This is a genomic window from Pantoea sp. JV6 (genome assembly GCF_025910055.1).
Lineage (GTDB): Bacteria > Pseudomonadota > Gammaproteobacteria > Enterobacterales > Enterobacteriaceae > Pantoea > Pantoea agglomerans.
The window spans coordinates 173,014-228,944 of sequence record NZ_JAPCIM010000003.1 but is presented as its reverse complement, the minus strand read 5'-3'; the positions used below and the strand labels follow the sequence as shown (position 1 = coordinate 228,944).

Here is a 55,931-nt window from a genome sequence, read left to right as displayed (position 1 = left end):
AGCAGGTCAGTCGCCTTCATCACTTATACGCATAAAAAGATCAAGCCTAAGGCATGCATCTGTACGGGCATCCAGATACGGTTTTCTCACCTCCTCCAGCTAACTCCTCCACACCCCGACTTCAATGATGACGTCGCGTAGCCCCGCACCGGTTAAATCTGACGATAGAGAAAGTAATGTTTTCACTGATGATTTGTCCTAAAATCATGATCATTGAGTAAAAACGATGGCTGCAATCAGACTCATAGCATCATAAGCCGTGAAACAGTCAATCTGCATTTCAATTATTTCTACAAAATGAGGTCAAATTGAGGCCTTTAAGACAAGCTGCTACGGAGTGACTGGCATGAGTGAGTTAGTGACAATGGCTTTGAGGGTCCCACCTGATGACGAATAAACAGGGTGTTTTGATTGTTAACCTTGGAACACCAAAAGAACCAACGCCTGTTGCGGTAAAGAAATTTTTATCTAAATTTCTGCATGACTACAGAGTGGTCGACTTACCAAGAATCATTTGGTGCCCCATTCTACATGGCGTGATTATCCCATTACGTGCAAGGCGAGTGGCGAAATTATATTCTTCGATTTGGATGGAGGAAGGCTCCCCTCTTATGGTTTACAGCGTCAGGCAAGCCCGTGCGCTTGAAGAAGTGACAGGTATGCCCGTCGAGCTGGGGATGAGTTATGGCGAGCCCAGTATAGGTGGTGCAATTGACAGGCTACTGGAAAAAGGCGTCGATAAAATTATCGTCATTCCTTTGTATCCCCAGTTTTCATCTTCGACCGTTTCTTCTGTTTGGGATAGCGTGAGCCGTCACCTGCAGATAATGAAGAACCGGTATACACCCTCCATAAATTTCATCAATGACTATGCCGATCACCCTGCCTACATTGAAGCGTTAAGAGCATCCGTTCAGGCATCTTTCGAAGCTAACGGCGTTCCAGATGCATTGTTAATTTCATATCATGGTATACCGGTAAGGTTTGTCAAAGAGGGGGACCGATACCAGGAAAGATGTGAGTTAACGACAAAATTACTCATTGAAGCAATCAATATGCCGTCATTGAAAATATTGATGACGTTCCAGTCAAGATTCGGCAGAGAGCCATGGTTAACGCCTTTTACTGATGAGACAATTAAAAATCTACCGAATGAAGGAATAAAAAGCCTGCATGTAATCAGCCCGGGGTTCGCATCAGACTGTTTAGAAACGCTTGAGGAGCTTGATGAGCAGAACAGGGAGATTTTTATGCATGCGGGTGGTACATCGTTTACTTACATACCGGCGCTTAATGATAAACCGATTCATATCGAGATGCTGCGACAACTTGTGAACCTTAATCGGTTTCAGGGATGATTTTCACACTCTTGGGAGCAGGGTGTTGCAGGTGTCAACATTCATAGTGAAACCAGAAGTGGGCCCTCCCGGACATGTATGTGATACGTGCCGGGGCGGCGTTATAGGGGCCGCCTGGAAACCCGCTACTCCAGCTGCAAGCAACTGTCTTGTACGAGGGTATGAGTCGGAGATTAATCGTGGGCAAGTCAGCTATGAGCGAGGAGCTGACGTTTAGTATTTACGGGTACGCCTGCGCTGGCGCACCCGGTTACACTCAGGGCTTCCAGCGGCGCAGAGAGGTATGGTCTTCATACGGCAGCTTTGAAGGTAAAGAAATCAGTTCAATGACGCTACCCCACGGCGTGCGGCCGTAGCAGAAAAAGTTATTCTCTCCCACCTCAGTTGGAAACATCAGGGGCTGAGGAGAAGTAAACATTTTCCCGCCAGCCTGCTCGAACAGGCTGATAGCCTCGTTGATGTCATCAACGTAAACAGCAAAATGCTGCAGGCCATAATCGCTGGGTCGCACGGGCTGACTTTGCTCTGGCCCCTTCATTTCAAAAAGTTCCAGTCCCGGGCCGTGCTTCAGCTTCATCATTCTGACCGTGGTAATTTTCGTTCCCGGGAACAGGTTCAGAATATTTTCCGTTTCTTCGCCTTTTACGTCATCGTCTGAAGGCGAGACGGAGTCATAAATAACTTCTGCACCAAAGGCGTCAGAAAAGAAGCGGGTAGCCTCATCAATATCAGAAACGGTAATGCCGACATGGTCCATACCGCGAATAACGTTGGTAGACATAGTTTTCTCCCTGTGGTTGTTCAGATGTGAGTAATGTTATTAATCAGCCCTGGCGGGCCGCCATTGTCGCGAGCGCACTAAGCTGAGCCGAAATATGGTCACGGGTGTCCGCATCCGTTATGCGGCCGGATTTCGGATCAAGCCGGGATGAGGCCTGTCCAATCATGACCTCTGGCTTGTTAAGCACTCTGCCGTCAAGAAAGACCAGAATCTGACGCAGGTGATACTGCGCCCTTGCACCACCTATGGCACCGGGTGACGCAGTGATTATGGCGACGGGCTTACCGGCGACAGGGGTATCCGGAAGACGTGAAAGCCAGTCCAGCGCATTTTTCAGGGCACCCGGCACAGAATAGTTATATTCAGGTGTGACAATGATCAGGCCGTCTGCTGCCGCTATCGCTTGTCCCATTTCAACAACCGATTCAGGAAACCCCTGAGCCTGCAGGTCAGCGTCGTAATGCGGTATTTCCCCGACAGAGCTGAGCGCGCTGACATCCACGCCTGCCGGCGCCAGCAGGCTAAGATTGCGGGCTACGACGGCGTTAAAAGAATCCGTACGAAGACTGCCCAGCAGTGAGACAAATTTCAAAGGTCTTGTCTGTGACATGACTGCTCCCTGTGTTTTTAATATGGATACGCCGACAGGTGCCGGCACTTTGTTTTCGAACTGACTTAAGCCTGGTATAGAATTACACATCGATAAACACGCTATGAGTCGCCAGAGAGTCAACTTTATGTCTACCGGGTTTACAGCCGAATCCTTGCGAGGGATCACTACTTTTGTCACAACGGCCAGGTCCAGCAGCTTTACTGAAGCTGCGGAGCAATTGGGCATTACAAAATCTGCCGTCGGAAAAAGCGTGGCGCGGCTTGAGGAGAGGCTGGGAACGCGTCTGTTTCACCGCTCAACCCGTAAGCTAAGCCTGACCAGTGACGGAGAGGCCTATCTCACCAGTTGCCTCTCTGCGCTGGAAATTCTGGACTCGGCTGAAAATACGCTCAGCCGGCGGCAGGACAATCCTGCCGGAACGGTGCGTATAGACATGCCGGCATCATTCGGACGCAACCTGATGATGCCGGTGCTGCTTGAAGTGATGAATCTTTATCCAGCCCTGCGTCTGGTGTTGACCTTTAACGACCGTCTGATTGATCCGGTTGAGGAGGGCGTTGACCTGGTACTGCGCCTGGGCGAACTGCAGAGTACCGATGAGCTGATTGCGCGTCGTCTGAGCCGGCAGCGCCTCATGCTTTGCGCATCTCCCGCTTATGTTGAGCGGCATGGTCAGCCCTTTGATGTCGATGCGCTAAAAAAACACTGCTGCATTATGGGGTACCGGCGGGGGGCACCGCTTGCCTGGCGGCTGCGGCCAGCCGGGGAGCGGGAAATAAAGTTTATCTCGGCCTCGGCACACCAGATAAGCGACGGAGACGCCATGCTTCAGGCCTGCCTGGCAGGAGCAGGTATTGCCCAGTTTCCGGAATCGATGGTGAACAGCCATATTGATGAGGGCAGGCTTGTTGCTGTTATGCCCGATCATATGCCCGTACCCGTCGGGCTGAACGTTGTCTGGCCCCGGACAAGGCATCTGATCCCCAAGGTCAGGCTTATTGTCGATGAACTGCTGAGTAAGGCCGAAAAAGGATACTTTGGCACTCTTAAGTAGAATTTTTATCACCACTCAGGCGATTTCAGGGCTGTTTATCAACTCTGAGCAAGCTTATATCCTGTCTGTCCTGCTGCCATCACCGTGTCATGTGCCGGTTCTCTAAACGAAAGCCGGCACGTGTTATGCGCAGCTCAGACAAAAAAATAGGTTAACTGACAGGATATTTGTTATGCCACTTGCTCTCTGGGCGCTGGCGATTGGTGCATTCGGTATCGGTACGACTGAATTCATCATTGCCGGCCTGCTTCCCGTTATTGCCGCTGATTTCAACGTTACTATTCCCGTGGCCGGAAATCTGGCAACGGCTTATGCGCTGGGTGTTTTTGTCGGCGCGCCGGCCCTGATTATTCTGGGCTCAAAAGTGCCCCGAAAAGCCATGCTGGTTTTTCTGATGCTGCTGTTTGTGGCGGGTAACCTCGTTACGGCCTTTGCGCCCACGCTGGGCATTGCCATTCTGGGCAGGATCATCACGTCTCTGACTCACGGCGCCTTCTTTGGTATTGGTTCGATCATTGCTGCCGATATGGTTGCGCCGTCTAAGCGGGTAAGGGCGATTGCATTCATGTTCATGGGACTGACCGTAGCAAATCTTATTGGTGTTCCCGTCGGTACCTGGATCGGGCAGCATCTTTCCTGGCGGAATGCTTTTATGGTTATTGCCGCAATTGGAGTTGTTACGGTTATCAGCGTCGGCATGCTTATCCCGCATCAGCCCCGTCCGGAGAACCATAATTTCGCACACGAGTTTAATGCCTTCCGCAACGTCAATGTTCTGCTGGCGATGGGCATAACGGTCTTTGGGCCGGGTGCATTTTTTACCTCCATTACCTATATCGCACCCATGATGATCGAGCTGACCGGATACAGCGAAAGCAGCCTGGCATGGCTGATGCTGCTGTTCGGTCTGGGGCTATTTGTCGGTAATCAGTTGGGCGGCAGATATGCCGATCGCGCGCTTATGCCGATGCTTTACGTCACCCTGGCCGCTCAGGCCGTAGTCCTGCTGGTATTTAACTTTACTGCCCACAGCCAGGTCATGTCAGCGGTCTGTATTTTTCTGATGGCTGCGTTTGGGTTTGCGACCGTGTCCCCCATCCAGAAACTGGTGATGGACAAAGCGCGGGCCGCAGGAGCTCCGACGCTGGCTGCAGCCGTTAACATAGGTCTCTTCAATCTCGGTAATGCCCTGGGTGCATGGCTGGGAGGGGCAGTTATAGCGGCCGGCTTTGGTCTTCAGTCGCCTGACTGGGCAGGCGCGATACTCTCGGTTATAGCGCTGATTCTGGCAGTTATATCCGGACTGACTGACAAAACCGGGCATAGCGCTGCTATGCGTTCAGCTTCTCACAGTGAGTAACGTCCGCTTCTGGCCCTGAACAGACGTCGATGAGTTACAGGCGCTGCCAGGTGGAGCGGAAAGAAACAGTTTACTGGTAATCCCGTCATTGACAGTGAGATGGTAAAACACCTCACTTAAAGAGCAGCAAGAATGGCGGATTCCATTTTCTCCGGGGTGGTGGTCGGGGCAAAGCGTTTGATCGGTTTGCCGTCGCGCCCGATCAGGAACTTAGTGAAGTTCCACTTAATACGACCACCCAGCACGCCGGGTAATTCATCTTTCAGGTAACGGAAAATCGGGTGCGTTGAGGTGCCATTGACCTCAACTTTCCCGAACATCGGAAAACTCACACCATAGTTGATGTGGCATGTCTGCGCGATTTCTTCGGCACCGCCGGGTTCCTGCTTTCCGAACTGGTTGCAGGGAAAACCCAGCACCACCAGGCCCTGCGCGGCGTACTTTTTATAGAGCGATTCAAGACCTGCGTATTGTGGCGTGAATCCACAATGGCTGGCGGTATTAACCACCAGAACCACCTTGTCAGCGTAGTCGGCCATCGGGATAAGCTGGCCATTCAGACTGGTGGCAGTGAGTTGATAAAAGGGAGACATGTCGCAATCCTCAGAGCAAAAACCGTATGGCGTTAACATTACCACAGAGTGCATAACGAGAGCGGGGTCTGGGAAGCAGATGCTTAGTTAGCAGGTCACGCATCCTGGCTTCAGGTGCTACCACCTGAGTTAATGACTATTTCCCACGTCAGATTTGGTTGTTATTCCTGATGAATTTTAACCACGACTTTACCCTTTGCATGTCCGCGTTGAAGCCAGTCAAGCGCATCCTGAGTTTCTGCAAATGGGAACACCCTGTCGATTACCGGTTTGATATGTCCTGCTTCTATAAGTTTGCCGATTTGGGTGAGTTGATCGCCATCAGGACGAACAAAGAGAAATGAATAATCCAGACCGCGCTTTTTTGAAAGGCGCATAATTTTGCGACTCATCAGGGCAAAAATCAACCGCAGGATGATATTCAGTTGCCGGGCTCGCGCGAAATTAACGTCTAATGGACCGACCAGAGAAACAATCTTTCCACCAGGTTTAAGAATCTGCATGGATTTTTCAATGGAATCCCCCCGCAGCGTGCCGAGTACGAGATCGTAGCCACTCAGCACGGTTTCAAATTCCTGCTTTTTATAGTCGACCACTTCTTCTGCGCCCAGCCGACTCACCCACTCTACGTTGGCTGAACTGGTCGTCGTCGCTACCCGGGCACCAAGATGCTTTGCCAGCTGAATCGCAATAGTGCCAATCCCTCCCGAACCTGCCGGAATAAACACTTTTTGGCCTGGCCGCAGATGTGCTCTCTCTGTAAACGCCTGCCATGCGGTGAGGCTAACCATCGGCAGTGAAGCAGCCTCAATGAAATCCAGATTTTCAGGCTTAAAAGCCGCGAGACGTTCAGGAACGCATGCAAAATCGGCGAGTGAACCTGTTCCCCTGTCGAAAATGCTGGCGAAGACTTCATCGCCCGGCTTGAAACGTGTCACCCGACTTCCTGTTGCAATCACCACGCCTGACAAATCACTGCCCAGCGTCGCCGGAAGTTTAAAATGCAGAATCGGTTTGAAAATTCCGCCGGGGATCATGTTATCAATGGGATTCAGACCAACGGCATAGACTTTTACCAGGATTTCATCGGCAGCGGGGGAAGGGTAATCTACATTTTCAAATCCCAGCTCAGGTGATTTCCCGTAGCGTTTAAAAGTAAAGGCTCGCATCGTCCTGGTTTTCATTTGGTGTTTATCCTCTGATGTTTAGCACTGACGTACTTTCAGGTGCCTCTGTTGCTGAGCAAAAAAACGGCTCCGCGAGCAACGTAATAAATAATGGAATAAGGTTTTGCCGGTTAATATGCTCATGCCACCATTAAGAGATTCATGGTCGATTTACCGTTCAGCAGAACCCTGTAAAAGGTTCTGCTGAGCAGGGCTTAGCTAAAGGGTTTTGTATCGCTCTGCGGCCTCTTCCTGTCGGATGTCCGAGAGCAGACCCTGACGGGAGGCATCAAGAACATCCCAGCGCTCAGCTTTGTGTAATGGCGGAATCGTCACGTGCTCGCGGCGGTCAAAACCCGCCAGAGCGGCGTCAACCAGTTCACCCACTTCCATCATTTTTGAAGCGTTACTGATGTCGATACCGGCACGATCCCAGATTTCGGTGTACGTACCTGCAGGGAGCACCGCCTGGATATAAATGCCTTTTGAAGAGAGCTCAACGTTCATTCCCTGAGAGAGGAAAAGAACAAAGGCTTTTGTTGCACCGTAAACCGTCATTGCAAATTCCGGGGCGAGACCCACTACGGAACTGATATTGACGATCGAACCTTCTCCGGCTTCTGCGAACCGGCCTGCAGCAGCAGTGGCCAGTCTTGTCAGGGCAGTGACGTTAAGCGCGATAAGGCGTTCAATAGAATCAGGCGTCTGCTCGGTAAACGTGCCGGACTGAGCGATACCTGCGTTATTGATAAGAATACCTATCCGCGTGTCTTCCCGGAGGCGTGCTTCAACAGCAGCTAAATCACTCGCCAGCGTGAGGTCGGCAGGCAGCACATCGACGGAAATATGATTTTCCTGTCGCAGGCGTTCAGCAAGCGCCTCTAATTTCAATTTGTCGCGAGCAACCAGAACCAGGTCATGTCCACGACGTGCAAAGCGCTCAGCGTAAACAGCACCAATACCCGTTGATGCGCCTGTAATGAGGACTGAAGTACGAGTCATAGTTTTATCTTCTTAATTTGTTTGATAAAAATCGCCGTTAGCGATATAGGGTTAACCGTGATACCTGAAGAGTGATTAACTGTTACCGCTAAGCGATGGATAGTCGGTGTAGCCCTCCGCACCTCCGCCATACAGTGTTTCAGGATTAAGCGGAGCCAGAGGTGCTCCCGACTTAAGTCTTTCGACGAAATCGGGGTTAGAAATGAAGGGGCGACCGAACGCGAACAAATCGGCTTTGTCCTGTGCAAGATGGTCAGACGCCAGCGCCAGGTCATAGCCATTGTTACCGATGTAGGTGTTTTTAAAGCGGCGACGCAGCGAAGCGTAATCAAACGGTGAGGCATCACGGGGACCTCCCGTCGCGCCTTCAACAACATGCAGATAAACGATACCTGAAGCATCAAGTTGCTCTGCCAGGTAGTCATATTGTGGCTGCGGATCGCTGCATGAAATCGCATTAGCAGGTGAGACCGGTGAGATGCGAACGCCCGTCCGCGCTGCGCCGATCTCATCTTTCACGGCCTCCACGACCTCTTGTAGCAGACGCGCACGATTCTCAACTGAACCGCCATATTCATCTGTGCGCTGATTGGCACCATCTTTCAGGAACTGCTCAAGCAGATAGCCATTCGCACCGTGTATCTCTACGCCATCAAAACCTGCGGTAATGGCATTGGCTGATGCCTTTCTGAAATCGGCAACAATGCCTTTTATTTCCTTCAGCTCAAGCGATCTGGGTTCTGAAACATCAACAAAATGGTTGTTCACGAAGGTTTTGGTTTCAGCACGGATAGCTGACGGCGCGCCTGGTGCGGCACCTTCTGGCTGTAAATCGACATGTGAAATTCGACCTGTGTGCCACAACTGCACAAATATCCGTCCGCCTTTGTCATGTACCGCGTCTGTGACTTTACGCCAGCCCTCAATCTGGGCCTGCGTGTAGATCCCCGGCGTATCCTGATAGCCCTGCGCCTCTGCTGAAATCTGCGTAGCTTCGGTAATCAGTAACCCTGCTGTGGCACGCTGAGCGTAGTAAGTCGCTGCCAGTTCACCTGGCACCAGGCCTGCGCCTGCCCGGTTACGTGTCAGCGGGGCCATCACGATGCGATTCGCAAGCGTGACAGATCCCAGTTCATAGGGCTGAAATAAGGATTGATTCGTCATGGTTATTCCTTTGCGGATTAGCGGGTCAGTAAACTGATTTAATGATGATGATCGTAATCATTAAAGTCAACTGGTTTGATTATGATCATCATCAATGTATACTTAAGCTCAGTTTCAGGAGGAAAAGATGAAAGTGTCAAAAGAGCAGGTTCGTGAAAACAGGAACCGAATCGTTGAAACGGCGTCAGAACTTTTTCGTGAGCGGGGTTACGATGGGGTAGGCGTCGCTGAACTGATGTCAGCCGCAGGGTTAACGCATGGCGGGTTCTATAAGCACTTTGGGTCGAAAGCCGATTTGTTAGCCGAAGCGATGAGCTGCGGCTTCGCGCAATCGGCGGAAAAAACTCAGGGTGTGAGTCGGGAAAAGTTCGTTGAATATTACCTTTCCCGGCAGCATCGCGATGATATGGCAAAGGGGTGTGTCATGTCGGCTTTGGGCACCGATGCAGCGCGCCAGTCTGAATCCATCCGCGAGACCTTTGCGGCCGGAATTGAACGACAGCTTGCCGTTTTAGAAACGGAACAGGTCACGCGTGCGGATCTGATCAATACGCTCGCGCATCTTGTGGGTGCCCTGATGCTTTCGCGTGCCTGCCCGGATAATTCCGGGCTTGCTGATGAAATTCTGGAGGTCTGCCGTACGCGTCTGATCAGCCCGGATGCCTGTAAAGATTGAATCCATGCTCTTCCCGTTCAACCTTACTGAAGCCGTTGCGGCATGGACTGAACGCACCAGCCCGCTGGCGTTTTATTATGAACGGCGGGAAAGCGTAATCCGGACTTCCCGTTCCGGATACCATTCCCATCAACGGGCTATCGATCAGTCGGCCATCCACCTGGGACAGTGACGCATCACTCAGCCGTTGTCGCGGAATCCGGGATAAAGGCTCATTCCACCATCGATAAAAAGCGTGGTGCCATGAACGTAATCAGAGAGATCACTGGCAAGCCAGACGACGGCATTCGCCACATCTTCAGCCGCACCGATACGCCCGTAAGGGATGAGCTTTAACAGCGCTTTGCCCGCTTCACCCTGGGTGCTTTCCTCGTTGATGGCGGTAGCGATAGCGCCGGGTGCCACTGCATTGACACGAATACGTTCTTCACCCACTTCCTGAGCCAGCGTTTTCATCAGCAAGTCAACGCCGCCTTTTGATGCGGCATAGTTGACGTGTCCGGCCCAGGGAATGAGCTGGTGAACCGAACTCATATGAATAATCTTACCGACAGCTTTGCTGATGTCCTGGCGATGCTCCTGCCGCTTGAACTGCCGCAGCGCAGCGCGCGCGCAGAGGAACTGGCCAGTCAGGTTCACGTCCAGAACGGTATTCCAGTCCTCTAGCGTCATCTCAATGGACGGGGCATCTTTCTGCAGTCCTGAGTTCGCCACCAGGATATCCAGCCTGCCAAATTCCCTGATCGTCTGGTCAAAAAGATTCTCTACATCCGCCTCTTTAGACACGTCTCCTTTGACAGCAATTGCACGGCCTCCATCGGCGCGGATTTTCTCAGCCAGCTCCTCGGCCGGTTCCGCCTGGCTATGGTAGTTAATCACTACACAGGCCCCTTCTTTAGCGAGTGCTTCTGCGCAGGCATAGCCGAGACCCGAGCTGGCACCGGTAACCAGCGCAACCTGATTTTTGAGAGAAAAGATCATGAGGCATCCTTATTTCTGTAAATTATGAGCGTCTTAAACCCGGCCGGTATCATCCGGGAGTGAATATTGATGTATCGCTGATACAACGACGTCCAGCCATCCCCACGCTGATTAATCGGCTAGCCGGATCGAGTACATGGGCCAGAGTGACTGAATTATAGATGTGAAGTACAGGGTTAGCCGCTAATGCGCCCTGGGTGGATAGTCAGGAAACGTTGAAGCAGAAACATAAGCAGTAAAAATGGGAGACCTGAAAGGCAAAAAAGCAGCTATCAGAAGATAGCTGCTTTTGGCGCTCAGGCTTTTCTGGCTGGAATCACTTTTACTATTTATTGCTTATTGCCTGATAAACAGGCCAGAGCTTGATCATTTTCTATCAAGACCACGAGACCGGCCCCCTTTTCCTGAGGCAGAGGAGGCGGTAATGAACGCTAAAGAGTCTTTACCACCATTCCAGCCGCGGCCAGCATCATGATGGTACCGGCTGAACGGAAAAGGAGTCGTTGCGCTTTAGCGCTGGTCAGGAGATGGCGTATTCTGAGGGCTGCAAAAATAAAAACGGCTCCCACACTCAAAAGGACTAACACGGTAAGCGGAACCAGCAGTCCTCCCCACATCTGAAAAGATACATTATCGAGAGAGATAACCAGAGGCAGTATAGCCAGATAGAAAGCGATGGTTTTAGGGTTGCCCAGCGTTATGGTCAGTCCTGAAAACCAGGCTGATGCCAGTTCTCGTTTTGTCGCTTTTTGATCGATATTTATTGCCTGAGGCTGGTGGCACCAGAACTGCCATGCCAGCAGGCATAAAAAGAGTGAGGCAGCCCAGTTAATCAGCGTAAAGAGAGAGGTAAAGGTATGAGCGATCACCGCCAGACCAAATACCGCCACAGATAAATAAATCAAATCTCCGAGAATGAGACCGGCCAGCATCGTAAAGCCTGTTATTGCGCCCCCACTCACGCTGCGAGCGACTAATGCAGTCATCCCCGGACCCGGAATTGCAGCAGCTAAACCGAGTGCAGCAATATAAGATAGTATTTCAGTAGTTCCTGACATAGTTATTCCTGTTGAAATGCACTTCGGTAAAAGGGAACAGAGTTAGTTGTTCAAAAATGCCTGGTTCTGAGCGATGGTTGTCATATAAAAAGCTTAATTAAGGGTTAAAGATATGCATCCTTTTTATCAGTTGGTTTAACGTTGAAAGTGGAGGTTCGATTATTCCAAAGCGGATATTGCTGCATTAATTTAACTACGCAGATGACAAGTTTAATTTTCATGTGCGCGCAGTGCTCTATCCGATCCTCTCTTCAAGAGATGATCGGCTCCCTGCATTCTTTAAATTAAATTGAACCATATGCATTAAATCAGGGTTCAGTTTTTCCTTATATTGTTTGTAATAACAGGCTGGAAAAGTAAAGATATTATGCAGCAGGAAAGCGGAAAATTGTTACCTATATTATTTACTTAACGCCTGTTTTTAGGTAAAAGTAACCCTAAAACGCCTCCATAAAGAAAGGAATTTCCCCTTATGACGCTCAGTTCGACAGATATGAAAATTCTCGAAATTTTACAGGACGATGCCCGGGTAACTAACCAGGTGCTGGCGGAGAAGATAAACATTTCAGCATCTCCCTGCTGGCGCAAAGTTCGTAAGCTCGAGGAAGATAAAGTGATTCAGGGCTATCGTGCTGTTCTTGACCGCAAGAAAATTGGGCTGGGAGTAATGGTTTTCATTCGGGTCGTCATTGACAGCCATAGCGAAGCGGAGGCCAGAAAATTTGAAGAGGAAGTGACTGCCCTGGAGGATGTGGTTGCCTGTTATAGCATCGGTGGGGATGCTGACTTTCTGCTACAGGTTGTGGCTTCAGATCTGGACTCCTATGCTGATTTTGCAATGTCAGTGGTACGCAGATTGCCAGGAATTAAAGAAATGCAGAGTATGTTTGTGCTTAAAGAGATCAAACCACTCGTTAGTTATCCTATTAAGAAAATCTCTGAGTAGTCTATTGCTGACGGGATGCCCAGTGACTGATTATCAATTCCGCATAGAGCGGATTTAATGATCAGGCACGCTACCTGCGTTATTCATCGCACAAAACTGTTATCCGGCATGATCTTACACAAGTTAATAGCGGCATAGCGTTAGCAAGCTTGCTGACTTCCCACATTTTCTCTGCTTTAACAACACGAGTATTTGTGATGACTTGATTGTTGATCACGACCAATAGTGCCTTTCAAACCGGAGCAGCCAGCGGCTTAAACTTTAATTCATAGCTTATCTTCAGACTCTGTCAGCTTAAAAGAGACGCTTATTTACATGAAATTATGCCATCAATCTTCCTCCAGCCATAAAGTCCATGCTTTACCGTGACGATAACCGTTGTACCGGGATTTGCCGGTGCATTATTGTTTTCACCACGGAAAAAATATGAAACTTAATCATTTTACGATAGGGCAAAGACTCAGTGTGATGGCAGCAATCCTGCTGCTGGCGACAATGATTGTCGGTTTGAGGGGCATAACCCTGAATGCGCAGGCTCTGCAAAAAAATATTGACATCATGGCAAGCGAAACACGTGTCGCAGAGAGCATCGATACTGCACGTAATGCACAGGTTCAGTTTAAAATTCAGGTACAGGAGTGGAAAAATGCCCTCTTACGCGGCTCACAAGGCCAGAGTGTTTTTGACAAATACAAAACGGCCTTTCTGACGCAAAGTGACAAAACTCAGGCACTGCTCCATCAACTTCTTATACTGCAACCCGAGCTTGGGATGGATACGGCGCAGGTGAAACAGACGATTGAGCTACACGCCCAGCTCAGACAAAAATACCTCACTGCGTTGCAAAACTACGACACGCATAACCTCGCCAGCGCTCAGCTGGTTGATAGCCAGGTCAATGGCATCGATCGTGAGCCGACCAAAATGATTGATGATGTCGTTCATCATACGCTGGCACATGCTCAAAAACTCAATCAGCAACTGACAGCGCAAAACCTTGCTCAGTACCGTGAAACCCGTATGACCTTATGGATCGCCATTGCCGGTATTTTACTTTCCGGCATAGTGATAACTGTCTGGTTAATTCGCAGCATTACCCATCCATTACGCGAAGCAGTCAATATTGCGCGCACCGTGGCTTCAGGTGATCTGCAGACTGTTATTCGTCCAAACGGACGTGACGAAACCGCAGAGTTAATGACAGCGTTGCGTGAAATGAATAGCAGCCTGACTTCAATCGTCTCTGGTGTACGTACAGGTACAGAAAACATCGCCTCTGCGTCAATTCAAATCGCGCAGGGCAGCCAGGAACTTTCCTCACGTAACGAGGCGCAGGCTGGCGCACTTGAAGAAACCGCTGCCTCCATGGAGGAACTCACTTCAGTGGTGAAAAACAACGCGCAGAACGCATATCATGCCAGCAATATTGCCCAGGATGCCCGCTCCATTGCGGGTCAGGGCGGCAATGTGGTGGAAAAAGTGGTACACACCATGAGTGAGATCCAGCAGTTCTCGAACGAGATTAACCAGATCATTACGGTGATTGACGGTATCGCTTTTCAGACAAATATTCTGGCACTGAATGCTGCGGTCGAAGCGGCGCGTGCGGGCACCGAAGGTCGAGGGTTTGCGGTGGTTGCGGCCGAAGTACGTGCTCTGGCACAGCGCTCTGCAAAAGCGGCAAAGGATGTGCGTATCCTGATCGAACGTTCTGTGAGTTCAATCGGCCAGGGCAATGAACTGGTTCAACACGCGGGGACAACGATGGAGGAAATTATTTTACGTATTCATCAGGTCAGCGAGTTGATTGAAAACGTATCATCGGCCAGTAATGAGCAGAGTGTTGGTATCGATCAGGTTAATCTGGCGGTTACCCATATGGACGCGGCCACTCAGCAAAATGCCGCGCTTTCTCAGCAATCCACAGCCGCAGCGCAGGCCTTACAGGCTCAGGCCGAAATGCTGCTTGCCAGTGTCAGTGTCTTTAAAATTAATAGTGCGCTGGTTTAAGCTTTAATGTCAGGGCGGGGTTTTCACGATGCCGCGCCCTGACAATCTTTCTTGCGACTGGATGATTTCAGTCGCCGAGCCTATTTAAGGCGTCTCATCAGAAAATCGGGCGCTAATCGCATCACGTTCGTAGCCCTGCGGTTGTGTCAGAATATGGTATAAATCAGGACGGCGACCATGGATCCAGCGACGTCCGGTACTCATTGCAAGCAGACTCAAATCAAGGTCAGCGCTCACCATAAAATCTTCCGCTGCCCAGGTTTCATCAATGATTCTTCCATAAGGATCCAGGATCATTGCATTACCTGTGCGCACCTCATCATCATCTGCACCTACGCCGTTACTGAAGAGAATAAATAATCCGTTGTCATGCGCACGAGCGGGCAGCCATCTCATCAGCCATTCCCGACCATTTGCCCCTTTGAATGCAGCAGTAATTTCTTCCCTTCGCGTTTCCCGTTCCGCCCAGAGCGTCAGCGGAATGGGTTTCATCGCATAAGGACTGCGGGAATCGGTACCGCCTGTCTGATGTGGCGCGAGAAGAATATCTGCACCCAGCAATGCCGTTGCACGCACATTTTCTACCAGATTATTGTCCCAGCAAATGAGGATACCTACTTTTACTCCCCAGGGCGTTTCAAAAACGGTAAAGCGGTCACCGCTGCTGATTGACGGATGTTCAAAAGCGTGGAGTTTGCGATGAGTGTGCATTGAGCCGTCCGGCATACAGGCAACATATGCATTGTAGAGGCGGCCATCATCGGCTCTTTCGATAAGCCCGACACCAATAAGCATTTGATGTTTCATCGCCAGGGAACGAATCAACGTAAGGGAAGGACTCCCCTCGTTCGGCTCGGCGAGAGCAGTTACCTCAGCCGAGGTGAGTTTGGGTACATGCCAGTAGCCGGTAATACACATTTCCGGGAATGCGAGGATTTTCACCTGCTCAATCGCTGCCTGTTCAATAAATTTCTCCATTATCAGCAGATTATAATTTTTGTTATTTGCCTGATGCTGAAATTGCACGGTGGCAGCTTTTAAGGATGTATGTTTGCTCATGGTACTTCTCCGGTAGTAATCGAAACTGAATTACATAACCATTGCTGATAACTGTATAATCAAAACATTTCCGGTTTCGATAACCTTTTGGAATGTAAAAATGAACATCCGCTTGCTTAAGGCCTTTTTGATGCTGGCTGAAAAAAGAAATTATGCCGACGCGGCACGGGCGTTGTTTATTTCGCAACCTGCATTGACCAAGCAGATTAATCTCCTTGAGTCCCTGGTGGAAACGTCACTGTTTACGCGGGGGCGTCATGGAGCCACACTCACGGGCGGTGGCAGGCGTCTGCTGCCAGAGGCTGAAAAAGTGGTCAGGCAAACCCGATTATTTATGCATCATGCAGAGCGGGTTTCAAAAGGGATTGAAGGGCATATAGCCGTGGGGTTCGGTCTCTTAAGTTTTTATCTTGCACCACGCTGTATGGCAGAATTTCGTCGGGAGTGTCCGGGGATAGAGATGTCATTGACGGATCTTCCTTCCTTCCAGCAGTACGAACTTTTGCAAAATGATGAGCTCCAGATCGGTTTTGTCAGAGTTCCGCCTCCTGTAGCGCTGGATTACCTGCCATTGTTTACTGATCGGTTGGTTTTGATTGCGCCTGCAAGTTCACCGTCATTGCCTGCTGATGACTGGCTGAAGAAACGCCCTCTGTTGCGACTTCATGCCGGGCGAGGACGGGGTTTAAATGCGCAAATTGATCGCTTTCTTCATGACAACGCGCTTTTCATATCATCCACTCAATTGAGTGATGATATACAAACTATTGTCGCGCTGGTCATCGCGGGCACGGGTGTTGCCCTTGTGCCATACAGTGTTATGCATATTGCACCGCCGGAGCTGGTTATTATTCCGTTAACAGATGAGTCAATAAGCTGGAAAGTTGGCATTGCCTGGAACGCGAACCACGAGGATATAATCCGTGATAATTTTATTGCCAGTATTAAAAAGGGCATCGCGCTTCATGACGTCTGACCCTCCAGAAACAGGCACTCCTTTTGCCATATTGGATAGGGCAGGATTACTGACATAATTCTTAGTACCCTCTTCAGAACAGGGTCATGATACGAAAGCGACCCTGGAGACGAATAATTTCCTGTTGCGGATAGGGCTTCTCAATACAAACCGTCATTCAAAACGTTCTGCACAGCAGGAATAGCATCCCCGTTTCGCATTATGTATCTGGATATAACTAATCTGCGGGTCGGCAAAAAAATGGCCGATGAGATCTTCAGCAACTTTCCCCTCAGCTATATCCGCTTCTTTTAAAAAATGCTTTCCGTCATAGGCCCTTAATGACAGCATTCTGCTTAGCAGGACTTCAGGTAATTCATTGATGTAAATGCCTTGCCGGGTGCATCCCTCCCATATGTAGATTGCATGAGTACCAAAATAGGGCGTGTCGGCAGGCTGATAGATGTGATTAATCAGGAGGGCGCTTTCTCCAGCGGGGATTTCGCACAATGAGATTCTGTCGGGATAACCCGGATAGCACTCTACCGTTTGTCGTACTGCATGGTGTTTTTTCAGATATTCATCGCTCTGTCCAAAAAGATGAGCAAATTGCCCGGCGTTCAGGCCAGAAATTATATATTTCATAGCATCCCTCTCTTTTCATCGTAACACCGCGAATAATGACGTTATCGAATACTGTGAGGAGAAACTCGCCGTTATCGGTCAGGGAATTTTATGATGTGACCGTCCGACAGTGGCAGGCGAGTGCTTCATCAGCTGCAAACTTCTCAGACGCTGGCTGATACCTTCACACAAGCGCTAAGGCCTCGCAACCCGACCGCTGCACTCAAATTACTCTGTTCCCTCTCACTCTTTACCGTTCTCCTGTCGTCACTTCATTAAAAAGATCGCTGAACTCCACCCGTTAACGACATACTCGTCACATAAACTAAGGTTGATGAATACTTTTTTGTGACAAATAACACAACCTCATTACATCTTCCGGCGGGAAAGAATTTTTATCGTGATAATGGTTTTACTCAGTACATTACAGTTTTACAGAGTAAAACAAAGCGCTTTGCGGATTGCACCTAAAGCGATGACAAAATTGTGAGGATCATCATGTCTGAAAAACAGCACATCCCGACTTTCTCTGCCGATATTGAGCAGCAGACCGTTAAGAAGGTGGTCTGGCGCATTTTGCCCTTCCTGATTGTTTGTTATCTGATTGCCATTATTGATCGCGGCAACATTGGGATGGCTTCGTTGCAGATGAACGAAGATTTAGGATTGTCGAAAGCGGTATTTGGTTTTGCGAGTAGTCTGTTTTTTGTCGGTTACTTCCTGTTTGAAGTGCCCAGCAATCTGGCCATGCAGAAAATTGGCGCAAAGATTTGGATCTCTCGCATCATGGTGTCGTGGGGTATCATCTCTGTCTGTACCGCCTTTGTTGAAAGTGCCAATACACTCTATATATTGCGCTTTTTACTGGGTGCCGCTGAGGCCGGATTTTTCCCTGGCGTCATTCTTTATCTGACTTACTGGATCCCCGGAAAGTACCGTGCACGCGTGATTGCTACCTTTATGGTGGCCATTCCTGCGGCGAACTTTATTGGATCGCCCATTTCTGGTCTGATTTTGTCACTGGATGGCTGGTACGGTATGCGTGGCTGGCACTGGTTATTTATCCTGGAAGGTATTCCGGCGGTCATTCTGGGAATTGCAGCCTTCTTTTTACTGAGCAATCGTCCCACTAATGCCAGCTGGTTAAATCAGGAACAAAAAGCGTGGCTGAACAGCACTCTCGAAGCCGAAAATGCGAAGAAGAAGGCGATAGGTCATATCTCTTTGTGGCAGTTGCTGCGTCACAAACATATCTGGGTGATGGCGCTGATTTATGCAGGCGCGTCTGCGGCGGGCTCAACGCTGAGCGTGTGGTCTCCGCAACTGCTTAAATCGTTTGGACTGGATAACTTCACCACCGGTTTAGTCAATGCGATTCCCTACGGCCTGGCCTCCATTCTGATGATTATCTGGGGGAGAAGTTCTGACCGCAGCGGCGAGCGTCGCTGGCACACCGCGTTAACGCTGTTCTTAATTGCAGGTGGCCTGCTGTCAGCCTTTATCACCAATAGTCTGACCGGCAGTGTGGTGATCCTGTCGCTGGTATTAATCGGAGCCTACTCAATGAAAGGACCTTTCTGGGCGCTGGCATCGGGATGGATGTCATCGACTACCGCTGCCGCGGGTCTGGCGGCTATCGGTGCGATGGCGAATCTGATCGGCGGTGGGGTGATGGTCAACGTTTATGGCATTATCAATCAGGCGACCGGCAGCCATACGCTGGCTATGGTGCCACTGGCTATCCTCTGTGGTATCGGGGGCATTGCCGTGCTGGTCATGGGCCGCAAAAAAGTGTTAACCATCGACGTTGAAAATAGCGCTTCGTCAGTCAGTAAATAAAGTAATCCAGCCTGCAGACGCTAAGCAGCGCCTCTGCAGGCGGGTTCTTCCGGCTTTATCTCTGCCATATAAACATTCCACATCCTGTCATTAACTGAATCAGTCTGCTGGTTGTTGATGTCTGTTATGTGTCAGATGCGGAAAGAACTTACCTTTGGGGATTTACTGACAATACCCAGTTTAAGAGCTTTCAGAACTGTTAAGCATGAGATCAATAAAGGCGCGTACAGCAGGATTTGAACGCCGGCTCGCATGCCATACCGCAGAAATATTATGCCGCTCTACTGAAAAATCAGTGAGAAGGGGCACTAACTCCCCGCGCTTAACCCAGGAAGCAGCCATAAAACTCGACACCATGCCTATTCCGGCACCGGCCGCCACAGCCGCGATAACGGCCTCGCTTGCATCGACGATGACAGCAGATGATGGCACAATTTCAATCTCGCGCTCGCCAACCCGGAACGGCCAGCGAAAAATCTGCCCCGTATTTTGATATCGCAAATTAACCGTTTTATGCCCGATAAGATCATTGGGGTGTTCGGGTTCCGGGCATCGGGTCAAATAATCTGGCGAAGCATAACAACCTATCTGATATGGCGACAAACGACGCGACAGAAGATTTGAATCTGCGAGGTCGCCGATCCGGATGGCTATATCAATACTCTCGTCAACAATGCTAATTACGCGATCACTCAGTTTTAAGTCGATTGTCACTTTAGGATGAAGTGCACAGAATTGCGGAAGGAGAGGCGCGATCACATGAACACCAATGGGAAACGATGCCGCAATGCGTAATGTTCCCGCTGGCTCCTCTCGCGATCGCATGGCGACCTGCTCAAGCTCCTCAGCATCGCGTAATAACTGCAGCGTGCGCTCGTGCAGTTCACGACCCTCAGCAGTCAGCACCAGCGAACGGGTGGTTCGGGTGAACAATGTGATGCCAAGACGCTGCTCCAGTCTCTGAATACTTTTACTTATCGCGGAAGGGGAAACTGCCAGCGAGCGAGCGGCAGCGGTAAAGCTGCCGAGCGATCCCGCACGAGCGAATGCAATCAGACCTGTTAGTCTTTCAAAGATTATTTGTTCCTTCATGGCAATATTAAAGCGAAATCCAGCCCCATTATCAATCATCACAATTGGTCATATTCTGGCACCTGAATCTGTGTTGGAGTGAAATTGCCATGACTGAAATGATGAAAGCAGTACAGCTACATGCGTTTGGTGGCCCGGAGAATCTCAGGTATGAAGATGCACCCCGCCCAACTATCGGGGCTGACGAAGTCCTTGTGCGCGTGCATGCCGCAAGTCTGAACCCACCAGACTTGTATCTGCGTGATGGTTATCGGGCGCTTCCGCCTGAGTGGCGGCCCGAACCCCACTTTCCCTTAATCCTGGGAACGGATGTTTCAGGAGTTATCGAAGCCGTGGGCGAAAATGTTTCCGCATTCAGCACCGGAGATGAAGTCTATTCAATGGTGCGTTTTCCTGATGGGGTAATGGCCGGTAGTGGAGCTTATGCCGACTATGTAAGCGTTCCTGCATCAGAGGTGGCGTTAAAACCTCATGGAATAGACCATATCCAGGCAGCGGGTGCCCCGATGTCACTGCTCACCGCGTGGCAATTTCTTGTCGACGTCGGCCATGATGCGCCCAATCCGTTTCAATCTTTCAACCATAAACCGGTTCTGCTTGAAGGCCAGACGGTGATGGTTAACGGTGCAGGAGGTGGCGTAGGGCACATTGCTGTTCAGATCGCGAAGTGGAAGGGTGCGAGAGTCATTGCCGTCGCTTCTTCCCGTCATGAAGTGCTTATGCGCGAACTGGGCGCAGATGACTTTATCGACTACACCAAAGTAGCCGCTGAGAATGTAGTGAAAAACGTCGATCTGGTTATTGATGCTGTTGGCGGAAAGCATATAGAGCGCTTTTTAAGCTGCATCAGACAGGGCGGAGCACTATTTCTGGTGAATCCTTTGAGTTTTACCGGGCAGACTGAGGCCGCTCAAAAAGGGATTACTGTGTCAACAACGCAAGTGCGTTCAAGTGGTCTGCAGCTATCCGAAGCGGGGCTTTTACTGGAAAAAGGCATTATCAACGTCGTGATTGACAGCACCTATCCGTTAGCCATGGCATCAGCCGCACATCAGCGCGCTTCGTCAGGAAGTATCCAGGGCAAAATTGTGCTGACTAACTTCTGATTACCCCATCCCTGATCAGCCATTTTCTGAGGGCGAGTAGTAGTCAGTTAAAGGAAAAATAAGATGCTTATCATTTCCGGTTATATGTACATTGATCCTTCTGTCCTGGAACAATTTATGGGAGAACTTAACTTATTGGCAAATGCCGTTCGACAACGTGATGGAAACCTTTCATATAACGCTGCCGTGGAGGACTATCAGACCGGAAGTTTGCTTATATCAGAACGATGGGTGGATCAGGACGCGCTCAATGCCCATCTTATAAAAACCGACACGGTAGAGTTTATAAACCGATGGCAGGGAAAAATGAAGGGGGAACTCTTCAAATATGACGCCTGTAACGAGAGAGGGCTTATGGATGGGTAAATAAAAATCTTATTAAAATCGAGAGTGCTTTATTATCAAGCCCCGGATCTGTGAGTAATCGCTCTTCGCTCATAGCAGGCATAAGCCTGGACGATGGTCCGCTTTGTGCCAGTAGCGGACATCTCACGTATCCACATTCGCATATGATCCACTGCGGCCTACTTCAAGGAAATTAAGCTAAGTAACATTCATATGGATGACACTTTAGATACTCAAAATGATTTATTCGGAATATTGGATACATTTTGAATGGAGCCTTGAGTGCGTCTTTTTCATTTCAGCGATAGTCCTGATATCAGCACATTCAAACCTCGCCCAATAAGGGTTCATGTCGACAGGCCTGCTGGACAAGAGTGGTTAAATGGGTCACTGATATGGGCTACTGATGAAGCTCACGAATTACTTTATCTTTTCCCTCGGGAGTGCCCGCGCATCGTATTTTGGCCACTACCTGATACAAACAGAGTGGACCTTGAACAATGGATGGGAAACAACTTACATGCTACTGCCATTGCCTGCATCGAGCATGCATGGCTATCACGCTTTCAAAATGGAAAAGTTTATAGATATGAATTGCCTGTAGATCACTTTGAGCCAACGGGAGAGGTCGGTATGTGGGTATCCCGGACAAACGTTATCCCAACTGGCTTGAAGGTAATTTCAAACCTGGATGCTGAACTTGTATCAAGGAATATCACGCTTCGTGTAATGGAGAGACTCACGCCACTCAAAAGTATATGGCTGACATCGCTTCATGCTAGCGGCATTAGATTGAGAAACGCACAAGACTGGGGAAAACCAGGCTGGACGCATTCGAAACCGGGCCGCCAGGTTATCGTATAAATTTATAATTGATAAGTTAGGCCTTTGAGCAAACGTCAGTGATGTCCGCCTCTCGCTCATACGGGACACTCATAATCACATCTCCTAACCCAATGGAGATTGAACATGACAACATCCCCCTGGAACAAAAGCCGCATTATCGGCCAGAAACGGCCTCTTCAGATCTCTCATATCTGGGGAATTCGTATCCGTCTTGAGCTGGAAGGAAAAGTTCGTGATCTGGCTCTTTTTAACATGGCTCTGGATAGTAAACTTCGGGGCTGTGATTTGGTTAAGCTAAAAGTTTCTGATATAGCCTATGGGCACTCTGTTTCGGGCAGATCGACAGTGCTGCAGCAGAAAACGGGCAGCCCTGTTCAGTTTGAACTGACTAAGGAAACCAGAGAGGCTGTAGCCGCGTGGATCAAAATGGCTCAACTAAGTAATAGCGACTATCTCTTCCAGTCCCGCGTTGGTTCTTCAAGACACATCTCAACCAGACAATATAACCGCATTTTTCATGGATGGATTGGGAAGCTGGGTCTTGATGAGACGCTCTACAGTACGCACTCAATGCGCAGAACCAAGCCATATCTTATCTATAAAAAAACGAAGAACCTTCGGGTAATCCAGTTACTTTTGGGGCACAAAAAACTTGAAAGCACAGTACGTTACCTTGGCATTGAAGTAGATGATGCTCTGGAAATATCGGAGTCAATTGAAGTCTAGACTGTGAGGGCTGCAACAGCAGCCCTGTGCCAGAAGCGAATGCGTCAGGTTCAAAAATGGGAGGTAAGCGTTTTAACTTATTCGTCCGGGATACATACCCGGATACGGTGCCCGTCAGGATCAAGCGCAACGAACGTCTTGCCAAAAACAGCATGTTTGGGCTCCTGTTCTATCTGCACACCGCTCTCTGACCATTGCTGATAAAGCACATCAACCTCCTGAATATCTTTCACCATAAAACTCAATTCAGTTCGGCTACCTACACCGCAGGATACAAAGTCACTCGCTGTCGTTGACCATAGTCCAAGGTTCAGGCCGTTATTAAAGGAAAAAACCACCCACGTCGGAAGCATCACGTCTGGTTCTGTATTGAATAGCTTCTGGTAAAAACCACTGCTGACAATCGGATTATCAACATAAAGAATGATCAGGTTAGGTATCATGAGTCTCTCACGCCAAAAAGAATGAGACTTCACTATTGCAGGGAGCATTGACAGAACATGTCAGCATCAGGACCGAAACGAGCAGAACGCCTTCTCAATCTTCTGCAGATTTTTTATCAGCATCGCTATCCGATAAGCGGCCACAGTCTGGCTGAAGAACTTTCAATCAGTCTTCGTACACTTTACCGTGATATTGGCGCACTACGCGCTCAGGGTGCCGACATCCAGGGTGAGGCTGGCACAGGATATATCCTTTCCCGGAGCCATCATTTACCGCCGGTGATGTTTACCCCCGAAAAGCTCGATGCACTGGCGCTCGGTTTACGCTGGGTAGCCACATATGGTGATAAGGGAATTGCTAAAGCGGCTTCAGAGGTAACGGGGAAAGTCCGCCACGGTCTTCCGCCACAGTTACAGACACTGTTTGATGACTCGACATTATTGGTGGGAAGGAGACAGGAAGCTCATCACTACTTTGAAAACCTGGGCGTTGTTCGAAGCGCCATCAGGTGGAGACGTAAAATCCGTGCAGGTTATACAGACAGACTCGGTAATATGAGTGAAAGAACGATATGGCCTTTCGCGCTGGGTTACTTCTCCGGCGCTATTGTGCTTGCTGCATGGTGTGAAGAACGTAACGACTTCCGTCATTTCGACGTAACGCGATTAAAATCTCTTCAGTACCTGCAGGAAGGATATCCTCATTCCCGGCATAGCTTACTCCGTATATGGCGTAATGCAGGTCTGGATAACATCGTTCCCACGCGTAGCTGAAATGGATATGATTGCTCCAGAAAATCCAGGCTGTTCTTATCTATAAATATATCCGCTCTTCGCTCATAGCGGAATTTGCCCCACTCAATGTCTGCTTTGTGCCAACAGCCGACATAATCTCTATTGCTGAACAATAATTGCTAACGGAGAAGGTATCTAATGAACTACCGGGTGATTAACTTTTCAATGAAATAAAATTAACGGGAACTGCTTCGGTTAACCAAACCCCGTTTTCAGCCTGGAAAAATTTAAATCCATGCTGGTACATTCGCAGGGATTCAATCTCCAGCACTACTGGTTTACCGTAGCGCTGTCCGACAGCAATAGCCGTCCGGGTTTGCTGCGATAGATGCACATGGTGGCGTGAGCCTGCAATCAATCCTTGCTGAAAAATAGATTCAATGAAGCGTGTTGCAGTGCCATGGTAGAGGAGTTCTGGCGGTTCTTTTTCTCTATGCTGGAGATTTACGTCTGGTGCTGAGTGTCCCTGGGCGGCACGTATACGCTGGCCATCGTCGGAGAGGGTAAACCGTTTCTTATCACTGCTATTCACTATTGTCTGAAGCAGTGCCAAGTCAAGTATGCGGCCTTCTTTCGCTGCGCCGGTAATCAAAGAGTTAATGTCTGCCCAGCCTTCTGCGTCGAGTTGCAATCCGATAGTGTGAGGCTCATGGCGCAAGATATAACTCAGGAACTTGCTTGTTTCGTTAAGTTGCTTGTTATTCATGATTAGCCTGCATGATTTTTAAGATTTAATTATAGCCTTTTTACTGGCCGGGAGCGGCTGTGCTAGTCTAAGTGAACGGAGCACGACTAACATTCGTTTTCACCAGAACTGCCCCTGTTACCCCCCTGGCTGCACTCACTTTACCTCACTTTTGCACCCATCGTGATGACTTACGGTCTACCTGCTCAGTACGTAATAACGCACCTCATACGAGATCGTATTGTGCTATTTCACTCGTATCAATTACTTTTTCAAATTGTATGGCGAATGCTTTAGCCGACAGCTTTTATTGTCTGGGGTAATGTCTGCTTTTCGCTCTTAGCGGACATGGGCCAACGTGTAAGTCCGCTTTGTGCCAGTAGCGAACGCCCATTGGTATATTCAGAACAAAGGTAAAGTTGTAGGGTTTCGCTTAGCCGGGCGGACAGGTAATTATCTGTTCTGACTGAATGATAAACCGGGCGGAACAATGCAATGTCGTTGATGACGCACTCCGTTTGTTTGCCGGAATGAAGTTCTTTTTCTCGTCGCATGCAGCACGACAAGCAGCTGTCAATTTTATGCAAAAGCGGCAGCACCAACCTCATGCTATGTTTTTTCTGGCGCGTAACACTAACGATCCCTTTCCTGATGTCGATAACTCCATTTCTTACACTATATGAAGGAACATGTATGTACTGCGTACGCCCTTTAATCCGCCCACTTTTTTTTCTGACGCTGCTGCCCTTTTCTCTGGTTCAGGCTGCGGATAATCCTGTATTGAACGGCGGCAAAACTAACCCCTTTTCGGTCACCAAAATCCACGATCGTGTGAATTACATGGTGTCATTAAACTTCAATAATGGAAAAACAGCTCAGCAATGGCGATCCGTTGATTGTAAGCACGGCACGGCACAGCTTCTGTACAAGGATTTATTGAATGAGAGCGGGCTTACTAAAGCTCGCTTTTACGGCAACAGTTACCTCCGCTATGCGCCGGCACAGGATGACAGTCAAATGACGGCAGAGGATATTCGCAAGGTTTGTCAGTTACCCATAAAAGATGCACGCTGGGAAAAATTATCAGCCACGTCTGAGTACGGTACTACTAATCTTATCGATGTGAATAGCATTGAGCATATTGGTAATATTTTATCGGTGCGCATGGGATATGACTTTGCAGATATCATCTGGGAACCGCCTTATGACGCCCCGCTTGAATTAAAGATTGAGCATTATCTGTATAACTGTAAAACCCATCAGGGTGATGCTGTTGCTGCGATGAACTTCGACAGTGAAGGCCGCGTTACCGATTCGCTCATCACTGCTGATATCATTCGCCGCAAGAGTAGCTTTAAAATTGACGGACAAATGACACAGCGCTTTGAGCAACTCTGCCAGTTACCCGCAGGAAAAATCTTCAGAGCCGAAGGACACTTTGTCCCTGCGACTAATAAGCCCGCATCAACGCTGATGGGGCCATCAATGCCCGATCTGAACAATAATAATCCGCAATGGCTGAGTAAATTTCCTCTTTCAGCGGCAATTGAGCATCAGGCACAGTCACTGATTAAACCCTGGGCGCTTCCGCGCTTTAAGCAGGTTCGCTATACCACGGTCAGCGCGCTGGGTAAGGTTAAAGTACAGCTGGATGCACAAGCAGATGGTTATATACTCAAGCTGGAAGACTATGGTATCTGGACGGTGCAACGTTTAACGCTGGCTAATCAGCTACAGCTGAAGTTCACTATGTCCATCAGTAATGGTGCTTCGAGGCTCAACACGTTGCAGACGGACCTGCGTTTCCCGTTAGTGACCGGACAACGCTATCAGGCGAAATGGGAAAGCATTGATGCCGATAAGAAAGTCACTGCTTCAGCGTTACGTTGCGACGTAACCGATCAGGGGGAGGCGCATGAAATTTCACCTGAGTTTAGTGGGAAATATCTGCTGGTTAAGTGTGATGAAACTGACGAAGGGCAACCAGGTAGCAGTGATAAATTTGCCTGGATGCAGGACCTCAATATTTTTGTCCCGGTCGCGACGCAAATAAGTGGTAAACCTGAAAGCCTGGTCACGCTGGAAGATGTCAAAGTGATACGTTAATAATAATCAGGCTCGCCGCTTTAGTCGGTGAGCCTGATTGTTGAATAATCCCTTGAGGGTTAAGTCATGCACTCTCGCGGTCAGAACCAGCGATCGGTCTATTACATGTCTCAGACGCAGCTAGAGGTTATTTCAGGGTGGGACGTGCTGTAAAAGAAAATGACGGAGTTCGGCTGTTAATTCGTATGGTGCCTCTTCTGCCATATGGTGAACGCTGGCGATGGCTTCACCCGTAACATCGGGTGTCCAGTTTTTCCAGATCCCCACAATGTCGCCATATACCGTCTCCAGATCGTCGTATTTTGACCATAAACAGAGAGTCGGGCATGCAATCATCCGTCCGATCTGACGATTATGAAGTTCGTGTTTATTGTCTATACCCAGACCGGCGCGATATACCTCTATCATCCCATGTACCGTATCCGGATCGTAGATGGCTCGTCTGAACTCACTGTATTCTTCGTCTCCCAATGAACCTTTGAGCATGGTGTTGAGTTGCGCTTAATCCAGCCGGGCAGGCCAGCGCAGAATGGATTTATTGAGAGTATTAATGGACGCTTTCGCGATGAATGCCTGAATGAACACGGGTTCAGTGACGTCAGTCATGCCAGGAAAACCATCAGTGAATGGCGGCAGGATTATAATGAGTGCCGCCCGCACTCCGCGCTGAATTATCAGACGCCATCAGAGTTTGCAGCACGGTGGCGAAATGGAAAATGTGAAGGTAAACAAACCGACATTCCTAACTGACGGTTGTATCTAATACTGGGGGCAGGTCATGTATTGCCTGTCAGTTCGGCTGATATGAGTGATGGAGCGTCTACTTCTCGCTCATAGCAGACAAAGAAGGCGGTGTTAGCGTCCGCTTTGTGCCAGAAGCGGACATCAGAGGCTTAAGCAGCAAGGATATTTTTCGGAGCTGAGGAGACCGGATCTGTCAGATAAATATATTGAGTGATATTTAACTGCTTTCATCTTTTGCAAAACTGGCGTTTAGTCTTTTCAGCACTTCACTTATGCCCCTGCTGACAATCCGATCCTCCCGCATTACTGTCCCCAGAGTCCGGTGAAGCGAGGGCGTCACAGAGTAAAGGCTGAGACCCTGACTTTCTTCCATACCAGCAACGGACATAAGGGGAACGATGCTGTAGCCCAGACCGGAACGTACCATTCTTTTGATTGCTTCAATACTGCCAAGTTCCATCACAGGGCTGGCAGTATGCCCGGCATACCGGAACCATTCGTCGATTAGGGCGCGTGTCCCGCTTCCGGGTTCAAAGATAATCAGCGGCAGTGACAAAAGGGCGTCGGGAGACAGCGGGTTCGCACTCTGCTCTGATGCATCCTTTTCCATGATAACAACAAACTCATCAGTACCCAGTGGGCTTACGCTCAGGCATTTGCCGGTTACTGGAAGCGTTACAAGTCCAATGTCTATACGATTCTCTCCTACGCTCCGAACAATATCGGAAGTATTGCCCGTGCGTACGTCCACTTTCAGCAGGGGATGTGCCTGTCGCAGCTGTTGCAGTAAGGGAGGCAGAAGATGAATACAGGCTGTTGCACCAGTGCCAAGAGTAACGGTGCCGGTTATGTCGTCTGAATGCAGAGACACCGATTCAATGGCCGTATTTACCACTGAATTAATTTTCATACAGTGCTCAGAAAAAGTCAGCCCGGCAGGAGTGGGCCTTATCCCCCGGCTGGTTCTCTCAATAAGCCGGACATGGAGTGCCTGCTCCAGCTGTCTTATCTGCAGGCTGACAGCAGGCTGTGATAGTCCGAGTGCTTCTGCCGCTCCGGAGAAACTTCCCCGGCTGATGACCATCCTGAAAGTAGCAAGGTGATCAAGGTTCAGGTTTGGCATGCCAAAGTTTTCCTTATACCGCTGATAAGTCCCGCGGCCTGTCTGAAATTATTTACCCGGGTTAATCTTTGTTTCTGACCGGATAAAGAGCAATACCGATGGAAATAACTGAAGCAGATGAAAGACATATTACTGCTATCCAGCAGATTTATGCTTATCACGTATTACATGGCACCGCCACTTTTGAAACCGAACCGCCAGATGTACCTGAAATGGCAGCCCGCCTGCAAAAGGTGCGTTCAGCAGGACTGCCCTGGTTTGTGGCGGTTGATGATGGGCAAGTCCGGGGATACTGCTACCTGTCATTTTACAGGGAACGGCGCGCCTACCGGTTTACCCTGGAAGACTCAGTCTATATTGACGCCACTTGTCAGGGGCGGGGCTACGGCAAAATGCTGTTATCCCTTGCGATAGCCTGGGCAGAAGCCCGTGGCTTTCGCCAGCTCGTGGCCGTGGTAGGTAATAGCGAAAATACTGCCTCCCTTGCCCTGCACCGCGCCGCAGGCTTCAGCATCACTGGCACACTCAGTTCGGTAGGATTCAAGCACGGGCGCTGGCTCGATACGGTCATTCTGCAGCGCACGCTTGGACAGGGCGACTCCACGCTTGCGGAGAGCATAGTTTGACAGCCGGACATCTGACAGGCCGCAGCATTTTCTGTATCGGTATGACACAACTTATTAACTGGGGTATTACGTTCTACATGCCGGGCGTTTTCGGAGCCGCCATCATGGCGGAGACGGGCTGGTCTCCCGTGGTGACATTCTCTGGTCTGACCGTTGCCATGCTGGTTATGGGGCTGGTTTCACCGCTGACCGGTTCCGTCATGGCCCGGACCGGAGGACGCATGATGATGATGGCGGGAACCTTCGCCATAACCATTGGGTGTTTTCTGATGGCGATTACCCATTCCACGGTGGCATGGATTGCGGTTTGGGTCCTGACGGGTGTCGGCATGCGCCTTGCCTTGTATGACGCTGCGTTTGCCCTGCTTGTGGAAACCGCAGGTGCCGGGGCCCGAAGAGCAGTCTCTCTGGTTACACTGCTGGGCGGCCTCGCGTCAGCTGTGTTCTGGACTGCTGGCGCGGCCCTGCTGCACATTACCGACTGGCGGCATGCCTTACTCGTTTACGGGTGTGCGGGTCTGGTGGGCCTGCTTTTTCTGACCGCCGTTCCGGCAGGCCGTCGGGTAAAACCTCCCGCTGCTGGTCGATCTGAGCTTCCGGCGGCAGGGACCGCAGAGGAACGAAAGGGATTTATCAGCGGCCTGTGGTATGCCGCCCTGATAGCGCTGCTCAGCTTTGTCTCCACCGGCGTGTCTACGCATTTCCCCCAGATACTGGCCGCTTATAGCATGCCTGCCCTGGCCGGCATGCTTTGGGGCGTGGGACAGGTGAGTGCCCGCCTGCTGGACGTGGCCTCCGGCGCACGAATCTCCGCACTACGCCTGAACCTTATTACCGGTATCCTGCTGCCACTCTGTTTTATGACCGGCCTTGCGGGGTACGTTACGCCTGTGGCTACAGCCCTCTTCGTCCTGGGTTATGGAGCCGTGAACGGACTGTGCACGGTCGTGAAGGCCTTACTTCCTCTCGTGCTGTTTGATCCGCAACATTACGCCCGCAAAACAGGCATGCTGTTATCACCAGGATTTTTTCTCGCGGCACTTGCCCCTTCTGCTTATGCCATGCTGCTGGAACGGGACGGCGTAGGCGGTACGCTGCTTATTTCAGCTTTCATGACACTGTTCATTACGGCGATTTCCGTAGTGCTCTGGCGACGTCATTCCGGCTCAGGAGTACAGAGCCGTGATTAGAAAATACTACATCTGCCCGGGAAAAACGTTTGATACGGTTCGCGATACTATCAGGATTTGATCTGGATAAATCCGTATCTTGTGTTTTCGCTTTTCGCACATATCGGACTTTATCTGATGCAGATATCTGCTTTGTGCCAGAAGCGGACATCGGATAATAATTTATGTTAATATTTAGAAGAAGAACATTCAGCCATAATAACCTCCTGAATTACAGTCATTAATTTTCATTTATGCAGCCTTAAAATTAAATCTATTTTTGCACTTTTAATTTTACAGTCATGGGAAGATTCCTGGCAGGTTTGCCCTTTTCGAAACGCCATTTTGATACGGCTGTTATTACAGCATCATCGAACAAGTGGTCTGGCGTAGACTCGATAATTCTCATCTGACTTACCCTGCCTTCTGCATCAACGTCAAAGTTAAACTTAACCATACCTTCTATCCGGTTCTTAGCCGCATAGTATGGGTAAACGGGCCGATCTTGTCGAAGGGGCTTGGGTTGTTCAACTTTAACAGGTGAATAAGTAGTACATGCATTGAGTACAAGAACAGCCAGAATCATCATAAACCCATACATAACAATATCCTTTTGTTGATAAACATTATCATTATACTTAAACATCAACGGAAGGACATTTGCTGAACTCATCGGATATCGCGTTATAATCCAAAAAAACAGTGGATATAACCCCAATAAATCCTGCTCCCGTCTTGCTGCAAACTAGTCATCCGCTCCTTGCTCATAGCGGACATATCCTTCATAACACATGCCCTTCAATTAACACGTCAAAGAAACCGCTACAGGCAGCCACCTCATTCAATACGCGGGAAGAGTCGTTAACGATTGAAGGGTAATAAACCCATTAATGTGGGCGAAGGCAAGTAAGCCAGGACGGCATAGAACAGAATAAGATTCGTATCGGAAACCCTGACAGCTAAGCATTACGCTCTAATGCAGCAGATTTACCTATTAACCAGCCGACCAGAAAGCGCTGTTATTTGTCTGATCGGCTGGAGAGGGCGGTTCAGGCTACCGGACTTTCGTTTTTCAATGGTTCTGCCAGTACGTTTAATATGTTACTGGCCGCGACGGTGCCCATCTTCACGTAGGAGTTATCACTGACGCCGCCGATGTGTGGCGACAGAATCACATTTCCAACACTCTGCCAGATATGCGGCGCAGTCAGGGGTTCAGTGGCAAAACTGTCCAGTGCGGCCCAGGCGACAGTGCCATTATCCAGCGCGGCTAACAGCGCTTCTTCATCAATGAGACCACCGCGCGCCGTGTTCACCAGGATGGCGCCTTTTTTAAACAGAGCCAGTTTCTCAGCGTTAATCATCTGTCGCGTCTGTTCGGTTAACGGGCAGTGCAGCGAAATGACATCTGCCTGTTGCAGCAGGTCGTCAAGTGAGGAGGATTCACACTCATCAGGAAAGGTTCTGGCAAAAGGATCATAAGCGAGAACCTTCATGCCAAAAGCACGGCCAATGCGGGCAACACGACCGCCTATGGCACCAAGCCCTACCAGACCCAGCGTTCTGCCCTCCAGCTCCACCGACTTATGGGTCGATTTGTCCCAGTGTCCCTGGCGCATGCGCTGATCAAGCGGTATCACCGATTTTGCACAGGCTAAAATTAACGCCCAGGTATGCTCGGCCACGGCCGCTGCGTTGGCCCCCGGGGCTGACTGAACACTGATATGACGTTCAGCCGCCGCCTTTTGGTCGATAACGTCAATGCCGCTGCCGTGTTTGGAAATAACCCGCAGGTCAGGCGCGGCATCCATAATGCGGGCGTTGATTTTTCCGTATCGGACGATAATCGCCACAGGATTATGCTGCTGGCAGAGCTGGAACAGGCTATCTTCGCTGGGCTGTTTGCCGGCATAAACAATGCTGAAGTCACTAAGCAGGTTTACTGCCTGCGGTGCCAGGTCATTACCCGTCACCAGGATCACGGGAGAAGAGGTTGTCATCAGAGCGTCTCCCCATCGTCCAGCATGCCAGCGGTTTGCAGGGCTTTTTCTAACCACGGCGCGCGAAGGTCGCCATCACGAATGGCTGCAATACGGCTGGTCTCGAAATCGAGTTTTTTCTGTGCCAGTTCGAGCAACGCAGGAACGTCTTCACGCGGCAGAACCACCACGCCATCAATATCCCCGATGACGAGATCGCCTGGCTGAATGGCTGCGCCCGCCACAGAAACAGGGTAGTTGACCCGTCCCGCAATGGACTTGGTCGGGCCGCAGGGATTCAGGCCCGCAGAGAAAACCGGAAAGCCGTTCGCGCTCAATGCATCGGCGTCACGCACCGCACCATCAATAATAATTCCGGCGATGCCGGAGGCTTCTGCCTGGGTGGACATTATCTCACCGATTAATGCACAGCTGATATCGCCTTTGCCATCGACCACAATGACATCGCCCGGCTGGGCAATCGCCAGCGCGGCGTGGATCGCCAGGTTGTCGCCCGGTCTCACCTCGACAGTGATAGCCGGTCCGGCGACTTTCATTGTGGGGGACACAGGTTTTACGCGACCGTGCAGCGTTCCGCGTCGTCCGGCAACATCAGCAAGGATCGCCGCCTGAAACTGAGCAGCCTGTTTTACGCGCTCTGGTGCGATACGGATAATGTCGCGATTGATGAAGGTGTTCTCTGCATGGGGCATAGATTAATCCTCTTTATTTTACCAGGCACAACTAAGTTGTACAATATAAAACTACTATATCGATGTTAATTGAGTTCGCACCAGTGTTAAGCATTCATTTGTGATGTAAATACGATGTGAATCACAAATTGCGCGGTAAACTGCCTGCCGTCGCAAACAGGAGGACGTACCGATGGGGAATGAAGGCGTAATTGCCGTAGAAAAAGCGCTGGCGCTACTGGATTGTTTCAGGCCTGGTGAGGAATCACTGACGCTGACCGCGCTGGCGCAGCTCTCGGGGTACCATAAAACGACAGTTTATCGTCTGATGAACTCACTTGAGCGCATGAACTATGTCATTCGTCGCGACAATGGCGTTTATACCCTGGGGCCAAGACTGCTTTATCTGGGCAAGCTCTATGAACAATCCTTTCATCTGGCCAGTATCGTTCAGCCTGAACTTCACGCACTGGCGACTGCGACAGGCGAAAGCGCCACATGGTATGTGATTGAAAACGGTCAACGACTCTGTCTTTTCAGAGCGGAGCCCTCTGAAGGACTGCGTGAAACACGTCTGCCCGGCACTTATCTGCCGCTGGATAATTCGGCCATCGGGCAGGTGCTTCGTTACTGGGGGCTGAATGAACCTCTGTTTGACTCTGAACCTGAACTCCCGCTGTTCACGTCAGGTATTCGCGATCCACATATTGCGGCATTCTCCGTACCGGTGTTTGGTGAAGGTAACAAACTGCTCGCGGCACTGGCATTAACCGGTCCTGCTTCACGCCTGACGCAGTCGATGCGCGACAGTGAGATGGGAAAACTGATGAAAGAGGCGGCCTGCAGGCTTTCGGTAAAATCAGGCGCACATAAAGTGATGTGTGATAACGTTTATAAAATTTAGTCGTGTTGCCTGGCCGTGACCGGGATGTATCAGTTGCCGCATCCGTGCTGCGTTTTAACGCTCTGCGAGTGGGAACCGATTGATTTCCGCTAATGACTAACAGCACGCTGGCGTGCCTGATGATGGGATCATGAAAGCCTCCGCGCCTTAAGTTGAGGCGAAAGATCATTCTACCTCTGACATCTCTTGTTAAGCCCTCTTTGTGCGAGGCTTTTTACACCCGGATTTTACATCAGGTGTTAAAAGGCTCGCAGCCTCATGAAAATTTCCCCGCTTTAGCACCTCAACATGAATTTCCTTCATGTTCGTTGAAATTTAATCACTTTTTTTCAACCGGGTGTTGAGGCATAAAGTAAGAATTGTTAATAACTTTGAGTCATATGAATAGTTGTAAAGGGATAGCCACGCTGGATAACCCTTAAAAGCAACAACGCATATCAGCGACCAGGATACCCGATAGCGATGAACAACTTAGCCTTTACCCTCAAGCGCATTCGTTTCGACGAAAACTATAATCCTTCGAAAAATACGCGGGCGACGACTAACTTCGCTAATTTAGCGCGCGGCGAAAAACGTCAGGAAAACCTGCACAACGCCCTGGTGATGATCGACAATCGTTTCAACTCTCTGGCGCACTGGGACAATCCAAAGGGCGACCGCTACTCAGTTGAACTTGAGATTATTTCTGCTGAGCTGAATCTTCGTCCCGGAAGCAGCGACGAATCGTTCCCGGCGATTGAGATTTTAAAAACGCATATCGTGGATCATAAAACCGGTCAGCGCACCGAGGGGATTGTCGGCAATAACTTCTCTTCCTATGTGCGTGATTATGATTTCAGCGTTGTTCTGTCAGAACATAACAAAGGTCAGACTGAATTCAGCCTGCCGGATGATTTTGGTCAGCTGCATGGCAACATTTTCAAAAGTTTCGTGAACTCAGCGGTCTATAAAGAGAACTTCAGTAAATCGCCGGTTATCTGCCTGAGTGTATCGAGCAAAAACACCTACGTGCGCACCGGTAATCAGCATCCGGTATTGGGCATTGAATATCAGCAGGATGAACCTTCCCTGACTGACTTCTATTTCGGAAAAATGGGTCTGAAAGTGCGTTTCTTCATGCCACAGGGCAGTGTTGCGCCGCTGGCTTTCTATTTCCACGGTGACCTGCTCAGCGATTACACCAATCTTGAGCTGATCAGCACTATCAGCACCATGGAAACCTTCCAGAAGATCTATCGCCCTGAAATTTACAACGCCAATTCTGCGGCGGGACAGTGCTATCAACCCACGCTGCAGCATCAGGATTATTCGTTAACCCGGATTGTTTACGATCGCGAAGAACGCAGCCGCCTGGCCGTCGAACAGGGTAAGTTTACTGAGGCGCATTTCATTAAGCCGAATCAGACACTTCTCGCGCAATGGTCTGCTGAATTTGTTCTTTGATTAATTAAATATAGAAGGTCACCTGCTATGAAAACCTTATTACCGACATCTACTGCTGGCAGCTTGCCTAAACCCTCCTGGATTGCGCAGCCAGAGGTGCTCTGGTCACCCTGGAAACTGCAGGATGAAGAGTTAGTCGACGGCAAAAGAGATGCGTTGCGTCTGTGTCTGGACGATCAGGTTCGGGCCGGTATTGATATCGTCAGTGATGGCGAGCAGACCCGTCAGCACTTCGTGACGACGTTTATTGAACACCTCAGCGGTGTGGATTTTGAAAAGCGTGAAGTGGTTCGAATCCGTAATCGCTATGATGCGAGCGTCCCGACCGTGGTGGGTGAAGTCTCACGTCAGAAGCCCGTGTTTGTTGAAGATGCGAAAATCCTGCGTAAGCTGACCGACCGTCCTATTAAGTGGGCGTTGCCGGGTCCGATGACGATGATCGATACCCTTTATGACAATCACTATAAAAGTCGCGAAAAGCTGGCCTGGGAATTCGCAAAGATTCTGAATCAGGAAGCCAAAGAATTAGAAGCCGCTGGCGTGGATATTATTCAGTTTGATGAACCTGCGTTTAACGTCTTTTTCGATGAGGTGAACGACTGGGGCATCGCCGCGTTAGAGCGGGCCATCGAAGGTCTGAAGTGTGAAACTGCGGTTCATATCTGCTACGGCTACGGCATTAAAGCGAATACCGACTGGAAGAAAACTCTGGGTACAGAGTGGCGTCAGTACGAAGAGGTCTTCCCAAAATTACAGCGTTCGGCTATCGATATTGTCTCACTGGAGTGTCAGAACTCGCGGGTTCCAATGGATCTGATCGAGCTGATTCGCGGTAAAAAAGTCATGGTCGGTGCCATCGACGTGGCAACTCATACCATTGAGACACCTGAAGAAGTGGCGAATACGCTGCGCAAAGCGCTGCAGTTTGTGGATGCTGAAAATCTCTATCCTTCAACCAACTGCGGCATGATTCCACTGCCGCGTCAGGTTGCCAATGGCAAACTGCATGCGTTAAGTGCGGGCGCTGAGATTGTCCGCAGAGAGATTCTGGGGAAATAATCTTTCCCTGAGCAGATTCAGTCCGGCTGGCGATTTGATTCCTGAAAGGCGATCAACAGCCGGACTGAGTAACAATCATCCCTCTGACAATGGTCGATTTACTCAGGGATTTATGCCGTCTGCCTGCTCAGGCAGGCCGGAGTACGATAACGGCATATCGACAGCCCTGAGTCGTTTTATTTCTGAACACGCAGTCAGCCGGATCGCCCAGTTCCAGACAATCGCCAGCAGCCATCTCATAGGTGCTGGAACCTGCTTCAAAAGTCAGTGTCCCTTCAATTACCCATATCAGCTGGCGTCTTGAAACATAGGAGATTGCCGGCATCGGCACAGCGGTATTTGCCGGCAGTTCGACACTGACCAGATCGACCGGCATCTCGCCCGGTGAAACGTGGCGACGCAGATAGCCGGTTTCCGGATCCTGCCACACCGGCTGATTTTCATGCCTGACCAGCGTCCCGGTTTGCACTTCGGTCTGAGCAAGCAGCTGTGAGATAGTCATATCAAACGAGCCTGAGAGGCGCGCTAACAGAACCGCCGTCGGGCTGCTCTCCCCACGCTCAATCTTATGGATCATCGCCCGTGAAACGCCTGAGTTATCAGCCAGCTCGGTAAGTGACCAGCCGCGTTTTTCCCTTTCCTCTTTTACCTTCTGACCGATGCGGATGTTCAGGCTGTCTTCTTTGCTGGACTTTTTATCTAACATAATGGATAACTATCATAGTGAACAATTCATCTACTTTAGTGAGTGAGCAAAGGGGTGTCCACCATGATTATCCGTGCGGCTGTAGAGAGCGATGCTGAAATCATCGCAGAGATTTATAACGATGCGGTGCTTAACACCACCGCCATCTGGAATGAAAATCGTATTGATGTGGCTAACCGCATCGCGTGGATAAACAGCCGCCAGCAGGCCGGTTTTCCTGTGATTGTGGCGGCAGACGACAATGATGATACCGTGCTGGGATATGCCTCTTATGGTGACTGGCGTCCCTGGGACGGATATCGTCATACGGTTGAGCATTCGGTTTATGTTCATAAAGATGCACGAGGTAAAGGCGCGGCTGCCTCCCTGATGCAGGGGCTTATCCAGCTTGCTCGCGAAGCCGGGAAGCACGTTATGGTGGCGGCGATTGAATCGGAAAATGCAGCATCCATAGCCCTGCATAAAAAACTGGGATTTATTGAGTCTGGCAGAATGACGGAGGTTGGAACTAAGTTTGGACGCTGGCTGGATTTGACATTTTTGCAGCTGCGTCTGGATGACCGTAAACGACCCTGAGTTGTCCCTGATAGCGAATCCTTTGATGATACTTCCGGCAGGATGCCGATCCCCGCAGAAGAAAGCTATGTCTGGAAAACGTTTGATTGCGCAGATCGTTTAAAGCGAGAAACGAAGCCGCAGCGAACCAGGAGATAGCAAATTTGCACGTCAGCCGATATAACAGATAAATAACAACCCATCGCAGAGGACATCATGGCGCTTTCGCACGAATTAATCCTGATCTTCACCACCTACTTTGTCGCTACAGCCAGTCCCGGGCCAAGTAATATGGCGATAATGGGAACGGCAATGAAAAAGGGCAGGGGGGCCGCACTGGCGCTGGCTGCGGGTGTCGTGAGTGGTTCGATGCTCTGGGCGCTGCTGGCCGCCTGCGGTGTGCTGACCGTGCTGGCCACCTTCGCACAGTTGCTGATCGTGTTAAAAATTGGCGGAGGGTTATATCTGTTATGGCTGGCGTTTAAAGCCGGCAAATCTGCGTTACGCCGCACTGAGGCCAGCGATTTTAAAGCCAGCGATGAGCGTGTCGCGTATGGCAGACTGTTCCGTCAGGGGATACTTATGCATATCGGCAACCCCAAAGCGATTCTTACCTGGGTGGCCATTATGTCGTTTGCACTGAAGCCGGATGTGGTCACCGCCACGCTGCCGATAATCATCTGCGGCTGTGCGGTGATTTGCGTGGTTGTGTTCGGCGGCTATGCTCTGCTGTTCTCAACCGCCGTGATGGGCGCATTTTACCGTCGCATTCGTCGCGGACTCGATGCGCTATTAGCCTGCTGCTTTGCGCTGGCAGGGCTGAAACTGGTATTCAGCCGCAGTTAGTACTGATGAAGGTGTACGAGGGGTTATCCGCTTCTGGCTCAAAACTGCAAAAGATCATGCAATGAGCCGGAGCGGCATTAAAATGACAGGGTTGCGGTAGCGCTTCAGCAGCCCCTTACTTAAACACCACTATGATCAGGCAAGTAGTCAGACAAACCAGGAATCTGAGTGAACAGGATGATGAAATGAAAGGCGCATGTCTGTGTGAAACCATTGTTTTCGAAATATCAGTAACCCCCACGCGCTATTACCGTTGTCACTGTTCTTTGTGCAGAAAACAGAGCGGAACCGGCTATAACCTGGCAACGATCGTAAAAGAGAGTGACTTTAGCTGGATTTCTGGTGAGAGCCAGATCGCGTCATGGCGCAAACCCACAGGTTATCGCAACGATTTTTGCGCCAGCTGTGGCTCCACAGTGCCTAACCGGTTGCGTGGCAGGCCTTATATCTGGCTTCCGGTTGGTTTACTCAGTGAGCCTGCTGATATGCAGTGCACAGGTGATTATTGTACTGATGACGCCATGCCCTGGGACACAATTCGTTCCGAGACAAATCATGCCGGGCCGGTAGATTCGCTGGACTCTCTTCTGACGAGCTTAAAGCTTATTGATTGATGGCAGTGGTGCTTCTTTGTTATTCAAAAAGGGTTACTGAGTCAGAGCGACCCCATTAACGGAAAACAGACGTTATTCCGGCAGCCTGCATTCATCGATCATTATTCGTTAGCTGTAATCCCCAGTAGTCAGAACAGGCTTTAACATCGCGGGGAGAAGGAAGCAGAAGTTTTGGCAGTCTGACCTGGTCGTAAAGCTTTTTATGGCGCTTTCGATTCTGCGGGGCAGTACGGATAATATATTTCAGCATCTCCAGGTTCATATGCTCTCTGCCCATCCCCAGACCGCCAATACGCGGAGTGGATGAGTAACATCTGCGAATGTACCGCAGCAGTGCCACTGTCACTTTTACATCCAGCAGAATTAAGCCTGTGGCACGAGCGAATCGTTCTTCAATGCATTTGGTGTAATTACCCTCCATCACCCATCCTTCCTGACTCACCGCTTCAGCATGCAAACGGAGAAATTCTGCCGGTGCTCTGGGCATCCATTGGCTGTCCGGAATATGGTGAAGCTGGTCCAGATGAACCGCGGGTAGATCTGTTTTGCGAGCAATGGCCTTAGCTAAGGTCGATTTTCCGCTGTTCGATGGACCTATAATACAAATGCGCGGCCCAAGCGCGTCTAATGGAAGTGCACTATTCACAACGTTTCCTCTGAATTAACCCTGTCTGAAAATGGATAAATGCGTACTGCTCTGAAACTTTCCTGTGCATTCCGTAAAGTCTGAAACGCTGCCGGGACCCGTTGGCTGGTCAGCCTGGGGATTCTGAACCTTTTCTGGATCAAAGTCAGGCCGCAGCGGCGATGATAGCCAGACTTGCCCTGAGCCGTCTTAACCCAGACAGCAATAAGATTTCGGTAAAGATTGGTTACATTTTGCCGATAAATTGTTCAACCAATCAAACCGTAGAGGGCATTATGGGGTTAATCAATGGCGTGACAACAGAGGTGGCAAGAGGATATTTAGCCACGCTCACCGTAACAAACAGATCTGAGAACACGACTAAAGAAACTATTACCGGAAAAGAATTACCTGCCAGTGTGGTGGTGATCTCACCCGAGGCAAGAGCGCGCCTGGTGCAGGCTATCGCTGAGCCCATTACGGCAGAGCAGCAGGCTAAAAATTCAGAGGAACTGGCAAAGACAAAGTCATCCGGTCAGGGACCGTCCGTTAACCTTGGATATGCATTATTCAACGATCCCTACACCAGCTGGGACGCCAGAACTTTTACTCCACTTCTGAGTATGACAGCTGCTAATACGCAGACCGCTATGGATGAGTTTGCCGCTGCACTCCATGAGGTGCTGGCTGAAGGCCAGGTGGGCCGTAATCAGTACGATAATTCGGATACCTCGGAAGCCATGGCGCTGACCCTGACGCAGTCTAAGCTCCATAAACTGATTGAAAAATATGTCTCCGGCGATAACCAGAAGCAGGCGAATGAGATTGCTGATGAGATGATAAGCGTCAGAGTCGCCATTCGTGAACGTCAGACGTTGCTGGGAGCACAGGATACGCTGGCGTTAGCCATACGTCATGGAACACGCGACATGCAGGAGAGCGCACGTGACTATCTCAGCCAGGTTAAGAGCGCAACCGCACGGCCACAGGTGGAGCTGGCCGGGATGATGGAAGCCATGAAGTCGGGCCGTGATATGGACTCTGTCTTCAGCACCTTTGCCGATTTGATTCGTGCCACGCCGAATCCTGACAACAAAGCACAGCCCTCCATTGATGACGCACTCAGTCAACTTGAGGTTTATCGTCAGCAGTGGCAGGCTTTCACTGAAAAATACGCTTCTTAATATTCTTATGATCCTGCAGGCAGCACCTCCGTCCCGGCGAAGCAATTTGCCTGAAAGGGGCATCTGCAGGATCTCCTCCTGACGTTACGCAGTCAGGCGCTGCGCTGAGAGACTGTTAATCCCACGCGCTGTCAGCACTCCACCCAGAAAGTGACCCTCTGCCAGAAACCGCAGATACCGCTCCGGACAAAAAGCACAGATTACACATTTACAAATTTAAATGTGTAAATATAATGTCGCCTCTTCACACATCAGAGGATTTTTTGTCATGCCGTCACTTTTTACCCCCTTGAGTCTGGGCGACCTTCAGCTTCGTAACCGCATTGTACTGCCGCCACTGACGCGCTGCCGCAGTGAACAACCGGGCAACATTCCCGGCGAGATGATGGTGGAGTATTACCGCCAGCGTTCCAGCGCGGGACTGATGATCACCGAAGGCACCCAGATTGAGCCTCGCGGGCAGGGCTATGCATGGACGCCGGGGATCCACAGCGAAGCGCAGATCGCCGGCTGGAAAAAGGTTACAGAGGCAGTACATCAGCAAGGGGCCACGATTTTCTGCCAGCTCTGGCATGTTGGCCGCGTGTCGCATAATGAACTGCAGCCGGGCAAGCAGGCACCCGTTGCCCCTTCAGCCATTGCAGCCGATAACGTCCGGGTATTTATTGAAACCGGACCTGGCGCCGGCATATTGACCGCACCCAGCGAGCCACGCGCACTGACTACATCGGAAGTTAAAGAGATTGTAGAGCTTTACCGACGCGCGGCGGAGAATGCCAAAGCGGCCGGTTTCGACGGCGTGGAACTGCATTCCGCCAACGGATATCTGATTAACCAGTTTATTTCTGAGCACACCAACTTCCGTACGGATGAATATGGCGGCTCTGCTGAGAATCGTCTGCGCTTCCTGCGAGAAGTCGTTGAGGCGGTCAGCTCGGTATTTGGCAGCCACCGCGCTGGCGTCAGATTTGCGCCTCTGTTTACCAGTACCGACGAAGAGCGCGTCTATCTCGGCCTGGTTGAAAGTGATCCACACGCGACCTACATCCGCGCAGCAGCCCTGCTGAACGAGCTGGAAGTTGGCTATCTCTCCATTGCTGAAGCCGACTGGGACAACAGTCCGGAGATGCCAGAGAGCTTCCGTGTCGCGCTGCGGGAAACATTTCGCTCTCCGATCATCTATTCGGGTCGCTACACGGCTGAAAAAGCGCAGCATGTGCTGGAAAAAGGCTGGGGCGATCTGTTTGGTTTTGGTCGCTCATTTATCGCTAATCCCGATCTGCCCGCGCGGATTAAATCAGGATATCCGCTGAATGAGGTCGATCACGCCTCCCTGTATGGCGGCACTGAGAAAGGCTATACTGACTATCCATTTTATCCATCCTGATATTCTGTGAGGCGGCATGTCCCCCGAAAATGCCCTGAAGTTACTGTCCAACCCGACCAGAGTGGCAGTGCTGAAGTGGCTTAAAAATCCTGACGAAGCGTTTGCGGGCTATACCCAGCTCTATCCCTTCGATCAGTATGGCGTCTGTGCCAGCCTCATACAGGACAAGGCGGGCTTATCACAGCCCGCCACCTCGTTATGCCTGAAAGCACTTCACAATGCGGGGCTGGTTGAAGCCAGCAAAGTCGGAAAATGGACTTACTATCGCCGCGCCGAACCGCGCATTCGTGAAATAACCGATGCGGTAACCCAATCGCTGCAGGCGCTTTAAAAGCGACGGCGTACAGGGTAATGTAGATGTCAGCCCCATCCTTCTGAGGGTGACTTCACCGAACGCATTAACTCAGGGTCAGAAAATGTTTATGTCAGTTCTGTCTTTCACAACCGTCACCACCACCGCCTCTGGCGGCGGCGTGAGCGACTCTGTGACAGGCACCTGACACAACTGATTCTCACTCCCCGCCGAACCGGACGGGGAGCTGTTCTCCGTTCTTAAAACTGAATGGAGACACGTCATGGTTACATCTGAAAGTGCACTTTTAATTATCGACATGCAGCAGGGCCTTTTTAATGGTCCGGAGGCTCCCTTCGCCGCAAATTCGATCTTGTCGAACATCTCACTTCTCATTACTAAAGCCCGGGCTTCTGCCGTCCCCCTCTTTTTCGCACGCCATATCGGCCCGGATGATTCCCCTTTTAACGAGCAAAGCCCGCTGACGCGCCTGATCCCGGAATTGCAGGTTAACCCGCAGAGTGATGTCGTCTTCACCAAAAGATATCCCAGCTGTTTCAGGGATACTGGCCTGCAGCTTCAGCTGAGGCAAAAGGGCATTAAGCAACTGGTGATTGCGGGGATGAAAACGGAGTTCTGTATTGATACTACCTGTCGGGCAGCCCCGGAGCTGGGTTTTAACGTCGTACTGATTTCCGATGCGCACACCACAGTCGATAATCCCCACCTCTCTGCGGAGAAGATTATTGCGCATCACAACCAGACGCTGGCGGGCCCCTTTGTGACGCTGGCAACCGCAACTGACTGGCATTTCGGTTCTGCCGGTTAAGTCCGATTTTCTGACCCGGTTCCATGCAGTCTGCTTGACGAAGCTGTCTGCTTAACTTACAACTAAACCCGTCAGGGGAGTCTCGCCAGAGAGACTGAGAGGCTAATAGCGCACCGCGCGGCTTAGCGACCCTTAGAACCTGACCCAGTTGATACTGGCGTAGGAAGACGGGTATCTCATCAGATACTTGCCGCAGGGGCGCATTCGCAACGTTCCTGCCTTTTCCCTCTGTATCACGGGTCTTCGTTAACGGATAACGAGGCCAAATTGAAAAATCTCATCCTGAATCTTTCTTTTCCTGTCCGGTGGACACCATGAGCCGCTGGTCGGTGCTCGGCAGCGGCGTGGCCGGGCTTTGTGTCGCCACGCTGCTGCTGGAACGGAGAGAAACGGTCGAAGTTATTACTCAGCCTGACTGCCGTGCGGCCTCGCACTGGGCGGGCGGCATGCTCGCGCCCTGGTGTGAAGCAGAAAGCGCACCGCCACAGGTGATCGAATGGGGCCAGCACGCGGCCAGCTGGTGGGCGAAACGCGTTGATGGCGTGGAACAGCAGGGTACGCTGGTGGTTGCTCCGCCGCGTGACAGCCGCGAACTGACGCGCTTCGCCAGCATGACGCAGCAGCATCAGTGGGTCTCTCCCGGTGACATTGAACCCGCACTGGAAAACCGCTTTGCCCGCGGCCTGTTTTTCGCCGCAGAGGCGCATCTCGAACCGCGCCGCGCCTTGCAGCAACTGCGCGACAAACTGCAACAGGCTGGCGTCCCCGTTCACAGCGGTAAACCCGGCGGCAAAATCATCGACTGCCGTGGCATCCACGCCACCGATCGGCAGCCAGCCCTGCGCGCCGTGCGGGGCGAAATGGTGATCCTGCACACACCCGACGTACAACTCTCCCGTCCTGTCCGGCTGCTGCACCCGCGCTTTCCCTGCTATCTGGTGCCGCGTGCCGGAGGCCACTTCATGCTGGGTGCCACTATGGTGGAAAGCCACGACAGCAGCCCGATCAGCGCCCGGGCGATGATGGAATTGCTCAGCGCCGCTTACAGCCTGCATCCGGCACTGGCCGAAGCGCGGATCGTGGAGAGCGGCACCGGTCTGCGTCCTTCTTACCGGCAGAACCTGCCGGAAGTCCGCTACGAAAATGGGCGTTTCTCACTTAACGGCCTCTACCGCCACGGCTTTTTGCTGGCCCCGATCATGGCTGAAAAACTTATGCTGCAACTGACTCAGGAGATGACTCATGCGCGTTGAACTGAATGGACGCACGATTGAAACCAGCGCAACGACGCTGGCGGAGCTTATGGCGGAGCAGCAGATCGATCCGCGGACCGTCGCCACCGCGCTGAACGGGGAGTTTGTACCGCGTAGCCGCTATGCCAGCCAGCAACTTGAGGCGGGCAACCAGCTCGAAATCCTGTCACCGATGCAGGGAGGTTAACCATGTTCTATCAATTTACTCCGCAATCCCGATTTCTGCTCGGCACGGCCGGTTATCCGTCACCGGACATTCTGCATCAGGCGATCAACGCGTCAGGCGCGGAGATAATTACCGTCAGCCTGCGGCGGGAAGGCAGTGAAGGCGGCGCTTTCCGCACACTGCTGCAACAGCTCAACAAACGTATTCTGCCGAATACGGCGGGTTGCCACACGGTGAAAGAGGCGGTGACGACGGCGCAGATGGCGCGTGAACTGTTCGACACACCGTGGATCAAGCTGGAGGTGATTGGCCATGCCGACACGTTGCAGCCCGATCCTTTTGCGCTGGTTGAAGCCGCGCGGATTCTGTGCGCTGACGGCTTCCAGGTGTTTCCCTACACCACGGAAGATCTGATTGTCGGCGAAAAATTGCTGGAAGCGGGCTGTGAAGTGCTGATGCCCTGGGGCGCGCCGATCGGCTCCGGCCAGGGGCTGCGTAATATCGAGGGACTGCGCGCTATGCGTGCGTGGTTTAAAGATGTGCCGCTGATTATTGATGCGGGCATTGGCGCGCCTGGCCAGGCGGCTCAGGCGATGGAGATGGGTTTCGATGGCGTGCTGCTCAACACGGCGGTGGCAAAAGCGCGCGATCCGGTGCGCATGGCCGGTGCCTTTGCTGCTGCGATCCACGGCGGACACGAGGCGTTCCAGGCGGGATTGATGGAGCAGCGCGACATGGCGTCTGCCTCTACGCCCATTTTTGGTCTGGCACAATTCAGTTAAGGAGCAGCGATGGAGCGTTATCAGCGACAGACGATGTTGCCAGAGATTGGTGAAGCGGGGCAGCAGCGGCTGAGAAGGGCAAAGGTGCTGGTGGTGGGCGCGGGCGGGCTTAGTGCAACGCTGCTGCCGTTACTGGCAGGCGCGGGTGTGGGATTTATCCGTCTTTACGATGGCGATCGGGTTGAACTGCACAACCTCCACCGGCAGACGCTGTTTGGCATCGACGATGTGGGTCAGCAGAAAGTATTTTGCGCTCAGCGTGCGCTGGCGCAGCGCAATCCTGACTGTCGCGTTGAGGCGCATCCACACGCGCTAAGCGCCAGTCAACTGCCGCAGGCGCTGGAGGGAATCGATCTGGTGGTGGATGCGGCGGATAACTTCGCCATTACTTATCAGCTCTCCGATGTCTGTTATCCGGCAGGCCTGCCGCTGATCTGCGCCTCGGTGCTGGGACGCAAAGGCTATGTTGGCGGATTCTGTGGCGGTGCGCCTGGCTATCGCGCGCTGTTCCCGCAGCTGCCCACGGCCTCGGGTAACTGCAATACGGCAGGCGTAATGGGACCGGCGGTAGCGACGCTGGGCGCAATGCAGGCACAGATGGCGCTGAGCGTATTGTTAAAACTAACGCCATCGCCGCTCGGCTGCATGATCCACTGTGACTTTGTTGACTGGCATATCAGGCAGTTTCGTTTTGATGACGCACCTGAACCTGACGCGCCCGGCACGCCCTTTATCGATCGGGCCATGCTGATGGAGGATGATTGCATAGTGGAGTTGCGCAGCCTGGAAGAGGCACCGGTCAGTGTGGCCGAGCGGGTGGTGCGAATTCTGCCGCAGCAGATAGCGGCCTGGCAACCGCCGGTCAATCAGCGTGTGGTACTGGTGTGTGCCAGTGGCATGCGCGCAGCCCAGGCGGCTGATAACCTTGCCGCGCGGGGGATTGCGCGGCTTGCGCTGATGGCGGCAAACACGCTGTAACGTGCCGGTTTAGACTACCTCGACCAGCTGGAACGTCTCGAAGATCAGCTCCATTTCGCTGTGAAAATAGCCTTCACGCTCGAAGTAGCGCTGATGTTCCTGACGCCAGTGGTCGAGGCTCAGATCGCCTTCACCCTCCAGCATCGCCATCTCTGGCGTGACGCGATCAAAGCGCGTCAGGAACAAGCCGGTGGTGCGGATCACGCAGACGGGCTGCTGTTCGCCGTTGAGAACAATGCTGTAACCGCCCGGTTGAGGCAATGCTTCCTGATCCTGCCAGCTCCGCAACGACCCGCAGGTGGCCACTTTCTTACCGGCAATAATCAGCGTTGCGAGCTCGCTGGCTAATTCCGGGGAGTCACCAAATGCATCTGTGAAGGCACCCGGATATTTGTCCTGCAGTTGTTGCAGCGTCATCGTCATCAGCAAATCCTCAATGAATTAGGCGTGCGGGCCCGGCGTAACGTCAGGTTATCGCCATGCAGGCCAGCGGTGCCGTTAAGATGAACAACAGCAGCGGCTTTAATCCCACCGTCTGCTGCTGATAGCGGTACAGCTTACCCGGCCTCCACATGGGAAAACAGGCTTAATTATCAGGATATTGAGTTTGAGCGTGAGTGGGGTCGCAAAGGAGAGACTCAGTCTGGCGCGGCCGGCCACAGCCGCGCACTAATATTAACGAATCAGAAAGCTTGCCCAGTGCGCTATATCGTCACCGCTGCTGATTTCGGGCTGTACCAGACCGTTTACCATAAAGGTCGGTGAAACGTGAATGCCGTTCTGGCGGGCATATTTGCAGTGCCATTTAATGGCGTTCTGCAGGTCGGGCTGATCAAACGCGGCGCTGGCATCTACGCCGCTGACCTCTTTCAGGCGGGCGAGGATCTGATTCGGCGTGGCATCGCGGTTCGGACCGGTACAGTGATCGGTGAACTCAAACTCTTCACGGTGATCGGCCACCGCCTGCATCACCTTTTTCGCGGCCTCTTTACTTTCGCATGCGGCGGCAAGGATATAGCGCACTATCAGCCCGGAATAGAGGTGCCACGGCTGTGATTGCAGACGGATCTTCAGGGTGATGTTCTCTTCACCCGCGTGCGCCAGTAGCGCGTCGAATTTATTGAAGGCGCGCACCGAAAAAGGACAGGTGGGTTCCAGAAAGACTTCAAATATCTCAGGGCCGTGGCCCCATACCAGTACATCAGCGTGCTGACTCATCGACAACTCCTTGAACATTAACGAGACGGGAAACCTGTTTACCCTGGCAAATCCCTCTGACATCAGCCAGTTAAGAATCAGCTGCAATTGTTACAAAAAACAGCAATCAGCTGATGAGTCGCGTGTAATACGCGACAGGCAGGTCCATTAGTCGTTAGAATTGCCAACTTTGGCATTTTCAACTGCTGGCACGGCGTAGCCGCCCACGAACAGCTATAGTTGTCAGCAGTGTGCAATCTTTTGCAGGATGCAGCCATTTAAGCTGCTTCACTGCTGTTTGTTTGCCCGGAGCTGATAAGCGTTAGAAGAGGTTAATTTTGCATACCGATCTCACCTGGAAAACTCTCCATCACGTCATCAATCAGACGATCTCTGACATGCTTGACGAGCAGCAGACCATTGATGTGATATCACTGCGCGCCCGTCTGCATGAACTGGCTGAAAAAGAGGAGGATGAGGTCATGCTGCTCTGTTACTGGCAGGCGAGCAAAATTCTGATGCGATTACCCACGACCGTCACCGCCAGTCAGTTAATGACCGCGGCACGCCACGCTTTTCGTACCCCGCTGAATCACGATCTGCTTTAAAGGCTGCGTCCCACACAAATATCAGGATGGTGATCATTCAAGCTTCAACGGCGTGTTCCCTTATTTTTCTCCTGAACACTGTTTTCCCCAATCTCTGTTAAAATTGAACCTCTGCGCCACTTTGCAGGATGCATGTTCGGGAGAAACTATGTTGTGGATTTGGAATGCCCTGATTGTTCTGGTCACTGTTATCGGAATGGAGATAACGGCTGCACTGGCGCACAGATACATTATGCATGGCTGGGGTTGGGGCTGGCATCTGTCACATCATGAACCGCATAAAGGCTGGTTTGAGGTTAATGACCTCTATGCCGTAGTGTTCGCCGCTCTGTCGATTTTGCTCATTTATCTGGGCAGCACGGGTGTCTGGCCCTTGCAGTGGATCGGCGCGGGTATGACGCTCTACGGCCTGCTCTATTTTATTGTGCATGACGGCCTGGTGCATCAGCGCTGGCCATTCCGCTATGTTCCGCGCCGGGGTTATTTACGCAGGCTTTATATGGCGCACCGCATGCATCATGCGGTACGAGGCAAAGAGGGCTGTGTCTCGTTTGGCTTTCTTTACGCGCCGCCGCTGTCAAAACTGCAGGCGACGCTGCGAGAACGTCATGGCGTTAAACGGGGCGCTGCCAGAGATCAGCGGAGCGTGGAGCGTGACGCGCCACCCGGGAAGTAACCGCCTGACCCGATGCCGCCACCAGCAGTGCCAGTTTCTCTGGCGTGCTGGTGGACTGGCGTTGCTCCCACGCCTGTGAACCCGCCTGAACCACCTTCATACCGATTTTACGATAGACCTGCTGCGCGGTAGCAATCGCCCACGCTGAACGCAGCGGTAAACCCGGCAGGCCAGCCGACGCCGATCGATAATAGGGCTCCGCCGTTTCCACCAGCCGACGGGCGACGCGGCTTAATGCCTTGCGATTTTGCGGATCGGCGAGATTCTCTCGGGTCAGCCCCTCTTCAGCCAGCCACGCAGCGGGCAGATAGCAGCGTCCCGCTTCAGCATCTTCAACGATATCGCGCGCAATATTGGTCAGCTGAAACGCCAGACCGAGATCGCAGGCGCGATCCAGCGTGGCGTTGTCGCGTACGCCCATAATCTGCGCCATCATCAGGCCAACCACTCCCGCGACGTGGTAACAGTAACGCAGCGTATCATCCAGCGTCTGATAGCGTGTCTCATGCACGTCCATCGCAAAGCCCGCCAGATGATCAAAAGCATAAGCAGGCAGAATATCGTGCGCCATTGCCACCTCCTGAAAGGCCGCAAAGGCGGGCTCATGCATCTGGGATCCGGCATAGGCCTGACGCGTTTTCATCTCCAGCTGCGCCAGGCGCTGTTCGGCAGATTGCAGCGATGGCGTATCGTTGCTGAATCCCAGTACCTGATCGTCAATCACATCATCACAGTGACGGCACCAGGCGTAGAGCATCAGCACGCTGCGTCGGGTTTTGGCATCAAACAGTTTTGACGCGGTGGCAAAGCTTTTCGATCCCACCTCCATGGTGTCTACGGCATGATCGAGCAGTGACGGACTATTCAAGCCAGATCCTCCAGCATCAATCCTGCGGTAGCCTTGGCCGAGCCAATTACGCCTGGAATACCCGCGCCAGGATGGGTACCTGCACCGACCAGATAGAGATTATCAATATTTTTATCGCGGTTGTGAGGCCGGAACCAGGCGCTTTGCGTCAGGATCGGCTCCACCGAGAAGGCCGAGCCCTGATACGCATTCAGCTCATCGCGGAAATCAAACGGCGTGAAGATGCGATGCGTGACCAACTGGCTCCGCAGGCCCGGCATATAGTGCTGTTCCAGATAGTCAAAAATGCGATCGCGCAGGCGCGGACCTTCAACGGCCCAGTCGATATCGGCGGTGCCGAGGTGCGGAACTGGCGCCAGCACGTAGTAGCTGCCGCAGCCCTCCGGCGCCAGTGAGGGATCGGTCACGCAGGGCGCATGCAGATAGAGCGAGAAGTCCTCTGCCAGGCCATCTTTGTTAAAGATCTCATCAATCAACTCACGATAGCGCGGACCAAAGCAGACCGTGTGGTGCGCCAGCTGATCGTGATGATGATTCAGGCCAAAATAGATCACAAACAGCGAGTTGCTCATGCGTTTGTTCTGCAGTGACCGTCCCTGCGCCTGCGAAGCGGGATGCTGGCTCAGCAGTTCGCGGTAGGTGTGAACCACATCTGCGTTTGAGGCAACCGCGCGGGTTGGGAAGACCCGGCCATCTTTCAGGTGTACCGCGGTAATCCTGTTTTCCTGGGTCTCCAGCCGGGCAACGCTGGCATTGAGCTCCACTTCGCCGCCCAGATCTTCAAACAGTTTCACCATGCCCTGCACCAGCGCGCCCGTGCCACCGCGCGGGAACCAGACGCCCCATTCACGTTCCAGCGCATGAATCAGGGTATAGATTGAGGAAGTGGCAAACGGATTTCCGCCCACCAGCAGTGAGTGGAAAGAGAAGGCCTGACGCAGATGCTCATCTTCAATGTAGCTCGCCACTTTGCTGTAAACGCTGCGCCATGCCTGAAGTTTTGCCAGCTGAGGCGCGGCCCGCAGCATGTCGCGGAATGACAGAAACGGCACGGTGCCAAGCTTCAGATAGCCTTCAGCAAACACCGCTCGGGAATAGGCCAGAAAGCGACGATATCCTTCAACGTCACGCGGATTAAACGCGGCAATCTGCGCTTCCAGCGCGGGCTGATCGTTGTCATAACTGAACACCTTGCCGGACTCCCAGCAGAGGCGATAAAACGGCTTCACCGGCATCAGCTCGACATAGTCAGAGAGCTTTTTACCCGCGAGGGTGAACAGCTCTTCAATGGCGCTGGGATCGGTGATTACCGTGGGGCCGGCATCAAACGTGAAGCCCTGATCCTGATAGACATAAGCCCGGCCGCCAGGCTTGTCACGCTGCTCCAGCAGTCGGGTGGGAACGCCTGACGCCTGAAGGCGAATGGCCAGAGCCAGACCACCAAAGCCTGCGCCAATTACTGTAGTTCTATTCATTGCATCGCCTGTTGACGGTGAGGAGTCATAATAGCCTGTAACGCCGCCAGAACGGGGACCGGGGGCTTGCCGCTTAAGATGCGCAGCCGATCAGGCAAAGTGAGTTTTCCCGCATAAAAACGGGCGATCAGACCTTCGGGAAGGCCGTAAAAACGTTGCATAACCTGCCAGCGCTGGTCAGCCGGACCCGCCAGAAACAGCATACGGTTCAGCATGCGGAAGAAGCGCTGTTGCTGCCAGGCCTGACTGGCGAATTGCTGAATGGTGGCGTGCAGGGTCTCAGAGGTAAACGTCTGCATCTGCGCCAGCCGGTCAGCCAGAGCAACCGCCAGTGGCAGAGAATAGCCGGTAGTGGGATGGAATAACCCGGCACGCAAACCGCTGCAGGGCAAATCGCGGTTCTGCCAGAAGGCGGCCACGTCGCCAGTCAGCGTAATGGGTAACGCGCCTTGCTCTTCGCGTAGCAGCCGGTCTAATCGCCATCCCTGCTGCGCGGCATAGTCGCGGATATTCTGACGGGCGCGATCGCCTTCCAGCGTGGCGTTATCAATGTAGTGGGTATCTTCAATCAGCAGGGTGTCTGCAGAAAAGGGCAGGCTGTAGACAAAGCGATAGCCTGCCTGCTGATCTACCGTGGCATCCATGATGATCGGCGCGGTCAGGCCATGTGGCTCGCTGAGCTGCCACTCCTGTCCGACAAACGACTGGAAACCCATGCGCAGTGCGGCATCGGGCTGGTAGCCACGGCCATCAATCACTGCGTCACTCTCCAGCACCCGACCATCGTCCAGCGTAACCGCGCGTGAAGCGATGCCCGCAACCCGGGTATTCAGCAGCAGGTCCGGCGCAAACCTGTCGCGGATGACCTTCGCGAAGCGCTCCGCAGTCACGCAAAAATAGCCACTGTTCATACTGCGACTGCGTTGGGGAAAGCGGACCTCATAGCCAGGCCAGTGATGTACTACCAGCGGAGCGATCCAGCGATGCTGCGTTTCGGTGAGATCTTCCGCATGAAACGACCAGGTATGATTGGCACCCGGTTCACGTTCGGCGTCAATCAGCAGAATGCGCAGGGAGGGCCGCTGCTGTCTCAGGCGCAGGGCGATCAGCCCGTTGGCCAGTCCCGCACCTACCAGAATCAGATCATACCGCGGCATAGTTTCTCCTGGTGAGCACCGGCTGGCGGGTCAGCATCGCCTGTTCGACGATGTCCGCCGCCAGGGTGGTTCCGCCCGCCTGACGAAGTGCGCTACGCAGCGTTTTCATCTGCTGAACGTAGCTTTCATCAGCCAGTAAGGTCTGGAGCTGACGTGCCATGGAGTGGCTGGTGGTAAAGCGTGAGGCGCGACGTCCGATACCGTGCCAGACCACTCTGGCAGCCACACCCGGCTGATCAAAGGCCAGCGGGATCGTCAGCAGCGGCGTCAGGTGGTTAATCCCATCCAGCACCGTATTCATGCCGCCGTGCGTAATGACAAGATCGGCCTGCGCCAGTGCAGCCGCCTGGTCGGCAAAATCGACCACCTGAACATGGCTGGCCTGCGCCAGTTTCTCCGCCTGGAAAGGTGACAACCGACCGCAATGCGCCAGCAATAACTGAGCATCGATCTCCTGGCAGGCGCGGACGATGGTTTTAAACAGGCCGTAGCGATGTCCCTGCAGCGTGCCGAGTGAAGCAAAAATGCGCGGTCTGTCGCCATGCGGGAAGTAGCGAGGCTGCGACGCGGCGGGTGCCGGTTCAGTGGTACGCAGCGGGCCAACCGAATGGAAATGATCGGGCAGTGTCTGGCGGGGAAAATCCAGTTCCGGAATCAGCTGGCTGATCTGCGCCAGCGGTGAAAAACAGTGATGCAGTTTTTCCCGTGGTGCTAATCCCATCGCATGAGCGTTGCGGGCGATCACCCGATCGTGACGTCGCATCAGCCAGTCATAGATTTTTTCACTGGTGCGATAGCGTTCCCGTGCCTGATCGGTCCTGGCATAGTCAAACGGCATCACGGCCAGCGGGAAATCCGCTTCACGGTTAAGTGGCAGCGCACAGGCAACCGAAACATAAGGCAGGTTCAGCGCTTCTGCCGCCAGTGCACCGGCAGGCTCCATCTGATCGACAATCACGCCATCAATCGCCAGGGTGCTCAGCACCACGGGCAGTTCACGACAGAGCATATCGGTGCTGCGGGCCATCTCATTGATCAGTTTCAGCATTGAGGGGCCGAGAGGATGCGCCGCCAGTTGCAGGGTATGTGCCAGACTGCCCGCCGGATGCGAGGCTAAACCCAGCGGGAAAAAGCCGATACGGCTATCGGTGAGTAGCGCGCCAACGTCCGTCTGCTGGATGAAAGTGATCTGGTGTCCGCGTGCGATTAAGGCCTGGCTAAGGTGCTGAAGCGCCTGCACATGGCTATAGAAGGGCGGTGCAATGACCGCAAAGTGGCTCATGCAGCATCCTTAACTGACGGCAGCGAGTTTTTTCTCAAACCAGGCCTGAACAAAATGGTGTGTGGCATAACCGTCCTGGCAGGCCGATAACAGATGCTCGCTGGCGCAGCGCAGATGATCGCGCAGTCGCGTTTCAACCGCCTGTGGCCCCAGCAGATTCACCAGCGTTGATTTCCCGTCATCCTGATGAGCATCTTTACCGGTGTCGGCCATGCCGTCAGTGAGATCGTCCAGTAGCTGGAAAGCCTGACCAAGATTAAGCGAAAAACGGTGCAGCTGTTCGCGGGCTTCACCTGAGGCTTCAGCCACGATAGAGGCCATCTGCATGGAGGCGCAGAACAGGGTGCTGGTTTTATAGTGATTGGTCATCAGAATGGCGTCAGCGCTGCGTGGCTTGTCACCTTCGGAGAGATCCTTAAACTGCCCCTGCACCAGCCCCTGCATGCCGACTGCGTGGGATAATTCTGCCACAGCGTCGGCTCTGGCGGTTGCCGTTAAGCCTTCTGCCGCAGCGACCACGCCGAATGCCTTACTCAGCAGGGCCACCGCGGCCAGAATCGCGACATGTTCACCATACTGGCAATGAATGGTCGGACGTCCGCGACGCAGTTGCGCATCATCCATGCAGGGCATGTCATCCAGAATCAGTGATGCGGCATGCACCATCTCTACCGCGCAGGCGAGATCAAGCAGGCCGGCAGGCGTGGCGTTGCAGCCCAGATCGCGCGCTGCCAGCAACAACAGCAGTGGACGGATACGCTTTCCTGGTGCCAGCGCACCGTCGCGCATGGCAGCGCCCACTAAGTCACGTTCGCTTTCAACCGGTAAAAGCTGATCAAGCCGTTGCTCAATGTCGTTCAACAGGCTGGCTGCATCGCTGTGTATGAAATTGACGTGTTGTTCTGCACAGACCGTCATCATGGCTGTCCTTATCTACAGAGGAAGTCACAGCAGGTCGAATGATTCGATGCCATCTTCAATAATCGTCCCCGACTGCCATAGCATAGTTGGCAGGTTTTCAAAGAACGGCGGGTTAATCCATTACAACTAAGAGTAGTTCACGATAATAAAAATGTCGGAGAATTCAGCAGCCTTCCGCGTTTTGCGGCGATAGCCGGACGGGCATTATGCGTGATTTAACCCAGTAATGCGCGCAGCTGTTTCATCACGCTGGCGACATCCTCCGCAGATAATGCGCCATCTTTAGCAAAGCGCACAATGCCTGCCGGATCAATCACCACCACGGACGCGCTTTCCGGCTTAAGATGCCAGCTGTGCGCGGTTACGCCACTGCTGTCGATAATGAATTGCTGCCACGGTGCCGCTTTT

60 protein-coding genes, 1 pseudogene and 1 riboswitch (1 of these 62 running past the window's edge) are annotated in these 55,931 nt (G+C 51.8%); of the genes and pseudogenes, 33 read left to right on the top strand and 28 right to left on the bottom strand.

Going from position 1 to position 55,931, the window contains the following annotated elements; all coding sequences use genetic code 11:
- The first annotated feature begins 386 nt into the window (after positions 1-386).
- Complete coding sequence (gene hemH / locus OK412_RS05075) at positions 387-1,358, top strand: ferrochelatase (protein ID WP_010259113.1); 972 nt, start codon at positions 387-389, stop codon at positions 1,356-1,358.
- 256 nt (positions 1,359-1,614) lie between these two features.
- On the opposite strand, the gene OK412_RS05070 is transcribed toward hemH, so the two are convergent.
- Both OK412_RS05070 and OK412_RS05065 read right to left on the bottom strand, forming a co-directional pair.
- Positions 1,615-2,139: a VOC family protein gene (locus tag OK412_RS05070; protein WP_010670676.1), complete on the bottom strand. Its 525-nt coding sequence runs from the start codon at positions 2,137-2,139 to the stop codon at positions 1,615-1,617.
- A gap of 43 nt (positions 2,140-2,182) precedes the next feature.
- Entirely contained in the window at positions 2,183-2,749 is a 567-nt protein-coding gene (locus OK412_RS05065) for an NADPH-dependent FMN reductase (RefSeq protein ID WP_033786824.1), read from the bottom strand.
- Positions 2,750-2,876: 127 nt separating this feature from the next.
- Between OK412_RS05065 and OK412_RS05060 the strand changes: the two genes are divergently transcribed.
- Together OK412_RS05060 and OK412_RS05055 are read left to right on the top strand one after the other, a co-directional pair.
- Entirely contained in the window at positions 2,877-3,806 is a 930-nt protein-coding gene (locus OK412_RS05060) for a LysR family transcriptional regulator (RefSeq protein WP_062759323.1), read from the top strand.
- A 172-nt stretch (positions 3,807-3,978) separates the two neighbouring features.
- Positions 3,979-5,166 (top strand): MFS transporter, encoded by a 1,188-nt coding sequence (locus OK412_RS05055; protein WP_264352799.1) that lies wholly within the window; start codon positions 3,979-3,981, stop codon positions 5,164-5,166.
- Positions 5,167-5,282: 116 nt separating this feature from the next.
- Here OK412_RS05055 and OK412_RS05050 read toward each other — a convergent pair whose 3' ends face one another.
- From OK412_RS05050 to OK412_RS05035, 4 genes are all read right to left on the bottom strand, one after another.
- The gene (locus OK412_RS05050) at positions 5,283-5,759 is read right to left on the bottom strand and encodes a glutathione peroxidase (RefSeq protein WP_033773751.1); all 477 of its coding nucleotides are present in this window, start codon (positions 5,757-5,759) and stop codon (positions 5,283-5,285) included.
- Between the two features lie 161 nt (positions 5,760-5,920).
- Positions 5,921-6,943: an NADP-dependent oxidoreductase gene (locus tag OK412_RS05045; protein ID WP_264352798.1), complete on the bottom strand. Its 1,023-nt coding sequence runs from the start codon at positions 6,941-6,943 to the stop codon at positions 5,921-5,923.
- Positions 6,944-7,144: 201 nt separating this feature from the next.
- Positions 7,145-7,927, bottom strand: a complete 783-nt coding sequence (locus OK412_RS05040; RefSeq protein ID WP_158132228.1) for an SDR family NAD(P)-dependent oxidoreductase — start codon at positions 7,925-7,927, stop codon at positions 7,145-7,147.
- Positions 7,928-8,002: 75 nt separating this feature from the next.
- On the bottom strand, positions 8,003-9,091 hold the full coding sequence (locus tag OK412_RS05035) for an alkene reductase (RefSeq protein WP_264352797.1): 1,089 nt from the start codon (positions 9,089-9,091) through the stop codon (positions 8,003-8,005).
- Between the two features lie 127 nt (positions 9,092-9,218).
- Between OK412_RS05035 and OK412_RS05030 the strand changes: the two genes are divergently transcribed.
- Positions 9,219-9,767: a TetR/AcrR family transcriptional regulator gene (locus OK412_RS05030; protein ID WP_061902267.1), complete on the top strand. Its 549-nt coding sequence runs from the start codon at positions 9,219-9,221 to the stop codon at positions 9,765-9,767.
- A gap of 180 nt (positions 9,768-9,947) precedes the next feature.
- Here the strand turns inward: OK412_RS05030 and OK412_RS05025 are convergent, their stop codons facing one another.
- Positions 9,948-10,748, bottom strand: coding sequence for an SDR family oxidoreductase (locus OK412_RS05025; protein WP_033760083.1), 801 nt, complete (start codon positions 10,746-10,748; stop codon positions 9,948-9,950).
- A 431-nt stretch (positions 10,749-11,179) separates the two neighbouring features.
- Positions 11,180-11,806: a LysE family translocator gene (locus OK412_RS05020; protein WP_060678999.1), complete on the bottom strand. Its 627-nt coding sequence runs from the start codon at positions 11,804-11,806 to the stop codon at positions 11,180-11,182.
- Positions 11,807-12,278: 472 nt separating this feature from the next.
- Between OK412_RS05020 and OK412_RS05015 the strand changes: the two genes are divergently transcribed.
- Positions 12,279-12,752 carry an Lrp/AsnC family transcriptional regulator gene (locus OK412_RS05015; protein ID WP_010259098.1) on the top strand — a complete coding sequence of 158 codons (474 nt, stop codon included), beginning with the start codon at positions 12,279-12,281 and terminating at the stop codon, positions 12,750-12,752.
- A gap of 426 nt (positions 12,753-13,178) precedes the next feature.
- Positions 13,179-14,762 carry a methyl-accepting chemotaxis protein gene (locus OK412_RS05010; RefSeq protein WP_264352796.1) on the top strand — a complete coding sequence of 528 codons (1,584 nt, stop codon included), beginning with the start codon at positions 13,179-13,181 and terminating at the stop codon, positions 14,760-14,762.
- A gap of 84 nt (positions 14,763-14,846) precedes the next feature.
- Here OK412_RS05010 and OK412_RS05005 read toward each other — a convergent pair whose 3' ends face one another.
- On the bottom strand, positions 14,847-15,821 hold the full coding sequence (locus tag OK412_RS05005; RefSeq protein ID WP_264352795.1) for a nitrilase family protein: 975 nt from the start codon (positions 15,819-15,821) through the stop codon (positions 14,847-14,849).
- 100 nt (positions 15,822-15,921) lie between these two features.
- Between OK412_RS05005 and OK412_RS05000 the strand changes: the two genes are divergently transcribed.
- On the top strand, positions 15,922-16,797 hold the full coding sequence (locus OK412_RS05000) for a LysR family transcriptional regulator (protein ID WP_264352794.1): 876 nt from the start codon (positions 15,922-15,924) through the stop codon (positions 16,795-16,797).
- 153 nt (positions 16,798-16,950) lie between these two features.
- Here OK412_RS05000 and OK412_RS04995 read toward each other — a convergent pair whose 3' ends face one another.
- A complete protein-coding gene (locus tag OK412_RS04995) occupies positions 16,951-17,421 on the bottom strand; it encodes a DUF1203 domain-containing protein (protein WP_264352793.1) in 471 nt (156 codons plus the stop codon).
- 477 nt (positions 17,422-17,898) lie between these two features.
- Here OK412_RS04995 and OK412_RS04990 point away from each other — a divergent pair, with 477 nt between their 5' ends.
- A complete protein-coding gene (locus OK412_RS04990; RefSeq protein ID WP_033760095.1) occupies positions 17,899-19,239 on the top strand; it encodes an MFS transporter in 1,341 nt (446 codons plus the stop codon).
- 180 nt (positions 19,240-19,419) lie between these two features.
- Here the strand turns inward: OK412_RS04990 and OK412_RS04985 are convergent, their stop codons facing one another.
- Positions 19,420-20,331 (bottom strand): LysR family transcriptional regulator, encoded by a 912-nt coding sequence (locus OK412_RS04985; RefSeq protein ID WP_033773768.1) that lies wholly within the window; start codon positions 20,329-20,331, stop codon positions 19,420-19,422.
- Positions 20,332-20,420: 89 nt separating this feature from the next.
- Between OK412_RS04985 and OK412_RS04980 the strand changes: the two genes are divergently transcribed.
- The 4 genes from OK412_RS04980 to OK412_RS04970 all read left to right on the top strand — a co-directional run bounded on the left by OK412_RS04980 (position 20,421) and on the right by OK412_RS04970 (position 23,354).
- Positions 20,421-21,437 (top strand): NADP-dependent oxidoreductase, encoded by a 1,017-nt coding sequence (locus tag OK412_RS04980; protein ID WP_192033964.1) that lies wholly within the window; start codon positions 20,421-20,423, stop codon positions 21,435-21,437.
- Positions 21,438-21,500: 63 nt separating this feature from the next.
- Positions 21,501-21,803, top strand: a complete 303-nt coding sequence (locus OK412_RS04975; RefSeq protein WP_052271228.1) for a putative quinol monooxygenase — start codon at positions 21,501-21,503, stop codon at positions 21,801-21,803.
- A 261-nt stretch (positions 21,804-22,064) separates the two neighbouring features.
- Positions 22,065-22,646, top strand: coding sequence for a DUF6886 family protein (locus tag OK412_RS23505; RefSeq protein ID WP_413629111.1), 582 nt, complete (start codon positions 22,065-22,067; stop codon positions 22,644-22,646).
- Between the two features lie 105 nt (positions 22,647-22,751).
- Entirely contained in the window at positions 22,752-23,354 is a 603-nt protein-coding gene (locus OK412_RS04970) for a site-specific integrase (RefSeq protein WP_264352792.1), read from the top strand.
- Positions 23,355-23,431: 77 nt separating this feature from the next.
- Here OK412_RS04970 and OK412_RS04965 read toward each other — a convergent pair whose 3' ends face one another.
- Positions 23,432-23,797, bottom strand: coding sequence for a VOC family protein (locus OK412_RS04965; protein WP_264352791.1), 366 nt, complete (start codon positions 23,795-23,797; stop codon positions 23,432-23,434).
- 57 nt (positions 23,798-23,854) lie between these two features.
- Between OK412_RS04965 and OK412_RS04960 the strand changes: the two genes are divergently transcribed.
- Positions 23,855-24,571: a helix-turn-helix transcriptional regulator gene (locus OK412_RS04960; protein WP_264352790.1), complete on the top strand. Its 717-nt coding sequence runs from the start codon at positions 23,855-23,857 to the stop codon at positions 24,569-24,571.
- A gap of 175 nt (positions 24,572-24,746) precedes the next feature.
- Here the strand turns inward: OK412_RS04960 and OK412_RS04955 are convergent, their stop codons facing one another.
- Positions 24,747-25,298: an RNA 2'-phosphotransferase gene (locus OK412_RS04955; protein ID WP_264352789.1), complete on the bottom strand. Its 552-nt coding sequence runs from the start codon at positions 25,296-25,298 to the stop codon at positions 24,747-24,749.
- 672 nt (positions 25,299-25,970) lie between these two features.
- Here OK412_RS04955 and OK412_RS04950 point away from each other — a divergent pair.
- Entirely contained in the window at positions 25,971-27,383 is a 1,413-nt protein-coding gene (locus OK412_RS04950) for a hypothetical protein (RefSeq protein WP_264352788.1), read from the top strand.
- 132 nt (positions 27,384-27,515) lie between these two features.
- Here the strand turns inward: OK412_RS04950 and OK412_RS04945 are convergent, their stop codons facing one another.
- The gene (locus OK412_RS04945; protein WP_264352787.1) at positions 27,516-27,869 is read right to left on the bottom strand and encodes an alpha/beta fold hydrolase; all 354 of its coding nucleotides are present in this window, start codon (positions 27,867-27,869) and stop codon (positions 27,516-27,518) included.
- On the opposite strand from OK412_RS04945, the pseudogene OK412_RS04940 reads away from it, so the two are divergent.
- A pseudogene (locus OK412_RS04940) lies at positions 27,861-28,133 on the top strand (integrase core domain-containing protein); the annotation flags it as partial. The gene OK412_RS04945 and the pseudogene OK412_RS04940 sit on opposite strands and share 9 nt — an antisense overlap.
- A 211-nt stretch (positions 28,134-28,344) precedes the next feature.
- On the opposite strand, the gene OK412_RS04935 reads toward OK412_RS04940, so the two are convergent.
- Positions 28,345-29,250, bottom strand: a complete 906-nt coding sequence (locus OK412_RS04935) for a LysR family transcriptional regulator (protein WP_264352786.1) — start codon at positions 29,248-29,250, stop codon at positions 28,345-28,347.
- Positions 29,251-29,348: 98 nt separating this feature from the next.
- On the opposite strand from OK412_RS04935, the gene OK412_RS04930 reads away from it, so the two are divergent.
- Together OK412_RS04930 and OK412_RS04925 are read left to right on the top strand one after the other, a co-directional pair.
- Positions 29,349-29,876: a GNAT family N-acetyltransferase gene (locus OK412_RS04930; RefSeq protein WP_223565863.1), complete on the top strand. Its 528-nt coding sequence runs from the start codon at positions 29,349-29,351 to the stop codon at positions 29,874-29,876.
- Positions 29,873-31,066: an MFS transporter gene (locus tag OK412_RS04925; RefSeq protein WP_264352785.1), complete on the top strand. Its 1,194-nt coding sequence runs from the start codon at positions 29,873-29,875 to the stop codon at positions 31,064-31,066. Before OK412_RS04930 ends, OK412_RS04925 begins: the two co-directional genes overlap by 4 nt.
- A 253-nt stretch (positions 31,067-31,319) precedes the next feature.
- Here OK412_RS04925 and OK412_RS04920 read toward each other — a convergent pair whose 3' ends face one another.
- The 3 genes from OK412_RS04920 to OK412_RS04910 all read right to left on the bottom strand — a co-directional run bounded on the left by OK412_RS04920 (position 31,320) and on the right by OK412_RS04910 (position 33,737).
- Positions 31,320-31,718, bottom strand: coding sequence for a TonB family protein (locus OK412_RS04920; RefSeq protein WP_223565865.1), 399 nt, complete (start codon positions 31,716-31,718; stop codon positions 31,320-31,322).
- Between the two features lie 376 nt (positions 31,719-32,094).
- Positions 32,095-33,045: a hydroxyacid dehydrogenase gene (locus tag OK412_RS04915; protein ID WP_264352784.1), complete on the bottom strand. Its 951-nt coding sequence runs from the start codon at positions 33,043-33,045 to the stop codon at positions 32,095-32,097.
- A complete protein-coding gene (locus tag OK412_RS04910) occupies positions 33,045-33,737 on the bottom strand; it encodes an RraA family protein (RefSeq protein ID WP_010247523.1) in 693 nt (230 codons plus the stop codon). Before OK412_RS04910 ends, OK412_RS04915 begins: the two co-directional genes overlap by 1 nt.
- Positions 33,738-33,909: 172 nt before the next feature.
- Between OK412_RS04910 and OK412_RS04905 the strand changes: the two genes are divergently transcribed.
- The 3 genes from OK412_RS04905 (at position 33,910) to OK412_RS04895 (ending at position 37,122) form a co-directional block, all read left to right on the top strand.
- Complete coding sequence (locus tag OK412_RS04905) at positions 33,910-34,620, top strand: IclR family transcriptional regulator (protein ID WP_250328252.1); 711 nt, start codon at positions 33,910-33,912, stop codon at positions 34,618-34,620.
- Between the two features lie 462 nt (positions 34,621-35,082).
- A complete protein-coding gene (locus OK412_RS04900; RefSeq protein ID WP_264352783.1) occupies positions 35,083-36,063 on the top strand; it encodes a DUF1852 domain-containing protein in 981 nt (326 codons plus the stop codon).
- Positions 36,064-36,090: 27 nt separating this feature from the next.
- The gene (locus OK412_RS04895) at positions 36,091-37,122 is read left to right on the top strand and encodes a methionine synthase (RefSeq protein ID WP_010670701.1); all 1,032 of its coding nucleotides are present in this window, start codon (positions 36,091-36,093) and stop codon (positions 37,120-37,122) included.
- Between the two features lie 127 nt (positions 37,123-37,249).
- Here the strand turns inward: OK412_RS04895 and OK412_RS04890 are convergent, their stop codons facing one another.
- Positions 37,250-37,828 carry a helix-turn-helix domain-containing protein gene (locus tag OK412_RS04890; RefSeq protein ID WP_033780126.1) on the bottom strand — a complete coding sequence of 193 codons (579 nt, stop codon included), beginning with the start codon at positions 37,826-37,828 and terminating at the stop codon, positions 37,250-37,252.
- Between the two features lie 63 nt (positions 37,829-37,891).
- On the opposite strand from OK412_RS04890, the gene OK412_RS04885 reads away from it, so the two are divergent.
- The 3 genes from OK412_RS04885 (at position 37,892) to OK412_RS04875 (ending at position 39,843) form a co-directional block, all read left to right on the top strand.
- On the top strand, positions 37,892-38,404 hold the full coding sequence (locus tag OK412_RS04885) for a GNAT family N-acetyltransferase (RefSeq protein WP_264352782.1): 513 nt from the start codon (positions 37,892-37,894) through the stop codon (positions 38,402-38,404).
- Positions 38,405-38,599: 195 nt separating this feature from the next.
- Complete coding sequence (locus OK412_RS04880; protein WP_264352781.1) at positions 38,600-39,229, top strand: LysE family translocator; 630 nt, start codon at positions 38,600-38,602, stop codon at positions 39,227-39,229.
- Positions 39,230-39,414: 185 nt separating this feature from the next.
- Positions 39,415-39,843 carry a GFA family protein gene (locus tag OK412_RS04875; RefSeq protein WP_264352780.1) on the top strand — a complete coding sequence of 143 codons (429 nt, stop codon included), beginning with the start codon at positions 39,415-39,417 and terminating at the stop codon, positions 39,841-39,843.
- A gap of 91 nt (positions 39,844-39,934) precedes the next feature.
- Here the strand turns inward: OK412_RS04875 and OK412_RS04870 are convergent, their stop codons facing one another.
- Entirely contained in the window at positions 39,935-40,489 is a 555-nt protein-coding gene (locus OK412_RS04870) for an AAA family ATPase (protein WP_264352779.1), read from the bottom strand.
- A 275-nt stretch (positions 40,490-40,764) separates the two neighbouring features.
- Between OK412_RS04870 and OK412_RS04865 the strand changes: the two genes are divergently transcribed.
- From OK412_RS04865 to OK412_RS04830, 8 genes are all read left to right on the top strand, one after another.
- Positions 40,765-41,652: a hypothetical protein gene (locus OK412_RS04865; RefSeq protein ID WP_264352778.1), complete on the top strand. Its 888-nt coding sequence runs from the start codon at positions 40,765-40,767 to the stop codon at positions 41,650-41,652.
- Between the two features lie 268 nt (positions 41,653-41,920).
- Positions 41,921-43,039 (top strand): alkene reductase, encoded by a 1,119-nt coding sequence (locus tag OK412_RS04860; protein ID WP_264352777.1) that lies wholly within the window; start codon positions 41,921-41,923, stop codon positions 43,037-43,039.
- A gap of 16 nt (positions 43,040-43,055) precedes the next feature.
- Entirely contained in the window at positions 43,056-43,370 is a 315-nt protein-coding gene (locus tag OK412_RS04855; RefSeq protein ID WP_010247494.1) for an ArsR/SmtB family transcription factor, read from the top strand.
- A gap of 244 nt (positions 43,371-43,614) precedes the next feature.
- Complete coding sequence (locus OK412_RS04850) at positions 43,615-44,160, top strand: cysteine hydrolase family protein (RefSeq protein WP_031593395.1); 546 nt, start codon at positions 43,615-43,617, stop codon at positions 44,158-44,160.
- A 63-nt stretch (positions 44,161-44,223) separates the two neighbouring features.
- A riboswitch (TPP riboswitch) is annotated at positions 44,224-44,343 on the top strand.
- Positions 44,344-44,474: 131 nt separating this feature from the next.
- Positions 44,475-45,413, top strand: a complete 939-nt coding sequence (locus tag OK412_RS04845) for an FAD-dependent oxidoreductase (RefSeq protein WP_264352776.1) — start codon at positions 44,475-44,477, stop codon at positions 45,411-45,413.
- Positions 45,403-45,600, top strand: coding sequence for a sulfur carrier protein ThiS (thiS, locus tag OK412_RS04840; protein WP_033760164.1), 198 nt, complete (start codon positions 45,403-45,405; stop codon positions 45,598-45,600). Before OK412_RS04845 ends, thiS begins: the two co-directional genes overlap by 11 nt.
- Positions 45,601-45,602: 2 nt before the next feature.
- Positions 45,603-46,361, top strand: a complete 759-nt coding sequence (locus OK412_RS04835; RefSeq protein ID WP_010247482.1) for a thiazole synthase — start codon at positions 45,603-45,605, stop codon at positions 46,359-46,361.
- A 9-nt stretch (positions 46,362-46,370) separates the two neighbouring features.
- Positions 46,371-47,339: a HesA/MoeB/ThiF family protein gene (locus OK412_RS04830; RefSeq protein ID WP_061902250.1), complete on the top strand. Its 969-nt coding sequence runs from the start codon at positions 46,371-46,373 to the stop codon at positions 47,337-47,339.
- Positions 47,340-47,348: 9 nt separating this feature from the next.
- On the opposite strand, the gene OK412_RS04825 is transcribed toward OK412_RS04830, so the two are convergent.
- The gene (locus OK412_RS04825) at positions 47,349-47,762 is read right to left on the bottom strand and encodes an ASCH domain-containing protein (protein ID WP_010247476.1); all 414 of its coding nucleotides are present in this window, start codon (positions 47,760-47,762) and stop codon (positions 47,349-47,351) included.
- Positions 47,763-48,014: 252 nt separating this feature from the next.
- The gene (locus OK412_RS04820; RefSeq protein WP_010247473.1) at positions 48,015-48,557 is read right to left on the bottom strand and encodes a DsbA family protein; all 543 of its coding nucleotides are present in this window, start codon (positions 48,555-48,557) and stop codon (positions 48,015-48,017) included.
- Between the two features lie 317 nt (positions 48,558-48,874).
- On the opposite strand from OK412_RS04820, the gene OK412_RS04815 reads away from it, so the two are divergent.
- Positions 48,875-49,144: a hypothetical protein gene (locus OK412_RS04815; RefSeq protein WP_158132258.1), complete on the top strand. Its 270-nt coding sequence runs from the start codon at positions 48,875-48,877 to the stop codon at positions 49,142-49,144.
- Positions 49,145-49,292: 148 nt separating this feature from the next.
- Positions 49,293-49,820 carry a sterol desaturase family protein gene (locus tag OK412_RS04810; RefSeq protein ID WP_010247467.1) on the top strand — a complete coding sequence of 176 codons (528 nt, stop codon included), beginning with the start codon at positions 49,293-49,295 and terminating at the stop codon, positions 49,818-49,820.
- On the opposite strand, the gene crtB is transcribed toward OK412_RS04810, so the two are convergent.
- The 6 genes from crtB to OK412_RS04780 all read right to left on the bottom strand — a co-directional run.
- Positions 49,759-50,688, bottom strand: coding sequence for a 15-cis-phytoene synthase CrtB (gene crtB / locus OK412_RS04805; protein ID WP_033773805.1), 930 nt, complete (start codon positions 50,686-50,688; stop codon positions 49,759-49,761). The two genes, OK412_RS04810 and crtB, sit on opposite strands and share 62 nt — an antisense overlap.
- Positions 50,685-52,163 (bottom strand): phytoene desaturase, encoded by a 1,479-nt coding sequence (locus tag OK412_RS04800; protein WP_187494851.1) that lies wholly within the window; start codon positions 52,161-52,163, stop codon positions 50,685-50,687. Before OK412_RS04800 ends, crtB begins: the two co-directional genes overlap by 4 nt.
- On the bottom strand, positions 52,160-53,320 hold the full coding sequence (crtY, locus tag OK412_RS04795) for a lycopene beta-cyclase CrtY (RefSeq protein ID WP_264352775.1): 1,161 nt from the start codon (positions 53,318-53,320) through the stop codon (positions 52,160-52,162). The genes OK412_RS04800 and crtY overlap by 4 nt, the downstream gene beginning before the upstream one ends.
- Positions 53,307-54,602, bottom strand: coding sequence for a glycosyltransferase (locus OK412_RS04790; protein WP_264352774.1), 1,296 nt, complete (start codon positions 54,600-54,602; stop codon positions 53,307-53,309). Before OK412_RS04790 ends, crtY begins: the two co-directional genes overlap by 14 nt.
- A 9-nt stretch (positions 54,603-54,611) precedes the next feature.
- Positions 54,612-55,520, bottom strand: a complete 909-nt coding sequence (locus tag OK412_RS04785) for a polyprenyl synthetase family protein (protein ID WP_010247444.1) — start codon at positions 55,518-55,520, stop codon at positions 54,612-54,614.
- 218 nt (positions 55,521-55,738) lie between these two features.
- Positions 55,739-55,931 carry the end of a YtfJ family protein gene (locus OK412_RS04780; RefSeq protein WP_010247442.1) on the bottom strand. The gene runs 338 nt beyond the window's last position, so the window shows 193 of its 531 coding nt (coding positions 339-531); its start codon lies beyond the right edge, outside the window; its stop codon occupies positions 55,739-55,741.

Bases quoted from the DNA above. Each gene is read 5' to 3' on its own strand.
- OK412_RS04875 (WP_264352780.1), top strand. From the start codon at position 39,415: ATGAAAGGCGCATGTCTGTGTGAAACCATTGTTTTCGAAATATCAGTA.
- crtY (WP_264352775.1), bottom strand. From the start codon at position 53,320: ATGCCGCGGTATGATCTGATTCTGGTAGGTGCGGGACTGGCCAACGGG.
- OK412_RS04900 (WP_264352783.1), top strand. From the start codon at position 35,083: ATGAACAACTTAGCCTTTACCCTCAAGCGCATTCGTTTCGACGAAAAC.
- OK412_RS04855 (WP_010247494.1), top strand. From the start codon at position 43,056: ATGTCCCCCGAAAATGCCCTGAAGTTACTGTCCAACCCGACCAGAGTG.
- OK412_RS04830 (WP_061902250.1), top strand. From the start codon at position 46,371: ATGGAGCGTTATCAGCGACAGACGATGTTGCCAGAGATTGGTGAAGCG.
- OK412_RS05055 (WP_264352799.1), top strand. From the start codon at position 3,979: ATGCCACTTGCTCTCTGGGCGCTGGCGATTGGTGCATTCGGTATCGGT.
- OK412_RS04910 (WP_010247523.1), bottom strand. From the start codon at position 33,737: ATGCCCCATGCAGAGAACACCTTCATCAATCGCGACATTATCCGTATC.
- OK412_RS04895 (WP_010670701.1), top strand. From the start codon at position 36,091: ATGAAAACCTTATTACCGACATCTACTGCTGGCAGCTTGCCTAAACCC.
- OK412_RS04885 (WP_264352782.1), top strand. From the start codon at position 37,892: ATGATTATCCGTGCGGCTGTAGAGAGCGATGCTGAAATCATCGCAGAG.
- OK412_RS04800 (WP_187494851.1), bottom strand. From the start codon at position 52,163: ATGAATAGAACTACAGTAATTGGCGCAGGCTTTGGTGGTCTGGCTCTG.
- OK412_RS04980 (WP_192033964.1), top strand. From the start codon at position 20,421: ATGACTGAAATGATGAAAGCAGTACAGCTACATGCGTTTGGTGGCCCG.
- OK412_RS04915 (WP_264352784.1), bottom strand. From the start codon at position 33,045: ATGACAACCTCTTCTCCCGTGATCCTGGTGACGGGTAATGACCTGGCA.
- OK412_RS04935 (WP_264352786.1), bottom strand. From the start codon at position 29,250: ATGCCAAACCTGAACCTTGATCACCTTGCTACTTTCAGGATGGTCATC.
- OK412_RS04880 (WP_264352781.1), top strand. From the start codon at position 38,600: ATGGCGCTTTCGCACGAATTAATCCTGATCTTCACCACCTACTTTGTC.
- OK412_RS05000 (WP_264352794.1), top strand. From the start codon at position 15,922: ATGAACATCCGCTTGCTTAAGGCCTTTTTGATGCTGGCTGAAAAAAGA.
- OK412_RS05035 (WP_264352797.1), bottom strand. From the start codon at position 9,091: ATGACGAATCAATCCTTATTTCAGCCCTATGAACTGGGATCTGTCACG.
- OK412_RS05025 (WP_033760083.1), bottom strand. From the start codon at position 10,748: ATGATCTTTTCTCTCAAAAATCAGGTTGCGCTGGTTACCGGTGCCAGC.
- OK412_RS04860 (WP_264352777.1), top strand. From the start codon at position 41,921: ATGCCGTCACTTTTTACCCCCTTGAGTCTGGGCGACCTTCAGCTTCGT.
- OK412_RS04950 (WP_264352788.1), top strand. From the start codon at position 25,971: ATGTACTGCGTACGCCCTTTAATCCGCCCACTTTTTTTTCTGACGCTG.
- OK412_RS05020 (WP_060678999.1), bottom strand. From the start codon at position 11,806: ATGTCAGGAACTACTGAAATACTATCTTATATTGCTGCACTCGGTTTA.
- hemH (WP_010259113.1), top strand. From the start codon at position 387: ATGACGAATAAACAGGGTGTTTTGATTGTTAACCTTGGAACACCAAAA.
- OK412_RS05040 (WP_158132228.1), bottom strand. From the start codon at position 7,927: ATGACTCGTACTTCAGTCCTCATTACAGGCGCATCAACGGGTATTGGT.
- OK412_RS05015 (WP_010259098.1), top strand. From the start codon at position 12,279: ATGACGCTCAGTTCGACAGATATGAAAATTCTCGAAATTTTACAGGAC.
- OK412_RS04835 (WP_010247482.1), top strand. From the start codon at position 45,603: ATGTTCTATCAATTTACTCCGCAATCCCGATTTCTGCTCGGCACGGCC.
- OK412_RS05060 (WP_062759323.1), top strand. From the start codon at position 2,877: ATGTCTACCGGGTTTACAGCCGAATCCTTGCGAGGGATCACTACTTTT.
- OK412_RS04945 (WP_264352787.1), bottom strand. From the start codon at position 27,869: ATGCTCAAAGGTTCATTGGGAGACGAAGAATACAGTGAGTTCAGACGA.
- OK412_RS04975 (WP_052271228.1), top strand. From the start codon at position 21,501: ATGCTTATCATTTCCGGTTATATGTACATTGATCCTTCTGTCCTGGAA.
- OK412_RS04990 (WP_033760095.1), top strand. From the start codon at position 17,899: ATGTCTGAAAAACAGCACATCCCGACTTTCTCTGCCGATATTGAGCAG.
- OK412_RS05045 (WP_264352798.1), bottom strand. From the start codon at position 6,943: ATGAAAACCAGGACGATGCGAGCCTTTACTTTTAAACGCTACGGGAAA.
- OK412_RS04930 (WP_223565863.1), top strand. From the start codon at position 29,349: ATGGAAATAACTGAAGCAGATGAAAGACATATTACTGCTATCCAGCAG.
- OK412_RS05065 (WP_033786824.1), bottom strand. From the start codon at position 2,749: ATGTCACAGACAAGACCTTTGAAATTTGTCTCACTGCTGGGCAGTCTT.
- OK412_RS04865 (WP_264352778.1), top strand. From the start codon at position 40,765: ATGGGGTTAATCAATGGCGTGACAACAGAGGTGGCAAGAGGATATTTA.
- OK412_RS05030 (WP_061902267.1), top strand. From the start codon at position 9,219: ATGAAAGTGTCAAAAGAGCAGGTTCGTGAAAACAGGAACCGAATCGTT.
- OK412_RS04790 (WP_264352774.1), bottom strand. From the start codon at position 54,602: ATGAGCCACTTTGCGGTCATTGCACCGCCCTTCTATAGCCATGTGCAG.
- OK412_RS05050 (WP_033773751.1), bottom strand. From the start codon at position 5,759: ATGTCTCCCTTTTATCAACTCACTGCCACCAGTCTGAATGGCCAGCTT.
- OK412_RS04955 (WP_264352789.1), bottom strand. From the start codon at position 25,298: ATGAATAACAAGCAACTTAACGAAACAAGCAAGTTCCTGAGTTATATC.
- OK412_RS04890 (WP_033780126.1), bottom strand. From the start codon at position 37,828: ATGTTAGATAAAAAGTCCAGCAAAGAAGACAGCCTGAACATCCGCATC.
- OK412_RS05070 (WP_010670676.1), bottom strand. From the start codon at position 2,139: ATGTCTACCAACGTTATTCGCGGTATGGACCATGTCGGCATTACCGTT.
- OK412_RS04810 (WP_010247467.1), top strand. From the start codon at position 49,293: ATGTTGTGGATTTGGAATGCCCTGATTGTTCTGGTCACTGTTATCGGA.
- thiS (WP_033760164.1), top strand. From the start codon at position 45,403: ATGCGCGTTGAACTGAATGGACGCACGATTGAAACCAGCGCAACGACG.
- OK412_RS04995 (WP_264352793.1), bottom strand. From the start codon at position 17,421: ATGAAATATATAATTTCTGGCCTGAACGCCGGGCAATTTGCTCATCTT.
- OK412_RS04820 (WP_010247473.1), bottom strand. From the start codon at position 48,557: ATGAGTCAGCACGCTGATGTACTGGTATGGGGCCACGGCCCTGAGATA.
- OK412_RS05005 (WP_264352795.1), bottom strand. From the start codon at position 15,821: ATGAGCAAACATACATCCTTAAAAGCTGCCACCGTGCAATTTCAGCAT.
- OK412_RS04985 (WP_033773768.1), bottom strand. From the start codon at position 20,331: ATGAAGGAACAAATAATCTTTGAAAGACTAACAGGTCTGATTGCATTC.
- OK412_RS04970 (WP_264352792.1), top strand. From the start codon at position 22,752: ATGACAACATCCCCCTGGAACAAAAGCCGCATTATCGGCCAGAAACGG.
- OK412_RS04825 (WP_010247476.1), bottom strand. From the start codon at position 47,762: ATGACGATGACGCTGCAACAACTGCAGGACAAATATCCGGGTGCCTTC.
- OK412_RS04845 (WP_264352776.1), top strand. From the start codon at position 44,475: ATGAGCCGCTGGTCGGTGCTCGGCAGCGGCGTGGCCGGGCTTTGTGTC.
- OK412_RS04965 (WP_264352791.1), bottom strand. From the start codon at position 23,797: ATGATACCTAACCTGATCATTCTTTATGTTGATAATCCGATTGTCAGC.
- OK412_RS04960 (WP_264352790.1), top strand. From the start codon at position 23,855: ATGTCAGCATCAGGACCGAAACGAGCAGAACGCCTTCTCAATCTTCTG.
- OK412_RS04850 (WP_031593395.1), top strand. From the start codon at position 43,615: ATGGTTACATCTGAAAGTGCACTTTTAATTATCGACATGCAGCAGGGC.
- OK412_RS05010 (WP_264352796.1), top strand. From the start codon at position 13,179: ATGAAACTTAATCATTTTACGATAGGGCAAAGACTCAGTGTGATGGCA.
- OK412_RS04905 (WP_250328252.1), top strand. From the start codon at position 33,910: ATGGGGAATGAAGGCGTAATTGCCGTAGAAAAAGCGCTGGCGCTACTG.
- OK412_RS04785 (WP_010247444.1), bottom strand. From the start codon at position 55,520: ATGACGGTCTGTGCAGAACAACACGTCAATTTCATACACAGCGATGCA.
- OK412_RS04920 (WP_223565865.1), bottom strand. From the start codon at position 31,718: ATGAGTTCAGCAAATGTCCTTCCGTTGATGTTTAAGTATAATGATAAT.